Genomic DNA, 46445 nt, shown 5'->3' with positions numbered 1-46445 from the left:
ACAGGGCCGGACGCGCACCGTCGGGCCGGGGCCGTCGCGGGGTCACCGGCGTCGCGGCGGAGGGCAGCCCGCCGGTGACCTGTCCGTGCTGCTCGTGCACGCGGGCGTGATGACGGGAGGTGGTCTCACGAGCCCTCAGCGCCGGCGGGACCGCCCCCCACGCCCTCGCCAGCCGCCGTTCACCGGCGATGAGCCGCCGACGCCTCCGAGGTGCAGCGCGAGGGCGAACAGACCGGCGAACATCAGCGTCTGCGGGGTCAGGGCGTCCCCGACGTTCGCCTCGACGAGGTCGAGGAGCAGGGCGAGGGCGAAGATCGCGGCAGCGACGAGCGCAAGCATGAGCACTCCAGGGGGAGGGGGTCCGGCGAGCCGGCCGGAGGGTCTGACGCCTCCGGTGATCCGGAAGCACCCGGATCATGGCGCACGGTCACGACGCTCGCGAGTGGAGAATGCCCCGATCGTCCGGCTCCACCGCTCGTCCCGCTCCTGGCCCGCCGCCGACGGCTCGTCGGTGGCGGTCACGCTGCTCAGCAGTCGCAGGCAGGGCTGCTCACGGGTCCGGTCAGCGGGTCGGTGGCGCGCGCGCTGGTGCCGGTGGCCGTGCGGACGGGCAGGCCCTCGCGCGCCCAGTACTCGAACCCGCCGATCATCTCCCGCACGCGGTAGCCCAGCTGCGACAACGCCAGCGCGGCGCGCGTCGCCCCGTCGCACCCCGGGCCCCAGCAGTAGGTGACCACCGGCACGGCGGGGTCGAGGAGCTCCGCGGCTCGGGTCGCGATCTCGCGGGTGGGCAGGTGGACCGCACCGGGGATGTGGCCCTGCGCCCAGGCGACGTCCCCGCGGCTGTCGACCACGACGAAGTCGGCCGTGCCGCTCTCCTGGGCGGCGTGGACGTCCGTGGGGTCCGTGGCGTAGCGGAGCTTGGCGGCGAAGTGGGCGATCGCGTCGCGGGTGTCGGCAGAGGTCAGGTCGGGGCTGGCCGTCGTCATGCTGGTCGTCGTCATGCCGTCGAGCGTCGCCGACCCGGGCACCGCCAGCCAGTGGCAGGAATGCCGACCGTCCGGAAATCTCTGCCACGATGCTCCGGTGCTCAGGAACGTCGTCGCCCTGGTCGGGCAGGAGGTGGCTGCCTTCGAGCTGGGCGTGCTCGCGGAGGTCTTCGGGCTCGACCGGACCTCCCAGGGGCTGCCCGGCTACGAGTTCGCGGTCGCCGCGGCGACGCCGGGTCTGGTCCCGACGTCGTCGGGCTTCGCGGTCCACGTGGAGCACGGGCTGAGCCGGCTCGAGGAGGCGGACCTGATCGCGGTCCCGGCGTGGACCGCCGCCCCGGTCGAGGCGCCCCGCGAGGTCGTCGAGGCTCTGCATCGCGCGGTCGAGCGCGGCGCCCGCGTGCTCTCGATCTGCTCGGGCGCCTTCCTGCTCGCGGCGGCCGGGCTGCTGGACGGACGACGCGCGGCGACGCACTGGCGCTACGCCCCGGTGCTCGCAGCGCGGCACCCCGCCGTCCAGGTGGACCCGGACGTGCTGTACGTCGACGACGGGTGCGTGGTGACCAGCGCCGGCACCGCCGCCGCGATCGACGTGTGCCTCCACCTCGTCCGGCAGGAGCACGGCGCCGCGGTGGCGAACGCGATCGCCCGGCGGATGGTCGTTCCCGCTCACCGTCACGGAGGGCAGGCCCAGTTCATCGAGCCACCGTCCGCGGCCGTCGTCGACGACGCCGACAGCGCCATGGGTGACCTCCTGGAGTGGGCGCGCCGGCACCTGCACGAGCCGCTCCCGGTCCGGAGGCTGGCCGGACGTGCGCTCATGTCCGAGCGCACGTTCGTCCGCCGCTTCCACGAGTGCACCGGCGCGACGCCGCACCGCTGGTTGCTGGAGCAGCGGCTCCTCCTGGCCGAGCAGCTGCTCGAGTCGTCGGACCTGCCCGTCGACCAGGTGGCGGCGCGCGTCGGGATGGGCAGCGCCGACACCTTGCGCCACCACTTCGCACGGCGACGTCGCACGAGCCCGCAGGCCTACCGGCACTCCTTCCGCGCCCGTGCGGACGCGTCCGGGCGGGTGCGCACCGGCTGACATCGGGCCGAGCACGACAGGCGGACCGCGGAGCAGCCGTGCGGACCCGCGGCCGGCTCGTGCGCGCCGTGTTCTCTGGGGCGGTTCTCTGGGGCGGCTGCGCACCGCCCGTGCCTACGCCGACCCGTCGGAGGTGACGGCGGCCCGACCGCGCGGTCGTCCCGCCAGCCTGACGTACACGCCGGCCACGACCAGCACGCCGGTGACGTGCAGCGCCCACCAGGGGAAGGTCGGGATCTCCGGGCTCTGACCGGCGCTGTCGAGGTCGGCCTGCGGCGTGGGGATGACGCGCTCGCCCGTGACCAGGATGCGGTGGCTGTTCACGCCGAGCGGCGTGCAGGTCACGAGGGTGAGCAGGTCCCGCCCCTCGACCGGGAAGAGGCTCTCGCCGTCCGTGGGCTCGACGACGCGGGTGTCGATGACGCGGTACACCAGGACCTCCCCGAAGACCTCGACGGTGAAGGTGTCCTCCACCTCCACCCGGTCGAGGTGCGTGAACAGCTCCGCGGTCGCGAGGCCGCGGTGCGCCGTCAGGACGGAGCGGGTGGACTCCCCGCCCACCGGGAGCGCGGTGCCCTCGAGGTGCCCGACGCCGTGCTCCAGCACGGGCCCGCTCGTGCCGTGGGAGACGGGCAGGTCCACGTCGATCGCCGGGATCTTGAGGCGGGCCATCAGGCCCGTCCTGTCGGCGCGCAGGAGGGTGTCGTACTCCGCGGCCTGGTCGGGTTCCTCCGCCACCGGCAGGCGCCCGTTCGCGACGAGGTTCGCTCCTCCGCCGACGAGGTCCTCGTTGTACGCACGGGCGCGGTCGAGCTCCTCCTGCAGCTGGGCGGAGCCGAGGTCAGCGACGTCCGCGGTGAGGTCGTCGATGCGCTGCGACTGCTCGTACTGGCTGAACCACGACACGACGGTGGGGAAGAGCAGGAGGCCGGCGCCCAGCACCGCGATGAGGGCGATGAGGAGCGGGGTCCACGGCATCCGCCATCCCCCTGCTCGGTGGCTCGCCCGCTGCGTGGGCGTCGTCCCAGAGCCCTCCGGGGACGACGAAGGCGGGGGTCCCGAAGGACGCCCCGCCTCCGTCGTCATCACGTCAGGCTACGCGGCCGCGGGTGCGGAGACCGCACGCCGCCGGCGCGCCTGGACGAACGCGGCACCGAGGGCGATCGCCAGCAGCGCAGCGCCGCCGGTCGCGAACCACACACCGCCGTCGCCACCCGTGTACGGCAGCAGGAAGTTGGCCACGGAGACCTGGGTGTGGTTGAACTCGACGTAGTTCTGGACGGGCGCGACGGTCGACGTCGGACCAGCGACGACCACGGCCTGGACCGGGTTGCTCTGCGGCAGGTTGAAGCCGGAGGGCGGGGTGATCTCACGCACGTAGTAGTTGCCGGGCGTGATGATCGGGATCGCGACGAACCCGTCGGCACCGGTCGTCCAGTCGGTGACGCCGTTGATCGAGATCGGGTTCTGCCGGTTGTTCGCGTCGTTCTGGTTCAGGTACACCTGGTAGACCGCGCCGGCCAGCGGCGTCCGCGGGCCACCGTTGTTGCTCTCGAACGCGAACACCGTCAGCTGGCCGATCGGCGTGGAGCCCGTCACCGTCTCCGTGGCGCCGTTGATGTTGGCCGTCGCCGTGTTGGTGATGATGCCGTTCGACGGGATCGACACGGCACGGGTCAGCACGTTGAACGACACCAGACCACCCTGCAGACCGGTGAGCCGGCTCAGGCCCGCCGGGGTGAACGTGAGCGTGGACGTCGCGTCCGCCGTCGCCGTCGCGTCCGTGGTGGTGATCGTGTAGTCGACGCCCGAGACGAAGTTCTGCGCCACGCCTCCGGCGTTCGTCACCGTCACGGTCGACGGCGAGACACCCACGGGCGGGGCGGCGGGGAACACCAGCGCGCTCGGCACCGTGTCGGTGAGGGTGAACGTGGTGATCGAGTCACCGGCGGCGAGCGTCGGGATGCTCGACGCGATCGACCAGCGGACGAGGTCCGGGTTGCGCGCCTCCGCCGAGCCCGCGGGGGCCGGGATGCGCGTCTTCGTCGTCTCGGTGACGGCGTTCTTCGGGTACACGTGCACGTCGTAGACCCACTGGTTCGCCGGGGCGCCCGAGGGTCCCGTCGGCAGCGGCAGGGAGACGAGGAACGGCGCCGTCGGGTTGGTCGCGTCGGCCGGCAGGACCGTCTCCTGCACGTAGAACAGGCCGAGCGGCATGCCGGTCGGGAACGTCGCCGTGCCGTCGGCCGCCGAGGGTGTCGACGTGAACGGCGTGCCGGTCAGGCGCGTCGACGCCGCCTGCGGGCTCAGGCTGTTGGCGGTGGCCCAGCCCTCAGGGGTCGTGAGGTCCACACCGGCGACCTGCGTCGCGGTGAAGACCGCCCCGGCCAGCGGCGTGCCGAGGCCGGCGGTGGAGGGCAGCTCCTGCCCGGTGCCGGCGACCTGGCCGTTGCCCGGGCCGAGCGCGAACTTGTGCACCGTGAGGCTGCGGGGCTGGGCGGGGTCGATGTTGCCGGGCAGGGTGACGGCCTGCGCCGGCGCGACGGTGACCATCGCCGCGCCGGCGGCCAGGACGAAGGCGCCGATCGCGGCGGTGAACCGCCGGGTGAGGGACCTGGACATCGTTGCTCCTGTCATGGATGAGAGGTGAGGCTCGTGGTGGTGGTGGAAGGTCGGGAAGGGCGGGGCGGGGCTGGGGTGCTCAACGGTTCACGTCACGCCCCCTCGCTGAGGGCGACGCCGGTGCCACGCCGCGATGGCGAGCGCCAGCACCAGCGCCGCGCTCCCGCCGAGGAGGAAGGCGTCCGTGCTCGTCCCGCCGGTGAGCGGGAGCACGGGAGGCTGAACCGGAGCGTTGACGAAGCGGTAGACCGCGTTCTGCCCGGGCGCCGGGGCCGTGATGGTGGGCGACGTCACCGGGGTCCAGCCGCCGCCCGGCTGACGCACCTCGAGGCGCAGCTGCTGGTACGCGAGGCGCGTCCCGCTCTGCGCGAGCGCCTCGCTCAGCACGTAGGTGTGCCCGGGCCGGACGTCGAAGGTGCTGGCCGGGTTGCCGAGGGTCGCGAGGTCCGCACCGGGCACGGTCGTCGCGCTCAGCCCGGGCAGCGCGGCCGGCGTCGCGGTCAGGTTCCAGGTGGACGGCTGGAAGCCCGTCGAGGGGCTGAGCACGTTCTTCAGCAGGGTCAGCGTGGCCGTCGCGTTCGTGACCGTGCACGTCACGTCGGACCCGCGCGTCAGGGTCACGTCCCCCGCCGCGGTGACGGGCACGCCGGTCCCGGACGCGGTGACGCACGACCAGCCGCCCACCTGCACGTAGGTGGCGGGGCCGCCCGTCTCCGACAGCCGGTAGGGCGTCTCCGCCGACACGGTCACCGCGCTGACGGTCGCGCTGCCGCCGGCGCCGCCGGGCCCCGGGAGCGCCGTCGGCACGCTGCGCGTGGCGGCGAGCTGCCACGACGACGGCGCCGCGCCACCGAAGGAGACGTCCTTGACGAGCGTGAGGGTGGCGACCGGCCGGTTGGTGTAGACGCAGTCCACGACGCCGCCCGGCGCGACGTCGACGTTGACGACGCCCCGCACCTGGTTGCCGGCGGTCGTGACCGTGGTGGCGGCGGCCGCGCCGTTCACCGTGCACGCGAGGCTCTGGTAGCGGAAGCCCGTCTGCGCCGTCTCGGCCACGGTCACGCGTCCGCGGTGCGACGCGGCACCGAAGAGCACCTGCCACGTCGCGGACCCGTCCGCCCCGGTCTGCTGCGAGGGGTTCCGCGCCGGGAGGGTGCTGACGGTGCTGCCGGCGTTCGCGGTGGCCGTGGTCGTCATCGTCCAGCCGGCGGCGGGGGTGCGGTTGCCGCCGCTCCAGTCCTCCACCACCTTCGTCACCCGCACCGTCGCGAAGGGTGCCGGTGAGTTGGTGAAGGTGCACGCGACACCGACGCTCAGGCGGTTCGGGATCGTGACCGCGGCGGACTTGGTCGTCCCCGTGGCGATGCGCACCCCGTCCGCCCAGCACTCGTAGACGGAGGTGTAGGCGGTCAGCGGCGACACCGAGCCGGCGGCCATCGTCTCGGAGATGGTCACGGACGTGCTGATCTGCACGGGCGTGGGTCCGACGCGTGCGCTCTGCACGCCCGTGGTCGAGCCGCTCGTGGTCGCGGCGGACGACTCGACGAGCGGGGACCCGCCCGACAGGGCGAGGCGGAACTGGTCGGCGGCGTTCACCCTGCCGACGACGTTCTTCTCGACGGAGATCGTCGACGGCGTGGAGCACCCCGCGAGGTCGGTGGCGGTGCTCGGTGCCGTCGTGCCGAGGGTGGCGCGCGGGCTGCCCGGGACGCGCACCCAGGTCGTCGGGTCGAACTGGTAGCCCGTCGTCGCGTTGCCGAGGAACACGGTGCCGGTCGGGGAGAAGGCCATGCCGTTCACCGACGTCAGGGCGGCCCCGGTGTCCGTGCCGCTCAGCGCGCGGCGGACGGTGGCGCTGGCCGCGATCGTGCCGCCCGACGCGGCGAGGAGCGACTCCCGGGTGACGCTGAACATGCCGACGTTGCTGGAGTCGGCCGCGGTCTGGACGATGTGCAGGTTGCCCTGCGCGTCGAACGAGATGTCGCCGTTCTCGCCGGCCGTGGTCCCCGTCGCCACCTGCCCGAGGTAGAGGAACCGGCTGCCGTTGGTGAGGGAGGTCGGCGTGTACTCCCACAGCCGCACCGAGCCGGCGGCCGACTTGCCCACCACGAAGCGCCCGTTCAGGGGGTCGACCGCACCGGCGATGATCGTGCCGTCGAGCGCCGCACCGGTGCGGTCGAGGAACGCGCCCTGGGCCGCGGTGAGGGCCGTGCGGGTGCCCTGGAGCGAGCCACCGGCGACGGTGTACGTGACGACGCCCCCGGCGTTGGCGGCGGTCGTCCCCGTGCGGTCGACGGCGACGGCGCTCGTGCCGCCGGCGCTCACGCCGAGCGCGTTGACGTCCGTCGCACCGGTCACGGCGCCAACGAGCTGCGTCGGCGCCACGGAGCTGGTGGCGTTCACCTGGACGACCGACCCGTCCGTCCGGACGGCGTAGTAGTACGTGCCGTCGCAGTACAGCGTCGCCGCCTGCGGCGTGTTGGTGAAGGTGCAGACGATCTCGGCGCCCGCCTCGTCCGGGATGGTGATGGGACCCGAGACGGAGGTGCCGGTGGCGATCGTCGTGGTGCCGCGGAGGCACTGGTAGCTCGTCGTGTAGGTGCTCAGCGTCGCCGTGGAGACCACGGACTCGGAGATCGTGTAGACGCTCCCGCGCGTGACGTTGACCGGCCCCACCTGCGCGGTCTGGAGCCCGGTGGTGGCGCCCGTGGTGGTCGCGGACGCGACCTCGGTCGCACCGAGGCTCAGGGCGAGGCGGAACTGGTCGCCGGCCACGGCGCGCCCGGTCACGTTCTTCCGGATCGTGAGGCGGGCCGGCGCCTCGGCGACGAAGGTCGCGCTCTCGGGGGCGTCGAGCACGGTCGTGACGTTGGCCGGACCGTTGACGTACGTGCCGGGGGTGGTCGCCACCACGTTGACGGTGATCGTGCAGCTCACCGCGCCGGCCGCCAGGTCACCGCCGGTGACGACGATCGAGGTGGCGCCGGCGCCGGCCTGCACCGCGAACGCCGTGCCGGTGACGTTGGCACACGTGCCGCCGACCCCCGGGGTCGGGGCGACGACGAGGCCCTGCGGCAGGGCGTCGGTGAAGTTCCAGTCGCTCTTGGCCGCCAGCTCCGCCGTGTTCGTGACGGTGAACGTCAGCGTGGTGGCCGTGCCCGCCGTGCCGACGTCGGTCGCGAACGCCTTGTCCAGGCTCGGGGTCGCGTCGACGATCCGCAGGTTGTCGATCGCGAGGTCGTTGCCGTCGGAGGCGGAGATCTGGTTGCTGACGCGGATCCGCGCCTGCGCGGCCTGCGCCGCGGTGAGACGGACGGCCCTGTCCGTGAAGAACCGCCCCGCGCGCACCGACGTCTCGGTGCCGAACCCGCCCGTCAGCGCGGGCGAGGTGTAGCGACCGCCGGTGACGTTGCAGGCGATGATCGGCGCCGCGGTGAGGGGCGACACCGTCCCGCCGCTGACCAGCGCGACGTCCAGGCGCGAGTTGTTGTTGAGCCCGCCCGGGCGGGCGGAGCACGAGTCCTCGGCGACGTCGACGGACGCCGCGTAGTAGCGGTCGGCGGTGGCGGTCAGGCCGACCGGGGCCACGGACTCGACGAGCGTCTGGTTCGCCGTCGTCGTGCCACCGGTCATCGTCAGCGCGGCGACGGCGCGGTTCGCCTGGGACCCGGCGGCACCCGTCGTCGAGCCGTTGGCCGGTGCGGTGTTGCTCGTGCCGCCGACGACGCCGAGGCGCTGCTGGCCGAGGACGTCGGCCATGCGACGCACCTGGTTGCGGGACACGACGTCGGTCGCGGTGCCGCAGAACCCGGTCGCCGGGAACGTCGTCGCGTAGTTCAGGATCACGCCGTTGCAGTTCGCGTAGTTCAGCCAGAAGGCCGCCGCGGTGTACCGGTTCGACGCGTAGGTGCCGAGCTGCGCGGGCGTGGCGCTCGCCTCGAAGTCCTCGAGCCAGAGCTGCACGGGGGCCTCCGGGACACCCGCCGCGAGGACGGAGACGTCGGCGGCCGCCGCGAGGGCGGACGTCGCCCGCCGCGAGCTCGCCCCTGCTGCCGGCGCCTCGGGCTCGGTCGACTCGGGCTCGCCGGCCTCGGGACCGTTCGGCCCGGGGGACGTCGCCTCGGGACCGCTCGGCCCGGGGGACGTCGGCTCCGGTGACGTCGGCTCCGGTGGCGTCGGCCCCGTCGTCGGTGCCGTGGCGGTCGGCGCCGCGTGCTCGGCGTCCTCGGGAGCCGGCTCGGCGGCGGGGGGCGGCGTCGGGGCGGACGGTTCCGGTGACGACGACGCGGAGGGCTCGGGCGCGTCCGTGGGCGGGACGGTCGCGGACGCCGCTCCGGGTGCAGCGCCGCTCAGCGCCAGGACGACGGCAGTCGCAGTGGCGGCCGCGGACATCCCGACCCGCCGGAACGCATCGCGACGAGCGCCGCTGGTCGAGCGGAAAAGCACCCTTGCGGCCCCCCGGAACGCGTGGTCAACACGACCGTGCGCCCGTTTCGTGGGAGAGCGCGTGATCGACGACATGGAGATTCGGATGCCGGATCTGCACCATTGTCTGAACGATCGTCGTCCATGCCGGCGAGCCATATCACCACACGATCGGCGCCGCGTCACCCCGGGATGGAGCCTCCATCGGGTGAACTAAAGCGCGGCGAATCGCTCTGTCCCGGCTTCGGCACACATGTCCGATTAATACCGAAGAATGCCGACCGCCCACATTGGTCGGGCGGCGAGGACGCCTACGTGCATCCGCCCCGGCGACGGGCCACGTCGACCGCCCGCAGGTGACGCGGGCTCGGCCGCTCATGCCGGCGCGGACTCCCGGACCACGAGGCGCGTCGGCAGCAGCACCGAGCTGGGGCTCTCGCCGTCGACGACGGCCAGGAGGATCCGGGCCATCTCGTGGCCGAGCGACCGGATGGGCTGCTGGACGGTCGTGAGCGTGGGTCGGGCGAGCTGGGCGATCGGCAGGTCGTCGAACCCGACGACGGCGACGTCCCGGGGGACCCGGCGGCCGTGCGCGTGCAGGGCCTGCAGCGCGCCGGCGGCCATGTTGTCGGACGCGGCGGCGACCGCGTCGATCGTCGGGTCGCGGCGCAGCAGGCGCTCCATCGCGCGGGCCCCGCCGTCCCGGGTGAAGTCGTCGTGCTCGACGAGCGTCGTGTCGAGCCCCGCGACGGACAGCGCGTCGGTGACGCCCTCGAGGCGGGCGACGGCCGCGTGGGAGTCGACGGGCCCGGCGATCGTCGCGATGCGGCGGCGACCCAGGCCGACGAGGTGCTCCGCCGCGGTCCGGCCGCCGCCGCGGTTGTCGACGTCGACGAACCAGTCGGGCCGACCGTGCAGCGGCAGCCCGCCGTACACCGCGGGCAGGCCGGACTCCTCGACCATGCGCTGCAGCGGGTCGTCGCCGCGCAGCGCCATGACCATGACGCCGTCGGCACGGGGCCGCCGCAGCATGCGCCGCACCCGGTCGTGGCCGTGCTCGGTGTTGCACAGCAAGAGCTTGAGGTCGAGCTCGGTGTCCTCCAGCGCCGTCGCGATCCCGACGATCACCTGCCCGATGAACGGGTCGCCGAGCAGCTCGGCGTTGTCGTGCGAGGCGGCGAGGACCACCGCACCGCCCTTCTGCCGGGCGAGCGCCTGCGCGGTCACGTTCGGCACGTAGCCGAGCTCGCGCACGGCCCGCTCGACGGCGCGTCGCGTCGCCGGGCTCACGTGGATCGTGTTGTTGATGGCGCGCGAGGCCGCGGACCGCGAGACGCCCGCGCGCTCCGCCACCTGGTCGAGGGTCGGAGGTCGCCCGGTCCGCCCTGTCATGGTTGCCCCCTGCCGGCCTGCTGATCGGCGCGAGGCTACACCGACGGCGCCGGCGCGTGCAGCGCTTCCGGTGCCCCCGGGCCACCCGTCGGTGCGACGAGCAGGCCCGACGTCTTGACACCGGGCCGGGCGCACCGGACCATCGACGCCACGACTGGAAGCGCGTCCAGTCGGCCGCACCGGCCCGCGACGACGCGGGCGTGGGGCCGACGACCACGCGGCGCAGCGGCCGACGGCGACGGAGCCCTCGACGCGCGTCGCGCCGCGTGGAAGCGCTACCAGTGCACCTCCCGGAACCGACACGACCCGCTCACCGCGCCCGGAGCGCCCTCACCCCTCGGAGACACAGTGGTCCCCTCACCCCACCCGCGCCCACGGCGTCGCAGCCGGTGGCTGGCCGGAGCGACGTCGGTCGCCCTGCTCGCCCTCCCGGTCGTCGCCTCGACGGCCCTCGGCGCACCGCTGACGAGCACGCACGACTTCGCCGACGGTGACGCGCAGGGGTGGTTCTCCTACGCGAACAGCGGCTCCGTGTCCTCGTCCGCCGCGACGGGAGAGCTCTGCGCCGTCGTCGACGGCGGCGAGAACCCCTGGGACGTCGCGCTCCAGCACGACGACGTGACCTTCGACCGCGACGCGACGTACACGGTCGCGTTCGACGCGCACGCGACCGCACCGGTGACCGTCCCGCTGCAGGGCGGTCTGGGCTACCCCGCGGTGTTCGGCCACCAGGTCGTGCTCGACGGCACGGCCACGCCCCAGCACGTCGAGCTCACCTTCACTCCGGCGGACTGGCCGACGCGCCCCACGACGCCGGACTCCCCGGCCGCGGAGGACTGGACCACCGGGACTGGGCCGGTCTCGTTCCAGCTGGGCGCGCAGGCGGCGCCGTACACGTTCTGCGTCGACAACCTGTCGATCACCTCGGGCACGAGCATCGACCACTCCTTCGCGGGCGGCGACCTCGGCGAGTTCGAGCTCTACGACGCCCCCGGTGGTGGCACGGCGCGCGCCGGCGAGGACGGGCTCAGCGCCTGCATCGACCTGCGCGGCGGGTACGCCAACCCGTACGAGGCCGGCCTCGAGCGCAAGTACGTCGACGTCGTCGCGGGACGCAGCTACGTGCTGGAGATGACGGCCTGGGCGAGCGCCCCCGCGGCCGTCAACGTGCTCGTCGGGCAGTACGGCGAGCCCTGGCAGCGCGTGCTCGACGCCGACGCCGCGCTGACGACCGAGCCGCAGACGTTCACGTACCCGTTCACCGCCGGTGCGTCGTTCAGCTCGGACCCCGCGACCGCCTACGGCCGCATCCACCTCGAGCTCGGCCGCCGCACGACGCCGTACACGTTCTGCATCACCGAGCTCTCCTTCGTCGAGACGACCGAGGCGCCGCCGGCGTACGAGCCGGAGACGGGACCGCGCGTCCGCGTCAACCAGGTCGGCTACCTGCCGCAGGGACCCAAGCGGGCCACCGTCGTCACGGAGGCCACCGAGCCCGTCGCCTGGGAGCTCGTGTCGGGCACGACCGTGGTGGCGTCCGGCAGCACGACGCCGCGCGGCGTCGACCCGACGGCCGGCCTGAACGTGCACGAGGTCGACTTCGACGACGTGACCGCACCGGGGACCTACACACTGCGTGCGGACGGCGAGACGAGCCACCCGTTCGTCGTCGGCGACGACCTCTACCAGCAGCTGCGGTACGACGCGCTCGACTACTTCTACCCGGCCCGCAGCGGCATCGCGATCGACGGGTCGATCATGGGCGACGACGCGTACAGCCGTCCGGCGGGCCACGTCGGCCGGCCGGGCGACGCAACCCCCAACCAGGGCGACCACGGCGTCCCGTGCATCACCCCGACCGAGGCGCAGGGCCTCTACGGCGACTGGACGTGCGACTACACGCTCGACGTCGTCGGCGGCTGGTACGACGCGGGCGACCACGGCAAGTACGTCGTCAACGGCGGCATCGCCGTCGCGCAGGTGCTCAGCACCTACGAGCGCGCGCTGCACGCCCCCACCGGTGACGCCGCCGCGCTCGGCGACGGCAGCCTCGACATCCCGCTCGACGAGCAGACCAACGGCGTCCCGGACCCGCTGGACGAGGCGCGCTGGGAGCTCGAGTGGATGCTGCGCATGCAGGTCCCGGCCGGTGAGCCGCTCGCCGGGATGGTCCACCACAAGGTCCACGACGTCGACTGGACGGGCCTGCCCCTCCTGCCGTCGGACGACCCCCAGCCGCGGCGCCTGCACCGCCCGTCGACGGCCGCGACGCTGAACCTCGCCGCGGTCGCCGCGCAGGGCGCCCGCCTGTGGGAGCCGTACGACGCCGAGTTCGCCGCCGAGCTGCTCGCAGCCGGCCGGGTGGCCTACGCCGCCGCGGTCGCGACGCCGGACCTCCTGCAGCCCGCGCCCAACGCCGACCCGAGCCCGGGCGGCGGACCGTACGACGACCGGGACGTGACCGACGAGTTCTACTGGGCCGCCGCCGAGCTCTTCCTCACGACCGGTGAGCAGGAGTTCGAGGACGCGGTGCTCGCGAGCGAGCACCACACCGCCGACATCTTCTCGGCCGGCGGCATGTACTGGGGCGAGACCGCGGCCCTCGGCCGGCTGGACCTCGCCGTGGTCGAGTCCGACATCCCGGGTCGCAGCGCGATCCGGCAGTCGGTGGTGGACGGTGCGGAGGTCTACCTCGCGCGCCAGGCGGCGCAGCCGTTCGGCACCGCGTACGCGGGCAACGCCGCGGGTGTCTACGAGTGGGGCTCGAACTCGTCGGTGCTCAACAACCAGGTCGTGCTCGGCACGGCGTTCGACCTCACGAGCGACCAGCGGTTCGCCGACGCCGTCGTCGAGTCGATGGACTACCTCCTGGGTCGCAACGCCCTGAACAACTCGTACATCACGGGCTACGGCGACGTGTTCTCGGAGAACCAGCACAGCCGGTGGTTCGCGCACTCGCTCACCGAGTCGCTCCCGAACCCGCCGGCGGGGTCGGTGTCCGGCGGGCCGAACTCCGACGTGGGCACGTGGGACCCGGTCATCAGCGGCCTGTACGGCCCGGACCACATGTGCGCGCCGCAGCTCTGCTACGTCGACGACATCCAGTCGTGGTCGACGAACGAGATCACGGTGAACTGGAACTCGGCGCTGTCGTGGGTCGCCTCGTTCGTCGCGGACCAGGGGGACGGTGACGCGTCGGACGCGGGCACGGTCGCCTGGGTCGTCACGGAGCCGGCCGACGTCACCGTCGTCGAGGGTGCCACGGCCCGGTTCACGGTCGAGGCGACGGGCTCGCCCGCGCCGTCCGTGCAGTGGCAGCGCCTCGTGGACGGGACGTGGACCGACGTCGCCGGGGCGACGGCGACGACGCTCGAGCTCACCGCCCGCCTGGCCGACTTCGGCGCGCAGTTCCGGGCCTACGTCGCGAACGAGCTCGGCGGCGCCTGGTCGGACCCGGCGACGCTCACGGTGACGGCGGCCGTCGGCGCCCCCGGCTCCGGCGGTGCTCCGGCCCCGGCGGCGGGTGGCACGGCGGGTGAGGGCGGCGCGGCCGGCGCGGCGACGACGGCCCGCACGGGCCCGCTCGCCGCGACGGGCGCGACCGTCGGCGTCCTCCTCGGGATCGGTCTCCTGCTCCTCGTCGGGGGCGCGGGAGCCGTGGCACTGACCCGCCGGGCGCGGACGGCGGGCTGACCGACCGCGCTCCCGCGCGGCCCGTGCCGCACCACGTCGCTCCGGTGACCCACCCCCCGGGTCATCGGAGCGACGTCGGTGCCCTGTCGCGCGGCGTCAGGACGTCGGGCGGTACGACCGGACACGCTCCGCCCGGCTCAGGGGGTCGTCAGGTCGAAGCTGCGGACCGTCACCGCCCCGCCGAGCGCCCGGGTCGCGTGGTTGAAGATCCCGAACCGGTAGCCCATGAAGAACTCCCACTGGTTGTTCAGGGTGAACGCGGGCCCGAGCGGGCGGAAGGTCGTCCCGTCGGTGCTGTAGGAGAAGGTGGCGGTGCGGCCGGCGCCGGGGCGGATGTCCGCCGTCGCGCGCAGCCAGATGCGGCTCCCGGTCACGGCGACCGACGCGCGCTCGACCCCGGTGCCCGTCGTCGCCCACGAGCTGTTCATCGTGAGCCCGTCGGTCATGACGACGCGGGTCGTGCCGTTGGTCCGCACGACCCCGACCCACGCCGACGACTGCCGCAGCAGCGCGAGCCCGGACCGGTCGCCCTCGGCCATCGCGGAGTGGTCGAGCTCGACGGTCGCGGTGGAGGACGGCCCCTGGATGCGGTGCGTCAGGGTGTTGCGGGCGGCGTACAGGTCGTCCGTCACCGTGGCGGTCTGCAGGCGCAGGCCGTTGCCGACGCTGAACCGGCTGGTGTCGGGGTTGTGGTTCCACTCCCACCGGTGGCCAAGCGTCGAGCCGGTGAAGGTGTCGCGTCCGGTCATCGGGGCGACGGTCCTCGTGGTCGTGATGTTCGGGCGCGGGTACGTGGTGCCCCAGCGGCCGTCGACGGTCCGCACCGAGGGCCACCCGTCGCTGCTCCAGCTGATCGGCGCGAGCGTCGGCATCCGACCGCCCGGGTAGGCGTCGGTGAAGGCCATGTACCACCAGTCGCCGGCCTGCGTCTGGACGAGGCCGCCCTGGTGCGGGACGCCTCCGCCGGGGATCGGGCCGGGCATGTCCAGCAGCACCTGCCGCATCTCGTACGGGCCGAACGGCGAGCTCGACCGCAGCACGTACTGGCCGTTCGCGGGCCGCGTGAGCCAGATGTAGTAGTAGCCGCCCCGCTTGTAGAACCGGGCGCCCTCGAGCGTGCCGACGCTCGACGGCGTCTGGAACACCTGCTGCGCGCGCACCTGGGCGGTGCCGTCGGCGTTGAGCTGGGCGACGCTGATCGTGCCGTTGCCGTACGCGACGTACAGGGTGTCGTCGTCGTCGACGAGCAGCCCGGCGTCGTAGTAGCAGCTGTTGATCCGGGCCTTCTTCGACCAGGTGCCGTCGACCGACGTCGCGGTGTAGACGTACGTGCGGTTGAACTCGGTGCACCCGAGCCAGTAGTACGTGCTGTTGCTCCGCCGGTAGCCCGCGTCGACGCCCAGATGCCCCGGACGTACTTGCGCCCGCCTGAGCCCGACGGAGAACCGCGCCCACATGAGCATGTGGGCGATGCTGAGCGCGCCGCTGATCGCCGGCAACGACATCCGCAGCATGAGCGCCGACGTGCGCGCGGTCCTCACCAACCGGGACGTCCTCGCGATCGACCAGGACCCGCTCGTGCGCCAGGCCGACCGCGTGCGGGACGACGGCGATGCCGAGGTGTGGGCGAAGCCGCTCGCCGACGGCTCGGTGGCCGTCGCGCTGCTCAACCGCGGTGGCGGCGCGCGGCAGATCGCGACCACGCTCGCCCAGGTCGGCCTCGGCTCGGGCTCGCACACCTACCGCGAGCTGTGGACCGGCACGACGGGGACGACCGCCGGGGCGCTGACGGCGCAGGTCCCCGCGCACGGGGTCGCGCTGTACCGGGTCACCCCGGGCGGGGGGACGACACCGCCGCCGACCGGGAACCGGCTCGTCAGTGCCGCGTCCGGCCGGTGCCTCGACGTCCCGGCGAGCGCCACGACCAACGGCACCGGCCTCGTCGTCTGGGACTGCGGCACGCAGGCGAACGAGACCTGGACGGCGACCGACGGCACCCTGCGCTCGCTGGGCACGTGCCTCGACGCCCCGCCGGACGCCGCCGCGGGGACGCGCGTGCAGCTGTGGGACTGCAACGGCGGCACGAACCAGCAGTGGGTGCTGCGGGCGGACGGGACCCTGCGCGGCACGCGGTCCGGGCTGTGCCTCGACGTGGACCGCAACCTCACCGCGAACGTTACCGCCGTGCTCCTGTGGCACTGCACGGGAGCGGGCAACCAGGTCTGGTCCTGGCGGTAGCGCGCGACCGTCGATGTCGTCGACGTGGAGGTCGATGACCGCGGTCCGGTCGTCCGCGGCGCGGGCCGAGCCCGGACGCGGCCGCAGCCGGTGGTCCCGGTGGGCACCGAGACCTCTCGTGGTCGTCGGGCGGGGCCCGGGTCCGCCGCGACTCAGTCGTCGGTCGACCGCCCTGCTCCGGTCGCGGCGTACCGGGCGACGGTGGTGCGGACGGCCTCGTCGACCACCTGGGCGACGCGTTCGGCGCTCACCTCCCAGCCGGGCACCAGGAGGGTCGGCCAGAAGACGTAGTTGGAGATCATGCCGAGGAACTGGGTGGCGGCGAGGTCGACGTCGTCGACCCGCACCGTCCCCGCCGCGTGCTCGGCGAGCAGGTAGTCGCGCACGGACGCGAAGTAGGGCATCTTCCCGTGCGCGAACTGCGCCTCGGCGAGCTCCGGGAACCGCGGCAGCTCGGCGATGACGATGCGGAAGAGGTCGGTCATCTGGGGGCGGCTCAGCAGCGCGGCGTAGCGGTGGCCGATGGTGCCGAGCCCGTCGACGACGTCGCCTGCCGGCGGAGGACCCTCCTCGTCCGCGGTGGACCACGACGAGGTGACCATGGCGTCGAACAGGGTGGCCTTGGTCGGGAACTGCTTGAACAGGGTCGCCCGCGAGACGCCCGAGCGCTCCGCGACCCGCGCCAGCGACGTCCGGTCGTAGCCCTGCTCGAGGAACAGCGCGGTCGCGGCCGTCAGGATCAGCGCGCGCTTCTCCTGGGCGATGCGCTGGTGGTACGCCGACACGACCTTGCTCACGGGTGCCAGCATACGAGGTGAGTGGCTTGACTCACCATCGTCGCCGACCTAGTGTCGACGATGGTGAGTCGCTCGGCTCACCACCGCCGCGCATCCGTCACGCACGAGCGCGGTCGGTCACGCCCGCACCCGAGGAGCACCAGATGCCCCGCTTCGACGACCGGACCGTCCTCGTGACCGGTGGGACCGGTGGCCAGGGATCCAGCCACGTCCGCGCCTTCCACGCGGAGGGGGCGAACGTGGTGATCGGCGGCGTCGACGCCGCGCGCGGCGCCGCCCTCGCCGACGAGCTCGGGCCCCGCGCTCTCTTCACCCACCTCGACGTCACGGACGAGAGCTCGTGGTCCGCCGCCGTGCCGGCCGCCGAGCGCGCCTTCGGCGCCCTGCACGTGCTCGTCAACAACGCAGGGGTCCAGAACCCGCCGGCGACGATCGAGACGACGGACCGGGACACGTGGTCGCGCATCCTCGACGTCAACCTCACCGGGACCTTCCTCGGCCTCAGGGCCGCGGCTCCCGCCCTGCGCCGCGCGGGCGGGGGAGTCGTCGTCAACATCGCCTCGACGATGGCCCTGGGCGGCACGGCGCACTACGCGCCGTACGTCGCCAGCAAGTGGGCCGTGCGTGGTCTCACCCGGACGGCGGCGCTCGAGCTGGGCCGGGACGGCATCCGCGTGAACGCCATCCACCCCGGCGTGATCGCGACCCCGTTCATCCACGAGCCCGCAGCCGGCGCGACCGTGGCGATCGCCGACCGCTACTCACCGGAGCCGTTCGCCATCCCCCGGCTGGGGGAGCCGACCGACGTCACCCGGCTGCTCCTGTTCCTCGCGTCCTCCGACGCGTCGTTCGTCACGGGCTCGGAGTACGTCGTCGACGGCGGCCTCCTCCTCGGGCCCGCCCTCCGGGCCGACGCCGCGTGAGCGGCACGAGCGGCGGGGGCGGCCCCGTGCGCGACACGTCCTCGTCCCACCTGCCCGACGCCGTCCGTCGCGCCATCGAGATCACCCCCGCGGCCGGCACCCGCGAGCGGACCGTCGACATCACGACGCGGGGCCGCCGCACCGGCCGGCCACGCCGCATCGAGATCTTCTTCTACCGGGCTGCGGGCGGCACCTACCTGTGCAGCGGCGCCGGCGGCGGTGCCACCGACTGGCACGCGAACCTCCTCGCCGACCCCGACTTCACGTTCCACCTCAAGAACGGCATCCGTGCCGACCTGCCGGCACGGGCCACACCCGTCACCGACCCGGCCGAACGTCGCGTCGTGCTGGCGGAGATCGTCGCCGACCTCAACCAGCCCCATGACCCGGGCACGATCCGGCCGACGCGGCTCGAGGACTGGGCCGACAGCCGGCTGATGCGGATCACCTTCGACCGTCGGCCGTGATCGCGGGGCCCGGGGCGACCCGGTGTGCGGCCCCGCGAGCGTGCGAGGCATGGTCGCGGCGGAACCGGACTTCCGGCACCTGACCGGCCTCGGGTGGGCCTCGCTCGGCGTCCTCGAGCTCACGGCGCTGCCGACCATCGGCGCCGGGCGCTGGGTGCCGTGGGTGCGGGAGGCCGACGTCCTGCTCGTCGACGGCGGCGACGCGACCTACCTCGCCCACTGGGTGCGCGAGTCCGGTCTGGCCGACCTGCTGCCCTCGTTGCCCGACACGGTGTGGGTCGGTGTCAGCGCGGGCAGCATGGTGATGACGCCGCGGATCGGGTCGTCGTTCGTCGAGTGGCCGTCGGCTCCGGACGACCGCACGCTCGGGGTCGTCGACTTCGCGGTCTTCCCGCACCTCGACGCCTTCCCGTCGAACACCCTGGCCCACGCCGAGCGGTGGGCCGCCGAGATCGGCGGACCGGCCTACGCCATCGACGAGCAGACGGCGATCGCCGTGGTCGACGGCGCCGTCGAGGTCGTCTCCGAGGGGTGGTGGGTGCGGTTCGGGCAGTGACGCCGTCCGGGCGGGCGCGCGAGCCGACCGGTCACCGCCAGCGGCCGAGGCTGTCGACGACGGTCGCGACGACGTCGTCGTCGGTGGTGCCGCGCTCGATCGTCGCCCGGTAGTGGAGCGGGCCGATCGCCAGGGCCGCCGCGTCCCGGGGAGCGGTGCGCAGGTCGACCTCGCCGCGGTCGCGGGCCGCCTCGAGGGCGTCGGCGAGCCTGCGGGCGAGCAGGTCGGCGAAGCCGGCGCGACGGACGTCCATGCCGTCCTCCCAGAGGGCCGTGCTCGCCAGCGTGGTGGCGACGACGCGGACGTCGTGGTGGTCCAGCTGCCGCGCGAGGGCGGTCAGCTCGCGGACGAGCCAGTCGCGCGTGGGGAGGTCGGGTGCCGCGAAGAACGGCAGCGGCACGGTCGCCATGGCCTCGGCCAGCAGCTGGTCGGTGCGCGGCCAGTGGCGGTAGACGGTGGCCCGCGCGATGCCCGCCTGCTGGGCCACCCGTGCGTGGGAGACGGCACCGGGTCCGCCCGCGACCAGCAGCTCACGGGCGGCGGCGACGATCGCCTCCCGGCTGCGCAGGAACCGGGGGTCGTCGTGGGAGGGCGTCATCCGACGAGTCTATGAGACATCTTGACTCAGAGTTCTCCGGGTGCGAGGCTCTCGGTCTTATGAGACAGACTGTCGCACAGCAGCAGATCGTGGTCCTGGGCGCGTCCGGCGCCACGGGCCGCCTGGCGGTGTCGGCGGCCCTGCGCCGCGGCCACCACGTCACCGCCCTGGTGCGTCGGCCCCGCACCCTTCCGCCCGACGCCCGCCTGCGGGAGGTGGAGTGGCGCGACGTGCGCGACGCGGCGCCCCTGCCGGCGGCACTGACCGGCGCCGACGCGGTGATCAGCGCGCTGGGCGGTGCGGCGAGGGGCCCGACCTCCGTCTGCACCGACGCCATGGCGACCGCCGTACCCGCGATGCGGCGCGCGGAGGTCACCCGCCTCGTCGTCGTCAGCGCCCACGGCGTCGCCGAGAGCCGCGACCGGTCGCTCTACGCACGCGCGGTGTGGGCCGGCGTCGAGGAGAGGATGCGCGACAAGGAGGCGATGGAGCGCCTGGTCACGGCGTCAGACCTGCGCTGGACGGTGGTGCGTCCGCCGCGGCTCACGGACGCCCGCCCGACCGGGCGGTACCGGGTCGCCGCGGACCTGCCGGTGCACCTGTGGACGTCCGTCGGGCGCGCCGACCTCGCGGACCTCCTCGTCCGCGAGGTCGAGGACCCGCGCCACGTGCACGCCTTCCCCCGGGTCGCCCGGTGAGCGCCCGGTCGACCCGCCCGGCCGACCCGCTCGTGGACGCGGACCTCGCGGGGCAGGTGGCGGTCGTCACCGGGGCCAGCGGCGGGATGGGGCGGGTGATCGTCGCCGAGCTCGCCCGCGCGGGTGCCCACGTGGTCGCGGTCGCCCGTGACGGTGCGCGCACGGAGCGCACGCTGCGGGAGACCGTCGACGGCCACGGCACCTTCGACGTCGTCATGGCCGACCTGTCCCTGCGTCGCGGTGTGGTGGACGCCGCCGCAGCGGTCGGCCGGCAGTACGCGCAGGTGCACGTGCTGGTCAACAACGCCGGCGCGCACTTCCCCGACCGGGGTCTGACCGCCGACGGGGTCGAGCGGCACGTCGCGGTGGACCACCTGGCCGCCTTCGGGCTCACGCACCTGCTGCGGGCGAACCTCGTCGCCGGCAGGGGGCGAGTCGTCCACGTGGTGTCCGACACCGTCAACGACACCCGCAAAGTCACGCTCGCCGGACGTCCCCGCCCGGCCACCCTGGACCCCGCACAGCTCACCGACCTGGCCCTCCTCAACCCGGCCGACGGCTTCGTCGCCTTCGAGGCCTACGCGCGGGCGAAGCTCCTCACCGTCACGAGCGGCTACCACGTCGCGCGCCTCCTGCGGCCCCACGGCGTCACCGTGAGCTCCGTGCACCCGGGCATCGTGGCCACCGGCCTCGTCGACGGGCTCGTGCCCGCGGTCCTGCGTCCTGTCGGCGGTCTCCTCCGCAGGACCATGCTGACGCCTCGCGAGGGGGCCGCCGCGGCGCTGCGGCTCGCCACGGACCCCGCGCTCGCGGGTGTCACCGGGGGCTACCACCGCCGGGGGAGCGTGGCGACGACCCCCGCCGTCTCGTACGACACGGCGGTGCAGCGCCAGGTGTACGACGTGAGCCGCCGGTGGTTCGACCGCTGACCCCGCCGGTGCCGCCCCGGTGACGCCCGTCCGGTAGCAGGGTGCGCGTCGCGCCGCTCCTCCTGTCACGAGTCGCCCGGGGCCTCGGCCCGGCGCCACGAGGGCCGCACGCCCCTGCGGGGACGTGCGGCCCTCGTCGGCGCTCGGCCGTCAGGACGCCGTGCAGCTCGCGGTCAGGTCGGCCGGGCTGCCGCTGCCGAGGAACCCGGCGGTGGTGGACGCCCCGGCGGCGAGCTTCCCGTTCCACGCCGAGGCGGTGATGGTGCTGCCGGAGGCCGTGCCGTTCCACGCCTGCGTGATCGTCGCGCCGCCGATCGTCGCCCGCCAGCCGTTGATCGCGCTGGAGCCCGCCTTCACCGTCACGGTGGCCTGGTAGCCGCCCTGCCACGAGCTCGCCACGGACACGGTCGCCGTGCAGGCGCCGGCCGGCGTGGTCGGACCCGGGTCGGGTGCGGGCGTCGTCGGGTTCGGCACCGGCGTCGTGGGGTTCGGCACCGGCGTGGTCGGGTTCGGGGCCGGGGTGGTCGGGTTCGGCGCGGGCGTCGTCGGGTCCGGCGCCGGGGTGGTGCCGCCGAACGTCACGTCGCTGCACTGGTAGTACGGCTGGTCGAGGTGGCTCGCCTGCCAGATCGTGAAGACGACGTGGTGGCCGCGGCGGTCGCTCGGCACGGTGACGTCGGTGACGTACGGGCTGGAGCTCGGGTAGCTGCCTGTCGTCTTGAGGAGCTCGAGGTCGGACCACGCGAGCGCCTTCGTCCGGGCGTCGTAGCCCTGCTTGGTGACGTAGATGCGCAGGTAGTCGGCGCCGTGGTTGGACGGGTCGTGCACGGTGAGGCGGAAGTTGTGCGACCGGGCGCTCGTCCGCCAGGCGCCGGGGGTGTCCGCGGCCGCGTAGGTCGGGTTGTTGGCGGAGCAGAGCTTCCCGTTCGGGATCACCTGCTCGTGCCGCCCGCCGACGTTCTCCTGGAACATGCCGTTCCAGTTCCACATCGCGTTCGGGTTGCTCTGCCAGGCGTTCGCGCACATGGGGTCCTGCGTCTGCATGGCCGGGTCGGTCCAGGCGGCGCTCCAGCGGTCGTAGCACCCGTAGATGCGCGACGGCGGGTCGGAGACGGCGCCGTGCGCGGCGGCCGGCGCGGCGAGGGCGACCGAGCCGGCCACCGCCGCGGCGCCGAGCGCGAGGGTGGCGACCGCCGCGGAGAGGCGGCGGCGAGCTGCTGAGAACCGTGACATGGGTGCCCCTCCGGGGACGAGTTCGGTGGCGGACGTACGAGGAGCACCCTCCGCGGCGGCCGCACGCGTGGCAACGTCTGAAACGCTTGGGACCCCCTTGACAGTGCGTCCGGCCCCGGAGAGCCTGGCAATGCCGCTGCGCAACAGTGGCAAATTTGCCACCGCATCCCCGCGCAACGGTGCGTCGGGGCACCCCTGGAGGTCCCATGTCGGATCGGCGACGCGCACTCGGAGCGAGCGGACGGGGGCGCGGCGTGCGCCGTCCGCGGCGGGGGAGGCCGGGCGCCCGGCCCGTCCTCGCCGGCCTGGTCGCGGGGCTCATGACGCTGGCCGCGCTGGCTCCCGCCCACGGGGCCGCCGCGCCCCCGGAGCCGGAGCTGCCGCCGGCCGGCCAGACGTTCGAGCACTACCCGCCGATGAAGGACGTCTACGCGGACCACTTCTCGTTCGGCATCTTCGGCGCCGGCGAGATCGAGGGCCTGACCTACAACTACGCGTCCTACACGCCGGGCAACGAGATGAAGCCCGAGAGCACGCAGCGGGAGAAGGGCGTGTTCACCTTCGACGCGGCGGAGGCCGCCTTCGCCCGCTACACGGCCCGCAACCCCGACCTGGAGCTCTACGGCCACACCCTGGCGTGGCACTCGCAGACCCCGACCTGGATGTGGGACGCGCCGCCGGCCCGCTTCGACCAGCCCGGCACGTTCGACCGCGCCGTCGCGCTCGAGAACCTGCACACGCACGTCGAGACCGTGCTCGGCCACTTCGGGGACCGCCTCGTCGCGGTCGACGTGGTGAACGAGGCGGTCGGCACGGCCGACCCGGCGGACTGGCGCGCGTCGCTGGCCAAGGGCGAGGGCTGGTACCAGGCGCTGGGCGCGGACTGGGTCGAGCTCGCCTTCCTCAAGGCGGCCGAGGTGGTCGACGCGAACGGCTGGGACGTGAAGCTCACGTACAACGACTTCGGCCTGGACTCCCCGGCGAAGGCGCGGGTCGTCTACGAGATGGTCAAGGACATCAACGCCCGGCACGCCGGCACGCGCCCGGACGGCCGGCCGCTCATCGAGGTCATCGGCATGCAGGGCCACTACAACCTGGCCACCGACGTCGAGGCCGTCGAGCAGAACATCGAGCTCTTCGCGACGCTGGACGACGTCGAGGTCCACGTGACCGAGATGGACATCGCCCTGCCGCCCGGCGAGCTGACGCCGGAGAACGAGAACAACCAGGGCATGAAGTACGCCGAGCTGTTCCGGGTCTACCGCGACCACGCCGCCGGCCCGGGCAACACGACGGACAACCCGAAGGTCGTCGCCGCCGTGAAGCTCGCGGGTGTCCGCGACGTGGCCACCGGCTGGAAGGGCGGGGAGTTCGCCATGCCGTACGACTACGACGGCAACGCGAAGCTCGCGCTCCTCGGCATCCTCTACCCGGACCAGTTCCTCGCCACGCACGACTACATCGACACCTCCGGCGGCGAGGAGCCCGCACCCGTCCCCGGCGTGCACGTCTTCGACACGTCCGCCGGCGACCCGTGGAGCGGCGCGAACATCGTCCTCGGCGACGACGCGTCGGTGTGGCCGTGGTCGACCACGGACGACGGCGAGGTGGCGTTCCGGCCGGAGCCGGGCGCGACGTACCGCGTGACGGTCAATTACACGGCCAAGGGGACGACGGCGATCCGGGTCCGGTGGGTGAAGGACACCACCAACGGCGGCTACACGACCGCCGACGGCGCGCTCGTCAACGCCCACCCGTACGCGGCGAACCAGGTCGCCACGCAGCTGCCCGCGTACTTCAACAGCGGCATGGTCAACATGGGCAGCTACGACCTGGTCAGCGAGATCACGATGGACGGGTCGCAGCCGGCCGACGGGCTGATCGGCAACATCGGGATCCGCGGCGGTGGGGGCGGCAACGCCTTCTCGGTCAACCGGATCACGGTGGAGAAGGTCTCGGCGGCCGGTGACGAGGTCCTCGTGACGTGGCCGGGCGCCGTCGCGCCGCCGGCCGCCGCCCCGGCGGCGCCGACCGACGTGGTCGCCACCGCCGGCGACGGGTCCGCGACGGTCTCGTGGAGCGCGCCGGCGGAGGACGGCGGCAGCCCGGTCACCGGGTCGACCGTCACCGCCTCGCCGGGCGGCGCGACGTGCACGACCGACGGGACGTCGTGCGTCGTCACGGGCCTTGCGAACGGCCGGGCCCACACGTTCACGGTCGTCGCGACCAACGCCGCGGGCGACTCGGCGGCGTCGGCACCCTCGGCCCCGGTGACGCCGGCCGCACCGGCGGGCACGCCGCACGCGGTGGCGCTCGCGGTCTCCGGGCAGGCGCAGTGCGTCGACGGGCGGCCGCGTGTCACCGTGCACGTGCGCAACGTCGAGCGGGTGCCCGTCGTCGTCGCCGCGACGACCCCGTGGCGGACCGGTGCCGTGGCCGTCCTGCTGCCGGGCGCGTCGTTCCAGCGCACCTGGACGGCACCGGGCACCGCGGTCGAGGCCGGGGACGTGGACGTCACCGGCGTGAAGATCGCCGGCTGGCAGGCCGCGTGGACGGCGTACGAGGCCGGGCACGCGGGCGTCGCCTGCGGGTGAGGGAGGCCCGTACGGCGGGCGGCGCCGGGGTGCGCCGCCCGCCGTCGGTGCGCCCCTCGAGCGCCTTGACGGCCCCGGGAGGCGTACCTACGGTGTCACCCGTACGGCCTACAGGTGCCCGTCGAGGGTGACGGTTACACCGGTGTAGGAGCGGAGCACGTCGTGCCCGGACGGCTGTCGGTCAGTGTCGGCGACAGCGACGGATCGCGGGCGTCGTGCGCGGGGACGAGCCACAGGTCGGGCGACGGGGGGAACGCCGCCGCATCGCCGACGCCGAGCGTGACAGCGAGAGGGACGTCAGATGACGGGGCTTGCGGGACCAGGACGTGAGGGCGCACCGGGGACGGTCGCGGGGGAGGGCCGCCGCCGGGTGGCGCGGTGGACGGGAGCGGCGACGGCGGTCGTGCTGGCGACGGTCGGCCTCGCGGCGCCGGCGCAGGCGGCCGTCGAGGAGACGTACGAGGTCGACGTCCGGGTGTCCGGGCGCGGCACGGTCACCGGCGAGGGCAGCTACGAGGCGGGCGACACGGTCGTGCTGACCGCGACGCCGGCCGCGCAGCAGGTGTGGGGCGGGTGGACGTCGGAGGAGCTCGGCTGGATCGGGGCGCGGGTCGACTCGTTCACCATGCCCGAGGGCGACGTGGTCCTCGACACCACGTTCCGCCGGCAGATGGCGCCGCTCAAGGACGTCTACCGCGACTACTTCGACGTGGGGAACATCCACTCCGACCCCGCGACGTACGCGCCCGGGTCGGCCAGCTCGGCGAACATCGAGCGGCACTACACGGTCATGACGGCCGAGAACAGCATGAAGCCGGACCAGCTGCTGCCGAACGACAACATCGACCCCGTGACGGGCGAGTTCACGTTCCGCTTCGGCCCCGCCGACGCGTTCGTCGACGAGACGCTGGCGCGCGGCATGGACGTCCACGGGCACGTGCTCGTGTGGCACGGGCAGTCGCCGCCCCGCATCAACAGCGGTCCCACCGGCGGCACGCGCGCGCAGGCCCGGGCCAACATGGAGCGCTACATCCAGGAGGTGCTCACGCACTTCCAGGGGCGCGTGGTCTCGTGGGACGTCGTCAACGAGGCCTTCGTCGACGGCCTCGACGAGTTCGACCCGGCCACGCAGGACTGGCGCGACTTCCTGCGCGGCGGGCCCAACGGCGGCGCGTCGAACTGGTACTCGGCCTACGCGAACGGCGCCGACACGGCGGCCGGCGAGCACCCGGCGGACTTCCTCTACGACGCCTTCGTCCTCGCCCGCACGTACGGGCCCGAGGCACGCCTGGTCTACAACGACTTCAACGTCTTCCAGTCGGAGGGCAAGGGCGAGGCGATCGTCGCGATGGCCACGGACCTGAACGCCCGGTACGCCGCGGAGCACCCGGAGGACCCGCGCCTGCTCGTGGAGACGATCGGGCTGCAGTCGCACAACTACATCAACCAGACGCCGGCGTTCGCCTGCACGGACCGCACGCGGCTGCCCGGGCTCGTCGACGAGGCGGCCGCGGAGTGGCAGCCGGGCACGTGCTCGGACCACGCGTCGGTCGAGCGCTCGCTCCAGCTCATCATCGACGCCGGCATGACGGCCGACGTGAGCGAGCTGGACCTGCAGGTGTGGGAGGCGTGGAACGGCCAGCCCGAGGGCGACGACCGCGCGCAGTACCGCGACCTGACGGACCCGTCCGTCAAGGACCGCATCTCCCGCGAGGGGTTCACGTACTGGGTCGGCAACATCACCAACCGCGCCGAGCTGGAGCGCATCCAGGCGCAGCGGTTCGCCGAGTACTTCGCCGTCTACAAGAAGTACTCGACGGACATCGACCGCGTGACGTTCTGGGGCCTGACCGACCAGCGCAGCTGGCGGTCCACGCACAACCCGCTGCTGTTCAACAGCGACTTCTCGGAGAAGCTCGGCGCGGCGGCCAGCGCCGACCCGGAGGCCTGGCTCGGTCTGGACCGCCCGGTGACGGACACCTCGAAGCTGGCGGCGACCGTCGCCGCGGCCGAGGCGCTCGACCTGCGCGACCCCGCGTGGTCGCGCGAGGGCGTCGCGGCGGTGCGCCGGGCCCTGGCCCTCGCGCGGCTGGTCCTCACGCACGGCGGTCACCAGGGCCGGGTGCTGGCGGCGACGACCGCGCTCGCCGACGCGATCGCGGCGCTCGAGCGGGAGAAGGAGACGCCGCCGCGGTCGTGACGACCGCCTCGACGGGGTCACCTCGGAGACGTCGGTGCGGCCGACACCCCTTGTCATTCTGTAGTGAGCGCTACAGAATGGCGCCATGGCCCGGCCACGGACGTTCGACGAGCAGCAGGTGCTCACCGCCGCCATGCACGCGTTCCGCCGGCAGGGCTTCGCGCGCACCTCGGTGGTCGACCTCGAGCAGGCGACCGGCCTGCGCACCAGCAGCCTCTACCAGGCGTTCGGCGACAAGACCGGCCTGTTCCGCCGGGCGCTCGAGCACTACGTCGAGCAGGTCGTCGGCACCCGCCTCGCCGCGCACGCCGGGCCGGACGCCGGCCTCGACGACCTCGAGCAGCTGTTCCTCACCCTGTTCCTGCCGCCGCTGGACGACGGTCACGGGTGCCTGCTCGTGAACTCCGCCGCCGAGTTCGGCGGCGACGGCACCGTCCCGGGGCACCGCGTCGCCGACGGGCTCGCGCTCGTGCGGCACGCCGTCGCGGAGGTCGTCCGGCGCGAGCTCGGCGACGACCGGGCAGGTCCGGCCGCCGCGCGGCTGGATCTGCTCTACCACGGCCTGCTCGTGCTGAGCCGGGCCGGTCAGCTCACCGGCGGCCACGAGGCCGCCGTCCGCCGCGAGTTCGACGCCCTGCGCGCCGCGACCCGCCGCCCGGAGGAGGACGCATGATAGCCACACCGCTCAACCCCGCCGCCGTCCCCGCGTCGCCGTTCTACAGCCAGGGCATCGAGGTCCGCGACGCGGGCCGGCTCGTCCTCGTCTCCGGGCAGGTCGGGGTCGGCGCCGACGGCGTGCCCGCGGAGGGCGTCGCCGCGCAGGCGACGCAGGCCGTCGCCAACCTGCACGCCGTGCTCGCCGAGGCCGGGCTCACCCCGGCCCACCTGGTCAAGCTGACGATCTACCTGACCGACCCGGGCGACGTCGGCCCGTTCATGGCCGCCGCCGGCGCGAGCCTGCCGCAGCCGCCGCCCGCGACGACCCTGCTGCTCGTCGCGGGCCTCGCCGACCCCTCGCTGCGCGTCGAGATCGAGGCCGTCGCCGCCGCCTGAGCACGGCCGGGCGCCCCCTGGGGACGCGCCGGTGGGGACGAGTTCACCCCGCCCGGCGCGTCCCGCGCGGTATCCGGCCGCCGTCGCCCGCCTCCTCCCCGTGTCCGAGGACGTGCGAGGAGGCAGCGATGGACGCGAGCGTCGTCGAGCTGGAGCGGCTCGACCTGAGGGACGACCGGGAGCTGCTGTCGCCCCCGTGGCTCGCCGGACCGCTGTACCGGTGCGCGACGGCGGTGACCGTGTGGGGCTTCCTGCCGCACGCGGTGCTCGACGTCGAGGTCGACGGCGCGGTGGTCGTCGCCGGGCACGCCGCCGGCTTCCCGGAGCCGCAGGGCGAGCGCGTGCCGGTGCCGGCGCTGGAGGACGGCCAGGAGGTGCGCGTGCGCCAGCACGCGGACGGCCGCACCAGCGACTGGTCGCCCGCGCTGCGCGTGCGCGACCACACCGTCGACTTCCCGGCGGGCCCGCCCCGGCCGCAGGTCAACCCGGCGCCGGTCTGGCGCTGCGGGTCGCGGACCGGCGTCGGCAACCTGCTGGGCGGCGCGAACGTGTGGATCACCGCGGACGGCACCGAGGTGGGGCGTGTGGACGGCTGCAGCCCGCAGCAGGGGGTCGACGTCAACCCGTTCTACGCGGAGGACCAGAAGGTCCGCGCGCACACCGAGCTCTGCGGCGACCCGGCGTCACCGTCGGTCGAGCTGACGGCCACCGCCCGCCCCGGCCCCCTGCCGGCGCCGGCGTTCGATCCCGTCCACGACGGCGCGGAGCAGATCCGCGTCACGGGCGTCGTCAACGGCGCCCGCGTGACCGTGCTCCGCGGCGCGTCGTCCCTCGGGACGTTCCGCTGCTGGGGCGGCAGCCTGATGATCGGCGTGGCGGCCGTGAGCGAGGGCGAGGGCTTCTCCGCGACGCAGGAGCTCTGCCCCGACCAGCCGGGCAGCCCGCCCGGCACGACGACGGTGCAGCCGTGCTCGGCGCTGGGCGCGCCCGCGGTGGGGCCGGTGCAGGCGGGGGACACGGCCCTGACCATCACGTCGAGCGCCCCCGGCGCCGTCATCCGCGTGTACCGCAACCTGGTCGCGGTGGGCGTGGGGACCGCACCGGTGGTGCCGCTCGGCCAGCCGCTCGTCGCCGGCGACGTCGTGCACGTGACGCAGTCGCTGACGACGTGCCCGGCCCGCGTCGCGCTGCAGCTGACGGTCGCCTGCGTGGACCCGCCGGTGGCCGGCGACCCCGCGGCGCTCGACCTCGTCCCGGTCGGGCGCACCGAGTACGCAGACGGCCCCGTGCGCGGCAGCATCCACTACCCGGCCGAGGACGACGGCGTCGACCAGCCGTTCCACCGGCGGCTCGCGGAGCGGGGCCCGGTCCCGGTCGTCGTCATGGCGCACGGCAACCACTCGGCGGCCGATCCCAGCTACCTCGGCTACGACTACTTCCAGACGAGCCTGGCGAAGGCCGGCATCGTCGCCGTCTCCGTGGACTGCAACGCCCTCAACGGCCCGGGCGGCAGCGTGCGGAACATCGAGGAGCGTGCGGACCTCGTCATCGACACGATCCGCCACCTGCAGACGCTCGACGCGACGCCCGGGAGCACGTTCCACGGGCGCCTGGACTTCTCCCGCGTCGGCCTGATGGGCCACTCCCGCGGCGGGGAGGCGGTGGTGATGGTCCCCGCCGTCATGGGCGCGATCGGCGTCACCGTCCGCGCCGTGCTGGCGCTGGCGCCGACGAACTTCCGGTACTGGGAGCGCATGCCCACCCTCGCACCGGCGGGCTACGCGTTCTCGACGATCCTGCCGGCGTCCGACGGGGACGTCCGCGACAACAACGGCGCCCAGCTCTACGACGTGGCGCGGCCGGAGCCGTTCGCGTCGCAGGTGTACGTGCACAGCACCAACCACAACTTCTTCAACCGGCGGTGGGCGGGCGACGACGGCGTGACGCCGGTGTTCTCCCGTGGCACGCACGAGCGCGTGCTCGACGTGTACGGCAGCGCCCTGTTCCGGGGCGTGCTGCTCGGCGACGGGTCCGAGGCGTACCTGCTCGGCACCGTGCGGCCGGTCGGGGTGCCCGTCGAGGCCGTCGACCTGGCCTACCGCGTCGAGCGGGCGGACACGGTCGACGACCACGACGACGGCAACGGCATCGGGACCAACTCGTTCGGCCTGCCCACGTCCGCCACCGGCGTCGCCGTCGCGGACGAGTTCCGGTTCGAGCAGGTCGCCGCCGCCTTCAACGGCAGCTTCTTCGGCCTGACGACGGGCATGGTGCTGCGCTCACGGGAGCGGGGCGGCGGCGACTTCCGGTCCGAGATCGGCACCGCGGACCTCACGTCGAGCGAGGTGTGGGTGCGCGTCGCGGAGGTCGTCGAGGGCGGCGTCGTGCCGGGCGGCGTGAGCTTCGACCTCGGCCTCGAGGACTGGCGCGGCACGGTCGCGTGGATCGGGTCCGCGTCCGTCGGCGGCGTCCCGCGGCCCTTCGAGCGGCCGGACCGGACCAAGACCATGCTGTCGACCCTGCGGTTCCGGCCGTCCTGCATCGGGCGCCGTACCCGGCTCGACCTCTCCCGCGTCGTCGCCGTGCACCTGCGCACGACGACCGACGACGACCGCCCGGTCGCGTTCGACGACCTGCAGCTCGTGCCCGTCTGACCGTGCTCGTCCCCGGAGGTACGTCATGACCAGCGATCCCGGCACCCCCGAACGGCGCCGTCGTCCCCGCCTCGACCTGCCGCGCGTCGTCGCGGTGACGCCGCGGCTCGCCCGGTTCGACCCGCCGCCGCACCACAACTTCACGTCGTCGCTGCCGCGCCTCGAGCGGACCGTCGAGCTCGTCGTCGAGACCGACGGCCCGATCCCGGTGCGCGCCCTGTCGCCGGTCCTGTGGGTCGGCGACGCCGCCGTCACGGAGGTCGTGGCGGTCGACGACACGCACTACCGGTTCGTGGCCCTGCAGCCCGACGCGCTGCGGGACGGTGCGCCGGTCGCGCTCGGCTGGAGCGGTGCGCCCGCGTCCGAGCGCGTCGACACCGGCACGTCGTACGTCGCACCGGACTGAGCCCGGCGCGCACGCGCCCGGGCCGCGCGGGCACGGCTCGCGGGCACGGCCCGGTGGCACGACGACGGCGCCGCACCCGGGAGTGCGACGCCGTCGTGCTGGCCGGTGCGGAGCCGGTCAGGGTGGTGCTGGTCAGGTGGTGCTGGTCAGCTGCAGCTCAGCGTGCCCGCGGCGGGGGCGCTGCCGTTGCCGATGAACCCGAAGGACGTCGACTGGCCGGCCGCGACCGAGCCGTTGTACGGGGCGTTGCTCACCGTGCCGCCGGAGGCGACGCCGTTCCACACGTTGTTGGTGGAGACGCCGGCGGGCAGCGTGACGCGCCAGCCGTTGAGGGCCGACGACCCGGCGCGGACCGTGACGGTGGCCTGGTAGCCGCCGCCCCAGCTGTTCGCGATCACCAGCGAGGCGGAGCAGGCGCCGGTGCCCGGGTTCTGCGTGGGCTGCTGGGTCGGCTGCTGGGTCGGCTGCTGGGTGGGCTGCTGCGTCGGCTGCTGCGTGGGCTGCTGGGTCGGCGTGACGCCGCCGTTCAGCGTGTTGAGGACCGACGTGTACGCGGCCTTCTTGTTGCCCTGGCCGTCGAACAGCAGCGGCGTGCCCGAGGCGCGCCACGAGTCGGTGTCCCGGACGCCCCACACGGTGATGCCGGTGCAGCGCTCGACCGCGAGGCAGTCGGCGACGACCTTGGCGTACGTGTCGGCCTGCGTCTGGCCGGACCCCTCGATGTCGAGCTCGGTGATCTGGACGTCCACGCCCAGGGCCGCGAAGCTCGACAGCGTGGTCCGGTAGTTGCTCGGGTACGGGCTGCCCGAGTTGAAGTGGGACTGGAGGCCGACGCAGTCGATCGGCACGCCGCGGGCCTTGAAGTCGCGGACCATGTTGTACACGGCCTGCGTCTTGTCCCAGTTCCAGTTGTCCGTGTTGTAGTCGTTGTAGCAGAGCTTCGCGCCCGGGTCGGCGGCGCGGGCGGCGCGGAACGCGGCCTCGATCCAGTCGTTGCCGGTGCGCTGCAGGTTCGAGTCGCGGCGGGCGCCGCCGTTGCCGTCGGCGAACGCCTCGTTCACGACGTCCCACGAGTGGATCTTGCCCTTGTAGTGCGTGGCGACCTGCGTGACGTGGTTGAGCATCGCGTTGCGCAGCTGCGTGCCGGACATGTTCTGCATCCAGCCGGGCTGCTGCGAGTGCCACGCCAGCGCGTGGCCGCGGACCTGCTTGCCGTTCTGCAGCGCCCAGTTGAGGATCCGGTCGCCGTTGGTGAAGTTGAACTGGTTCTGCGACGGCTCGGTCGCGTCCATCTTCATCTCGTTCTCGGCCGTGATCATGTTGAACTCGCGGTTCGCGATGGTCACGTAGGTCGAGTCGCTGAGCTTGTTGGCGGCGATCGCCGTGCCGAAGTACCGGCCGCGGTCGTCGGCCGCGTCCTGGAGCGTCGAGCCGGCGGCCTGGGCGGGCATGGCCGCGGCTGCGGCCGCCACGAGGGTCAGGACGGCGACGGCGGCTGCGCCTCGAGCGCCGTTACCGCGCACGCTCCCTCGTCGGAGCATGGGTCGGGTCATCGTTCCTCCTTGGTCAGCCGATCTCGGCTCGACAGTGAGCCCGGCGGCGATGGACCACCCTTCGGCGCGGGGAGGAGCGCGTCAACGAACCTAATCGATACAGCACCGCGAACTTTCGGACCCGGGCCCGAAACCACCGGCCGGTGCCGGCACGGACGCGTCCACGGCCCGCGTCCGGGCGCGCCGACCGGGACGGTCCGCCGTGCGGTAGACATCCCCGGTGACCCGTGCGACGCCGCCCCCGCCGGCGTCGCTGCGCGCCGTCCGGGGCTTCGCGCGCCTCTGGACGGCGTCGACGGTGTCGGCGTTCGGCAGCTACGTCACGGTGCTGGCCCTGCCGGTGCTCGTCGTCGAGGTGCTCGCGGGCGACGCGGTCGACGTCGGGCTCGTCAACGCCGCCCGCTGGCTGCCCTACCTGCTGGTGGGCCTGCTGGCGGGCGTCCTCGTCGACCGGGTGCGGCGCCGCCCGGTGGTGGTCGCGGCGGACGTCCTGGCCGCGGTGGCGCTCGCCGCCGTCCCCGTGCTCGCCGCGACGGGGAGCCTCACGGTCGGACGGCTCGTCGCGGTCGTCGCCGCCTTCGGCCTGTGCACGCTCGTGGGTGACGCGGCGTGGCAGTCCCTCGTCCCGCGGCTCGTCCCGACGCCCCTGCTGGGCCGCGCGCACGCGCGCCTGGACCAGTCGGACGCCGTCGCGCAGGTCGGCGGTCCCGCGGCGGCGGGCGGGCTGGTGTCGCTGCTCGGCGCGCCGGTCGCCGTGCTCGTCGACGCGGCGAGCCACCTCGCGTCGGCCGTCCTGCTGGCGACCGTGCGCGTCGACGAGCCGACCCCGCCGCGGGGGGCCGCCCGCCGGCTCCGGGGCGTCGGGGCCGAGGTGGCGGAGGGCCTGCGGTGGGTCTACCGGCACCCGACGCTGCGGCCCCTGGCGCTCACGACGCACGCCTGGTTCGTCTGCTCCGCGGTCGCGGGGGCCGTCCTCGCCCCGTTCGCGCTGCGCACGCTGCACCTCACCGCCGCCACGCTCGGCCTCGCGCTCGCGGCCGCGGGCCTCGGTGCGCTCGCCGGCGCGTCGGCCGCGGTGCGGCTCGGCGACCGGTTCGGTGCGGGACGGGTCGTCCTCGCCGCCCGCGTCGCCACCGGCGTCGCGTGGTCCGTGATGGCGTCCGCCGCGCTCGCGGTCGCGCCCGGAGCCGGCGAGCCGTGGGGCGGCGGGCCCGCGTGGGCGCTGTTCACGGCGGGCCAGCTGCTGCTCGGGCTCGGCATGGGCGCCGAGAACACCAACGAGCTCGCGTACCGCCAGACGGCGACGCCGGACGCGCTGCAGGGCCGCATGAACGCCACCATGCGCTCCGTGAACCGCGCCGTGATCGTCGTCGCCGCGCCCCTGGGCGGGCTCCTGGGGGACGCCGCCGGGTACGGCCCGACGCTCCTCGGGGCGGGTGCCGCGGTGCTCGTCACGGTCGCCGTGGCGCGGCGCTCCGGCCTCGCCGGCGCGCGCCTCGGGGACGTCCACACCCGGCACGTCGCCGGTGCCGCCGCCGCGACGGGCACCGGCGCCGCCCCACCCACCGCACCGCAGCCCCCACCGGAAGGACACCCATGAGCTCCGTGCCCACCGACCCGACGTCCGAGGTGCCCTGGGGCCGGCCCCCGGTACCGGGCGTGCCCGTGCCGCCGTTCGCCTCGCGCGACGAGCACATGCTCTTCCTGCGCTGCCTCGGCGTGCACGTCGCGGCCTCGGGCGTCGTCCCGCTGCAGCGCACCGACGTGGTGCTGCTGACGCTGCTGCAGGAGGAGGCGTATGCGCTGCGGTGGCAGCAGGGTGACCACCCGGTGCAGCCGTCGCCGCTCGCGATGCGCATCGCCGTGCGCACGTTCTTCCCCGCGCCGTGGACGCCGCGCGCCCTGGCCGACTCGCTGCGGGCCACGGGTGTGCTCGGCACCGAGTGGGTCGAGGCGGGCGAGGGACGCGTGCACTGGGGCTCCGACCCGACGTTCCGGGCGGAGCGGCGCGCCGACGGCACGTGGCACGTGACACGCTCGGAGCGCGGCTCGACGCGCGTCTACGCCGACCTGCCCGGCGACGACGACCTCGTGCTGATGCTCCAGGCGCACCACGTCGTGTTCGGCTTCCCGCTCGGGCACCGCACCGATGACGTCCCGGTGGACGCCCTGGTCAGGGCCGCGACGCAGGGAGCGGACAGCTGGACGCGGCACAGCGCCCTGCCGTACGTGGCCACCTGGACGGCGACCGTGGCGGAGGCCCGGCGCGCCGCCGACGACCGCCCGGAGGCCCGGGACTGAGAGGTCGCGACCTGCGCCCGGCAGCGCCTCGCCGGGGCGGCCCGGCGGGCGTGCGACCGGCTCCCCGCGTGCGCCGGGCCGATCCGGTGCGACACTGGCGGGCGTTCGTCGTCGTCCACCCCGGGAGTCCACACGTGAGCGAGCTGTCTGCGGCAACGGTGCCGGGCCGGGATGTCTCCTACGACGAGCAGGCGCGCCTGCGCTGCCCGGTGTGCGGGTCGATCGACCTGACCGTCACCGACGTCGACCGCCTCCCCGACGTGGCGTGGGTCAACCACACCGCGCACTGCACGCGCTGCGGCGCGTCGTCGACGCTCGCGCTCGTGTCGGTCTTCGGGCACGTCGTCCTGCGCTGGCTCGACGCCCGCTGACGACGCCGGCCGCGCGCCTGCCGGCCCGCCCGCCCGGGCACCCGTCGGACTGTCGGCCGGGTCGTTGCTGAGCCGTCGACCCGGCTGTCGTGCAGCACGGGGCGGTGCGGGTGCTGCACGAGGGCCGGTTCGCCGGGCGGGATGGTGCGCGGCGGCCGCTTCGCCCGGGGGGATGCTGCGCGGCGGCCGCTTCGCCCGGCGGGTCGGGGGTCGCCGTCTCGGTCGCGGGCCGGCTGGTCTGTCGGCCGGGTCGTGGCTGAATCGGCGACCCGGCTGTTGTGCAGCATCAGGCGGTGCGGGTGCTGCACGACGGCCGGTTCGCCGGGCGGGATGGTGCGCGACGGCCGGTTCGCCTGGTGGGGCGGTCGGGGGTCGCCGTTCCGGGCCGGCCGGGTGGTCCGTCCGGGGTCGTGGCTGCGTCGGCGACCCGGTTGTTGTGCAGCATGCGGCGGCGCGGGTGCTGCGCGACGGCGGGTTCGACGCGCGGGCGGGCGGTGGTGCCGGTCCGGTGGCGTGCGTCGGTCGATCGGGACGGCGCCGCCCGGGACGGACGGGGGCGACGGGGGCGGCGGTGGTGCCGGCGTCGTCCGGCGGGAGACCGGCCCCGACCGCCCGGTCGCTAGGGTGACGGCCGTGACGGTGACGGCGCGGCAGGTGGTGGAGCGTATCGGCGCGCACGTGGGCGTGCCGTGGCGCGAGCGCACGGTCGACGAGTTCCTCGCCGGCGACCCGGACGCCCCGGTGCGGGGCGTGGCCGTGACGATGATGGCGACGCTCGACGTGCTGCGCGCCGCCGCGGACCGCGGCCTCGACCTCGTCGTCACGCACGAGCCGCTGTACTTCGACCACCACGGGGCGTCGGACGCGACGTTCGCCGCCGAGGGCGACCTCGTGTTCGCCGCGAAGTCAGAGTTCGTCGCCGAGCACGGGCTCGTCGTCTTCCACCTGCACGACGCCTGGCACGACCGCCGCCCCGACGGCGTGCTGACCGGCGTCGCGCGGGCGCTCGGCTGGCTCGGCGCGGAGCGGCCCGGCGACGACGACGTCTACGACCTCCCGCCGACCACGCTGGGCGCCCTGGCCGCGCACGTCGCGCGGGCGCTCGGCGCGCGCGCGCTGCGCTACGTCGGCGACCCCGACGCGCCGGTGTCGACGGTCGGCGTGCAGCCGGGCTTCCAGGGCTTCGAGCGCAACCGGCACCTGCTCGCGCGGCCCGACGTCGACGTCGTCGTGATCGGCGAGGGCCACGAGTGGGAGACGGGTGAGTACGCGGCCGACGCGGTCGCCGCGGGGCTCAGCGCGGGGCTGGTCGTCGTCGGGCACGTGCCGTCCGAGCAGGAGGGCATGGCGGAGGCCGCGCGGTGGCTCGCGGGGCTCGTGCCGGAGGTGCCGGTTGAGCTCGTGCCGGCCGCCGACCCGTTCCGGACGGTCGCGGGCGGCTGACCCGGCCGCCGCGAAGGACGACCCGGACGGCGGCGGTGCCGCCCGCACGCGCGTTGTTAGGGTTCCGGGCGTGACCCCGGACGCCCCCCGCACGAGCGTCCTGCGGCAGGCCGCGCTGCGCCTCGCCACCTGGCTCGTGACCGTCGTGTACCGCGTCTACCGCCTGCACCCGGCGCTGTGGCGGTTCACGGCCCGCCACTACCACCCGGCGATGGAGCGGTTCGCGCGGCTCAACGCGTGGATGATCTGCCAGCACGCCTACCTCGACGTCCCGGCGTACCGCCGGCACGTCGACGAGGACGGCTTCCGTTTCCGCTGGTGGGATCTGACGAACTACCGGCCGACGTCCAAGCACGGCTACGTCGACCGGTACCCGGAGGCGGAGCGCTGCTGGGACGGGCTCATCGAGACGGTCGGCACGGTCGTCGACGAGTCCAGCGGCTCGTCCGGCACGCCGTACAACTGGATGCGCTCGCGCCGCGAGCTCGCGACCGTCCACAAGAACGTCGCCGGCTACGTGACACTTTTGTTCGGCACGCGGCGGCTGTTCGCCGTCAACGCGTTCTCGATGGGCGCGTGGGCGACCGGCACGAACACCGGCATCGCGATGTCGCGCATCGCCATGGTGAAGAACACCGGGCCGGACATCGACAAGATCGTCGACACGCTGCGCCACTTCGGGCCCGGGTACACGTACCTGGTGTGCGCGTACCCGCCGTTCCTCAAGCACCTGCGCGACCGGCTCGACGCCGAGCGTTTCGACTGGGACGCGTACGACCTGCACGGGTTCGTCGGCGGCGAGGCGCTCACCGAGGGCCTGCGCGACTACCTCGAGGACCGGTTCGGCCGTGTCTACTCCGGCTACGGCGCGTCCGACCTGACGATCGGCATGGCGGGGGAGTCGGACCTGTCGGTGTGGCTGCGGCGCACGCTCGCCGCCGGCGGCCCGCTGCGCGCGGCGGTGCTCGGCCCCGACGAGGCGCGCACGCCGATGATCTTCCAGTACAACCCGCTCGAGACGTACCTCGAGACGACGGACGACGGGCGGTTGCTCGTCACGCTGAACTCCGCCGACATCATGAGCCCGAAGCTGCGCTACGACATCGGCGACGAGGCCCGCATCGTCACGTTCGACGAGATGACGTCGCTGATCGCGGCCCTGCCCGAGCCGGCGCGCGACCGCCTGACCTTCGGCTTCGAGCGCGCGTACGCGATCCAGCGCATGCGGCTGCCGTTCCTGCTGCTGTACGGCCGCAAGGACTCGACGGTCTCGTACATGGGCGCGAACCTGTACCCGCTCGACGTCGAGAACGGCCTGTACCTCGACAACCCGCACGCGGCGGCGATCGAGTCGTTCAAGCTCGCGCTGGTCGACGTCGGGGACCACGAGCAGCGCCCCGCGATCCACCTGCAGCTGCGCGCCGACGCCGCGCTCGCGGACGACGCGCGGGCCGAGCTCGCCGACCGCGCCGCCGCCGGCGTGCTCCGCCACCTCGCCGCGGTCTCGCGGGACTTCGCGCAGTCGCTCGAGGAGGACCCGACGGCGTCCGAGCTGCGCGTGCACGTGCACGACCACGGCACCGGGCCGTTCACGGGCGGCAGCACGAAGATCAAGAACGTGTACGTCGTGGATGCCGGCGACCGGGATGCGTCGACCGCGCACCCCGCGGCCGCCGGCGCCTGATGCGGACGCGCGACTTCTCGCGCGCGCCCCGGCAGGCGCGCGCGGAGGCGCTGGTCGTCGTCGAGGGGGCCGCCGGGACGTCGGGCCGGTGGCTGCGCCGGCTGGCGCGGCGCGCGGAGGGCCACGTGTGGAGCGCGGGCGTGCGGGCGCGCGACGCGGACGGACGGGCCGTGCGCGGGCGGGTCGTGTGCCTCGCCACGCCGCAGGACGCCGAGGACCTCGCGCATCGTGCCGCCCGGGGCGGCGCGCGCACCCGCCTGTTCCTCGCCGAGCCGGACGGCTACTCCAACGGCGTGTGGCGCGCCGAGGGCGACGTGATGGCGCACGTCGAGCGGTTCACGCCGCTGACCAGCGAGGTCGTGCACGGCCGCACGCCGCCGCTCGTCGCCCCCGCGCCGCCGCGCCGGCGGGGAGCCGACGCGCCGCCCGCCGCGCCGGCCGCCCCCGCACGCGCCGGCGGCCGCCCCGTCGACGCGGGCGCGATGTTCCTCGGCGCCACCCGCTACCGCGGCCCGCACTCCTGGGCGGTGCTGGGGCGCGAGTGGTACCCGATGGTCGCCGCGATGCGCCGCATGAAGGGCTACGTGTGGCACCGCGTGTACTGGGAGCCGCCGTTCACGCTGGGCACGCTCGCGTTCTTCGCCGACCGGGACGCGCTGCTGCTGTTCGCGCGCCTGCCCGCGCACCGGCGGCTGATGGAGTGGATCACGCGGGACCGGCGGCACGGCACGGGCGGGTACATCCGGGTGCACGTCGCCGCGGCGGACGACACCCCGGGGGCGGCGCCGTGACCGGTCTGACCGTCGCGCCCGTGCGCACGCGGGCGGACCTGCGCGACTTCGTCGACCTGCCGCTGCGCCTCCACCCGCGCGCGCTCGCGGTGCCGCTGCTCGCGTCGACGATCACGTCGTGGTGGCGCGGCACGTCGCCGCACCCGGAGCCGGTCGAGCTGCTGCTCGTGCGCGACACCGCCGGGCGCACGGTCGGCCGCACGACCGTGCACACCGACGCCCGCCTCGACGCGCGGCTCGGGGCGTCGTCGCTGCTCTTCGGCGCGACCGAGGTCGCGGACGCCGACGCCTTCGCCGCGCTCGTCGCGGCGCTGGACGAGCGGGCGGCCGGGCGCGCCCAGCTGTTCGGGCCCGTGTCGCTGCTGCCGAACCAGTCGGGCGGCGTCCTCACGTCGGGGTTCGCCGAGCGGGGGTTCGTCGACTCGCCGTGGAACCCCGCGTGGGTGCCGGCGGCCTACGAGGCGCTCGGGTTCGAGCGGTGGGGCGAGGCCGACACGTGGGTCGTCGACGTCGACCCGGCGTCCGCGGCGGGCGCGCCCACCGACGCCGAGTGGCGCGCGGCCGGCCTGCGGCTCGAGCGCGGTCGGCGCTCCCAGGTCGCACGGCTCGTGCCCGAGGTGCTCGCCGTGCTCAACCGGTCGTTCGCGGCGCTGCCGTACTACACGACGATCACGGACGCGGAGATGGCCGCCGCGACCGACGGCCTGTCGTTCCTCGTCGACGAGGACCTGCTCCTGCTCGCCCGCGACGCCGCGACGGGTGCGCTCGTCGCGTTCGTGCTGGTCATCCCCGACATCACGACCTTCGTGCAGCGCGTCGGCGGGCGGCTCGGGCCGCTCCAGCAGCTGCGCCTGCTCGCGACGCGCGGCCGGTACCGGCGCGAGGCGGTGCTCGTCGTCCAGGGCACCGAGCCCGAGCGGCAGGGGCGCGGCGTGCTCACCCTGCTGACCCGCGCGCTGCACGCGCACCTCGCCGCCGGCGGGTACGCGCGGCTGCGCTCGACCTTCGTCGGGCGGGACAACCCCGCGTCGGCGCGTCAGCTCCAGCGCGTCGGCGGGCGTCCGCTGCACGGGGTCACGTTCTACCGCAGGCCGGTCGCGTGACCGGCCCGACCGGTCGCACGACCGGCACGACGGCCGCCCGCCCGGCGGCGGAGGAGGTCGCATGAGCGCGAGGCACGACGTCACCGACGACGACCTGCGCCGGTGGGTGCGCGCCGCCGGACGCGCGCCGTCCGCGCACAACACGCAGCCGTGGGCCGTGCGCGTCGTCGACGGGCGCATCGAGGTCGCCGTCGTGCCCGACCGGGTGCTGTGCGCGGGGGACCCGTCCTTCCGCGACCTGCTGCTCTCGCTCGGCGCGTGGGTGGAGTCGGCCGCGGTCGTCGCGGCCGCGGACGGGCACGGGCTGGCCGTCGAGCCGACCCCGCACCTCGACCGGCTCGAGGACATGCCGGTGCGCGGCGCCGCCGACCCGGCCGCCCCCGTGCTGGTGCTGCGCCCCGCCGGCACGCCCGAGCCGACGGCGCTCACCCCGGCCGACGTCCGCGACCGCCGCGTGCACCGCGGCACGCTGCTGCCCGCCCCGGACCTGCGCGCAAGCCTGCCGCCGCTGCCGGCCGGCCTCCGCCTGCTCCAGGTGGACGACCCCGCGATGACCCGGCTGGTCCGGCTCGGGTCGGCGTGGACCGCCTCGCGCCGCGCGGTCGCCGCGGAGCTCGTCCGCTGGCTGCGGCTGAGCCCCGAGCACCCGCGCTACACCCGCGACGGCATGACCGACCGCATGCTGCTGCTGCCGCCGTGGCTCGCGCGGGTCGCCGCCCCGCTCACGCGCCGGCCCGCGCTGCACGACCGCGCGCTGGCCGTCGCCGGGCTCGTCGGCCGCGCCGTCGAGGCCGTCGACCGCACGCGCCCGCTGCCCCCACCGCCCGCGCCGGGCGCCCCCCTCGCCGGCCCGCAGCACCTCGTCCTCGTCGCCGGGACGCCCGGCGTGCACAGCGCGACGGAGACCATGGACGCGCGCCTTGGCCTGCCGCCCGCCGACGTCGTCGACGCCGGCCGCGTGCTGCAGCGGACGTGGCTGCACGCGCACCGCGCCGGGCTCGCCGTCGCGCCGCACTCGGAGGTCGTCGACTCGCCGCACGCCGTCGCGGGCCTGCGGCGGCGGCTCGGGCTGCGCCGGTCGGCGGTCGCGCTCGCGGTGTTCAGCGTGGGACGGCCCGGTACGCCGGCGCCGCGGTCGCCGCGGCTGACGGACGCGGCGGCGCCGGCGCGCTGACGGCAGGCCCGGCGCCGCCGACGTCAGAGGTAGCCGCCGACCGTCTGCTCGGGCTCCTCGGTGACGCGCGTGAGCGTGCCGCGCAGCAGCAGCGGCTCGCGGTCCGGCAGCCGCACCAGCAGCCACGGCGTGCCCGACAGCCCGCACTGCAGGACCTCCGCGTCGCCCGACGGCAGGGCGGGGACGAGCGCCGCGACGTCGGCGTCGGGTGCGCGCAGGTGGCCGGCCACGTAGGCGTCGGCCTCGATGCTGCGGAGCGCGAGCGTGCGGGTGCACAGGCAGCCGCGCACGCCCTCCACGATGCCGGTGCGCGCGTCGGCCACCCAGCGCTCGGCCGGCTGGCGCAGCGTCCGGTGCAGCAGGTGGGGGCCGGCGACGGCGCCGAGCACGACGAGCAGCAGCACGAACGGCCACGCGACCGCGTCGACCGCCGCGGTGCGCGTCCGGTTCAGCTCCGCGAGCGGCCCCTCCACGAGCAGCCCCGTGACGAGGATCGCGAGCACCAGCCCGGCGGCGCCGCCCGTCACGAAGCCGCCGACGCGGCGCAGTCCCCAGCGGTGCCCGTTCGGGATGTCCGGCGGGAACGCCCGCACCTGGGCCAGCAGGCGCGCGTCGACGCGGGACAGGCGCGTGCCCTGCGGCAGCCGCCACCGCCGCCAGACGACGACCGCGGCGAGCACCGCGAGCGACGGCACCCACGGCGACAGCCCGGCGAGGGCGGCGGCGACGACGACGCCGGTCGCCAGGACGGCCGCGACCAGCCCCGGCAGCCGCTCGTGCCACCACCCGCCGCCGGACGCGCGCTCGTCGCGCATGCGGGCGACGCCCGTCGCGAGCGGCCGCAGCGCGGCCATGCCCTCGAGCAGCAGCCACGCGCCGGCGCGGTCGCCGCGCGCCTCGAGCCGCGTCACGACGTCGCGCGTCGGGTTGAGGCCGTCCTCCGGCAGCGGCAGCGCGTCGACGAGGGTCCGGATCGAGCGCCCGACGACCGTGCCGGCGGCGTCCACGTCCGTGGTGGAGCGCTGCGCCACGTCGGCCACGAGGACGCGCCGCTGCACGACCATCGTCATGGCGTTCGTCGTCGCCGCGACGTGCCGCCACGTGCTGTCCGCGAGCTCGGTCTGCCCCGCCTGCTCGGCGGCCGTCGCGAGCAGGTGCGCGTGCGTCAGCGCGGCGCGGGCGTCCAGGCCCTGCCCCACGCGGATGAGCACGGCCAGGGCCTCGGCGTCGCCCTGCGCGGCCCACGCGGCGATCGCCACGACGTCCCGCCAGGTGTGCTGCGTGGCGGTGAGCACGTCCCGGTCGACGTCGGCGAGGAGGCCGCTCGCCAGGGCGGGCCGGCCGGCGACGACCGCGGCCCGGGCGCGCTCGAGCTCGAGGTCGTCCGCGTGCCCGGCGGACGCGGCCGCCTCGAGGAGGTCGGAGACGAGCGGGAGCTCGTCCATGCGGCTCGCGCTCGCGGACCAGCTCGCGAGCAGCTCCTGCGCGTCGATCGTCGTCGCCATCGTCCCGTCCGTGGTCCGGCGGGTCCGACGCCCGCAGCAGGGGCATCTCACCGGATCGGGGGGGTGGTGCGCAGGGCCGTTCGGGCGACAGGCGGGTGACGTGCGTCACACCGGGCGCCGTCAGCGCGTCGACCCCCGGACGACGAGCCGGACCGGCGTGACGACGTGCTCGCCGGCGGGCGACGCGTCGCCGGCGGTGCGGCGCTCGAGCAGGCGCAGCGCCTCGGCGACGAGCACGTCGTTGCTCGGGTCCACCGTGGTCAGGCCGGGCGGCACGTGCGCCCCGATGGCGAGGTTGTCGAAGCCGACGACCTGCACGTCGGCGGGCACGTGCCGCCCGGCGTCGTGCAGCGCGGCGAGCACGCCGACGGCCACCTGGTCGGTGACCGCGAAGACCGCGTCGGGGTCGAGGCCGCGGGCCAGCGCGTCCCGCACGGCGGCGCGCGCGGCGGCCATGTGCAGCCCGGCGACGGGCAGGACGAGCGCGTTGTCCGCCGGCAGACCCGCGGCGGCGTGCGCGTCGCGCCAGCCCTGCGTGCGCTGGTCCGAGAGGCCGCCGTCCGTGGGGCCGGTCGTCCCGCCCACCACCGCGACCCGGCGGGCGCCGCGGTCCAGCAGGTGCGCCACCGCGAGCCGCCCGCCGGCGACGTTGCCGAGGGCCACGTGGTCGAACGTCGGCGGCATCGGCTTCTCGCCCAGCAGGACGAGCGGCAGGTCCGGGTTCAGCCGGGCGACGTCCGCGGCCTCCAGACCGACCGCGCTGAGCAGCACGCCGTCGTACTGCTGCAGCCGCGCCGGCGACAGCGCACCGAGCTCGCCCTCGCGGCTCGCGCCCGTCTGCTCGAGCACCAGGTGCCGGCCCGTCGGGCGCAGCGCGTCGGTGAACCGGGCGGCGAGCTCGCCGTAGTAGGGGTGGTCGGCGCGCGGCACGACGAGCGCCACGGTGTTGCTGCGCCCCGCGCGCAGGCGGCGCGCCGTGAGGTTGACCTCGTACCCCAGGGCGTCGACCGCCGCGAGGACGCGCCGCCGCGTCGCCTCGCCGACGTGCGGCCGGCCGTTGACGACGTTCGACACGGTCATCACCGAGACGCCCGCGGCGCGCGCCACGTCCTTGAGCGTCGTCATCGCGCCTCCCGGCCCCGCCGGTCCCTGACCCGCCCGAGCCTCGCCCGAGCCCTGCCCGCACCACCCGACGCGTCCGTGCGCCCGGTGCTTGACCGCGCGCGACCGGACCGGCAGAGTCGGGCGCGCACGACGTCGTGTAACGATACAAGGACAACCGGCGGCGCAGCGCTGCGCCCGCCGCGGAGGAGATCCCATGCCCGCCGCGCCCCTGACGGCCGTCATCGACCTGGACCTGCCGGGTCCCACCATCAGCCGCCACGTGTACGGCCACTTCGCCGAGCACCTGGGCCGGTGCGTCTACGGCGGGTTCTGGGTGGGCGAGGACTCCGACGTCCCGAACGTGCGCGGCATCCGCACCGACGTGGTCGAGGCGCTGCGCGCCCTGCACATCCCGAACCTGCGCTGGCCCGGCGGCTGCTTCGCCGACGACTACCACTGGCGCGACGGCATCGGGCCGCGCGGGTCCCGGCCGCGGATGGTCAACTCGCACTGGGGTGACGTCGTCGAGGACAACTCCTTCGGCACGCACGAGTTCATGGACCTGTGCGAGCTGCTCGGCGCCGACGCGTACGTCAGCGGCAACATCGGCTCCGGCACGGTCGCCGAGATGAGCGAGTGGATCGAGTACCTCACGCGCGCCGACGACTCCCCGATGGCCGCGCTGCGCCGCGAGAACGGCCGCGACGAGCCGTGGAAGGTCCCGTTCTGGGGCCTCGGCAACGAGGCCTGGGGGTGCGGCGGCAACCTCCGGGCCGAGCAGTTCGCCTCGCTCGCCCGCCAGTACGCGACGTACGTGCGCGCGCACGCCGGCAACGACGTCTACCGCATCGCCGCCGGCGCGGCCGACCACGACTACCACTGGACCGAGACGCTCATGCGCTCGTTCGACGCGCTCGACGCCGGCGACGGCCGCGCCGCGCCGTTCCAGGCGCTGTCGCTGCACTACTACACGATGACCGGCCCGTGGTCGGACAAGGGCGACGCCACCGAGTTCAGCACCGACGAGTGGTACCTCGCCCTCGCGCGCGCCGCGCACATGGAGGAGCTGCTGGACCGGCACGGCGCCGTCATGGACCGCTACGACCCGAAGAAGCGCGTCGGCCTCGTCGTGGACGAGTGGGGCACGTGGTGGAACGTCGAGAAGGGCACCAACCCCGGGTTCCTGTACCAGCAGAACACCCTGCGGGACGCGCTGGTCGCGAGCCGCCACCTCGACGCCTTCCACCACCACGCCGACCGCGTCGTCATGGCGAACATCGCGCAGACCGTGAACGTGCTCCAGGCGATGCTGCTCACCGACCCCGAGTCCGGCGCGCTCGTGCGCACGCCCAGCTACCACGTGTTCGAGATGAACGTCGGCCACCACGACGCCGCCGCGCTGACCGTGCACCTCAAGGGCGACGTGCCGACCCGCGAGGTCGACGGGACGCCGCTCGCGCTGCTGTCCGCGTCGGCGTCGACCACGGGCGGCACCGCGCTCGTGTCCCTGTCCAACCTCGACGCCGACGAGGCCCGCACGCTCGTCCTCGACCTGCGCGGCCGCGAGGTCACCGGTTACTCCGCGCGCGTGCTCACCGCGCCCGAGCTCGCGGCGCACAACACCCCGGACGCGCCGGACGCCGTCGCGCCCGCCGCGTTCGACGGGGTGCGGCCGCACGCGCTCGGCCTCGAGGTCGACCTGCCGGCGCACTCCTACGTGACGGTGTCGCTGACGCTGGGCTGAGCCGACCCGCCGAGACAGCGCCGGGCCGGGCACCCCGCGGGGTGCCCCGCCCCCGGGCCCGACCCCCGAGGGATCAACCCCCCGCGGCGCGCGCGGCATAACACCGGGGACCTCCCCC

General features: G+C 74.8%; 35 protein-coding genes and 1 pseudogene. 23 read left to right on the top strand and 13 right to left on the bottom strand.

Translation table 11 applies throughout. From position 1 onward, the window contains the following. Nucleotides 1-135: 135 nt before the first annotated feature. Nucleotides 136-339, bottom strand: a complete 204-nt coding sequence (locus ACFUMH_RS06280) for a hypothetical protein (protein WP_378202077.1) — start codon at nucleotides 337-339, stop codon at nucleotides 136-138. Nucleotides 340-527: 188 nt separating this feature from the next. Then, entirely contained in the window at nucleotides 528-1004 is a 477-nt protein-coding gene (locus tag ACFUMH_RS06275) for a rhodanese-like domain-containing protein (RefSeq protein WP_378202074.1), read from the bottom strand. Between the two features lie 82 nt (nucleotides 1005-1086). On the opposite strand from ACFUMH_RS06275, the gene ACFUMH_RS06270 reads away from it, so the two are divergent. After that, nucleotides 1087-2076 carry a helix-turn-helix domain-containing protein gene (locus tag ACFUMH_RS06270; protein ID WP_378202071.1) on the top strand — a complete coding sequence of 330 codons (990 nt, stop codon included), beginning with the start codon at nucleotides 1087-1089 and terminating at the stop codon, nucleotides 2074-2076. A gap of 114 nt (nucleotides 2077-2190) precedes the next feature. Here ACFUMH_RS06270 and ACFUMH_RS06265 read toward each other — a convergent pair whose 3' ends face one another. The 4 genes from ACFUMH_RS06265 to ACFUMH_RS06250 form a co-directional block, all read right to left on the bottom strand. Next, nucleotides 2191-3054, bottom strand: coding sequence for a class C sortase (locus ACFUMH_RS06265; RefSeq protein ID WP_378202068.1), 864 nt, complete (start codon nucleotides 3052-3054; stop codon nucleotides 2191-2193). A 117-nt stretch (nucleotides 3055-3171) separates the two neighbouring features. Further along, nucleotides 3172-4698: a SpaH/EbpB family LPXTG-anchored major pilin gene (locus tag ACFUMH_RS06260; protein WP_378202065.1), complete on the bottom strand. Its 1527-nt coding sequence runs from the start codon at nucleotides 4696-4698 to the stop codon at nucleotides 3172-3174. An 87-nt stretch (nucleotides 4699-4785) separates the two neighbouring features. Further along, nucleotides 4786-8661, bottom strand: coding sequence for a beta strand repeat-containing protein (locus tag ACFUMH_RS06255; RefSeq protein WP_378202062.1), 3876 nt, complete (start codon nucleotides 8659-8661; stop codon nucleotides 4786-4788). A gap of 837 nt (nucleotides 8662-9498) precedes the next feature. After that, nucleotides 9499-10515, bottom strand: a complete 1017-nt coding sequence (locus ACFUMH_RS06250) for a LacI family DNA-binding transcriptional regulator (RefSeq protein WP_378202059.1) — start codon at nucleotides 10513-10515, stop codon at nucleotides 9499-9501. Nucleotides 10516-10863: 348 nt separating this feature from the next. Between ACFUMH_RS06250 and ACFUMH_RS06245 the strand changes: the two genes are divergently transcribed. Then, nucleotides 10864-14208, top strand: a complete 3345-nt coding sequence (locus ACFUMH_RS06245; RefSeq protein ID WP_378202056.1) for a glycoside hydrolase family 9 protein — start codon at nucleotides 10864-10866, stop codon at nucleotides 14206-14208. A gap of 137 nt (nucleotides 14209-14345) precedes the next feature. Here the strand turns inward: ACFUMH_RS06245 and ACFUMH_RS06240 are convergent, their stop codons facing one another. Beyond that, on the bottom strand, nucleotides 14346-15671 hold the full coding sequence (locus ACFUMH_RS06240; RefSeq protein WP_378202053.1) for a family 43 glycosylhydrolase: 1326 nt from the start codon (nucleotides 15669-15671) through the stop codon (nucleotides 14346-14348). Here ACFUMH_RS06240 and ACFUMH_RS06235 point away from each other — a divergent pair. Continuing rightward, entirely contained in the window at nucleotides 15664-16446 is a 783-nt protein-coding gene (locus tag ACFUMH_RS06235) for a ricin-type beta-trefoil lectin domain protein (RefSeq protein WP_378202050.1), read from the top strand. The genes ACFUMH_RS06240 and ACFUMH_RS06235 overlap by 8 nt on opposite strands. Nucleotides 16447-16598: 152 nt before the next feature. On the opposite strand, the gene ACFUMH_RS06230 is transcribed toward ACFUMH_RS06235, so the two are convergent. Further along, nucleotides 16599-17243: a TetR/AcrR family transcriptional regulator gene (locus ACFUMH_RS06230; protein WP_378202047.1), complete on the bottom strand. Its 645-nt coding sequence runs from the start codon at nucleotides 17241-17243 to the stop codon at nucleotides 16599-16601. Nucleotides 17244-17386: 143 nt separating this feature from the next. Here ACFUMH_RS06230 and ACFUMH_RS06225 point away from each other — a divergent pair, with 143 nt between their 5' ends. From ACFUMH_RS06225 to ACFUMH_RS06215, 3 genes and pseudogenes are all read left to right on the top strand, one after another. After that, a complete protein-coding gene (locus ACFUMH_RS06225; protein ID WP_378202044.1) occupies nucleotides 17387-18166 on the top strand; it encodes a glucose 1-dehydrogenase in 780 nt (259 codons plus the stop codon). Further along, nucleotides 18163-18633 (top strand): nitroreductase/quinone reductase family protein, encoded by a 471-nt coding sequence (locus ACFUMH_RS06220; protein ID WP_378202041.1) that lies wholly within the window; start codon nucleotides 18163-18165, stop codon nucleotides 18631-18633. Before ACFUMH_RS06225 ends, ACFUMH_RS06220 begins: the two co-directional genes overlap by 4 nt. Nucleotides 18634-18646: 13 nt before the next feature. Beyond that, nucleotides 18647-19189 (top strand): annotated as a pseudogene (locus ACFUMH_RS06215) (Type 1 glutamine amidotransferase-like domain-containing protein); the annotation flags it as partial. Between the two features lie 31 nt (nucleotides 19190-19220). Here ACFUMH_RS06215 and ACFUMH_RS06210 read toward each other — a convergent pair. Beyond that, the gene (locus ACFUMH_RS06210; protein ID WP_378202038.1) at nucleotides 19221-19787 is read right to left on the bottom strand and encodes a TetR/AcrR family transcriptional regulator; all 567 of its coding nucleotides are present in this window, start codon (nucleotides 19785-19787) and stop codon (nucleotides 19221-19223) included. A 59-nt stretch (nucleotides 19788-19846) separates the two neighbouring features. Between ACFUMH_RS06210 and ACFUMH_RS06205 the strand changes: the two genes are divergently transcribed. Both ACFUMH_RS06205 and ACFUMH_RS06200 read left to right on the top strand, forming a co-directional pair. After that, on the top strand, nucleotides 19847-20485 hold the full coding sequence (locus tag ACFUMH_RS06205; RefSeq protein WP_378202034.1) for an NAD(P)-dependent oxidoreductase: 639 nt from the start codon (nucleotides 19847-19849) through the stop codon (nucleotides 20483-20485). Then, nucleotides 20482-21414 carry an SDR family NAD(P)-dependent oxidoreductase gene (locus ACFUMH_RS06200; protein ID WP_378202031.1) on the top strand — a complete coding sequence of 311 codons (933 nt, stop codon included), beginning with the start codon at nucleotides 20482-20484 and terminating at the stop codon, nucleotides 21412-21414. Before ACFUMH_RS06205 ends, ACFUMH_RS06200 begins: the two co-directional genes overlap by 4 nt. A 150-nt stretch (nucleotides 21415-21564) precedes the next feature. On the opposite strand, the gene ACFUMH_RS06195 is transcribed toward ACFUMH_RS06200, so the two are convergent. Continuing rightward, nucleotides 21565-22647, bottom strand: a complete 1083-nt coding sequence (locus ACFUMH_RS06195; protein WP_378202028.1) for a lytic polysaccharide monooxygenase — start codon at nucleotides 22645-22647, stop codon at nucleotides 21565-21567. Nucleotides 22648-22901: 254 nt separating this feature from the next. Between ACFUMH_RS06195 and ACFUMH_RS06190 the strand changes: the two genes are divergently transcribed. The 6 genes from ACFUMH_RS06190 (at nucleotide 22902) to ACFUMH_RS06165 (ending at nucleotide 31554) form a co-directional block, all read left to right on the top strand. Then, entirely contained in the window at nucleotides 22902-25241 is a 2340-nt protein-coding gene (locus ACFUMH_RS06190; protein WP_378202025.1) for an endo-1,4-beta-xylanase, read from the top strand. A 301-nt stretch (nucleotides 25242-25542) separates the two neighbouring features. After that, nucleotides 25543-27441: an endo-1,4-beta-xylanase gene (locus ACFUMH_RS06185; RefSeq protein WP_378202023.1), complete on the top strand. Its 1899-nt coding sequence runs from the start codon at nucleotides 25543-25545 to the stop codon at nucleotides 27439-27441. Nucleotides 27442-27526: 85 nt separating this feature from the next. Next, a complete protein-coding gene (locus ACFUMH_RS06180; protein ID WP_378202020.1) occupies nucleotides 27527-28114 on the top strand; it encodes a TetR/AcrR family transcriptional regulator in 588 nt (195 codons plus the stop codon). After that, on the top strand, nucleotides 28111-28494 hold the full coding sequence (locus ACFUMH_RS06175; RefSeq protein ID WP_378202018.1) for a RidA family protein: 384 nt from the start codon (nucleotides 28111-28113) through the stop codon (nucleotides 28492-28494). The genes ACFUMH_RS06180 and ACFUMH_RS06175 overlap by 4 nt, the downstream gene beginning before the upstream one ends. A gap of 128 nt (nucleotides 28495-28622) precedes the next feature. Beyond that, on the top strand, nucleotides 28623-31148 hold the full coding sequence (locus ACFUMH_RS06170) for a hypothetical protein (RefSeq protein WP_378202015.1): 2526 nt from the start codon (nucleotides 28623-28625) through the stop codon (nucleotides 31146-31148). A gap of 25 nt (nucleotides 31149-31173) precedes the next feature. After that, entirely contained in the window at nucleotides 31174-31554 is a 381-nt protein-coding gene (locus ACFUMH_RS06165) for a hypothetical protein (protein ID WP_378202012.1), read from the top strand. Between the two features lie 146 nt (nucleotides 31555-31700). On the opposite strand, the gene ACFUMH_RS06160 is transcribed toward ACFUMH_RS06165, so the two are convergent. Continuing rightward, nucleotides 31701-33107 carry an endo-1,4-beta-xylanase gene (locus tag ACFUMH_RS06160; protein ID WP_378202009.1) on the bottom strand — a complete coding sequence of 469 codons (1407 nt, stop codon included), beginning with the start codon at nucleotides 33105-33107 and terminating at the stop codon, nucleotides 31701-31703. A 220-nt stretch (nucleotides 33108-33327) separates the two neighbouring features. Between ACFUMH_RS06160 and ACFUMH_RS06155 the strand changes: the two genes are divergently transcribed. From ACFUMH_RS06155 to ACFUMH_RS06120, 8 genes are all read left to right on the top strand, one after another. Beyond that, complete coding sequence (locus tag ACFUMH_RS06155) at nucleotides 33328-34707, top strand: MFS transporter (RefSeq protein ID WP_378202006.1); 1380 nt, start codon at nucleotides 33328-33330, stop codon at nucleotides 34705-34707. Then, entirely contained in the window at nucleotides 34704-35408 is a 705-nt protein-coding gene (locus tag ACFUMH_RS06150; protein ID WP_378202003.1) for a hypothetical protein, read from the top strand. Before ACFUMH_RS06155 ends, ACFUMH_RS06150 begins: the two co-directional genes overlap by 4 nt. Nucleotides 35409-35542: 134 nt before the next feature. Then, nucleotides 35543-35779 (top strand): hypothetical protein, encoded by a 237-nt coding sequence (locus ACFUMH_RS06145; RefSeq protein WP_378202000.1) that lies wholly within the window; start codon nucleotides 35543-35545, stop codon nucleotides 35777-35779. A 633-nt stretch (nucleotides 35780-36412) separates the two neighbouring features. Further along, nucleotides 36413-37222 carry a Nif3-like dinuclear metal center hexameric protein gene (locus ACFUMH_RS06140; RefSeq protein WP_378201997.1) on the top strand — a complete coding sequence of 270 codons (810 nt, stop codon included), beginning with the start codon at nucleotides 36413-36415 and terminating at the stop codon, nucleotides 37220-37222. A 70-nt stretch (nucleotides 37223-37292) separates the two neighbouring features. Further along, nucleotides 37293-38906 carry a phenylacetate--CoA ligase family protein gene (locus tag ACFUMH_RS06135; RefSeq protein WP_378201994.1) on the top strand — a complete coding sequence of 538 codons (1614 nt, stop codon included), beginning with the start codon at nucleotides 37293-37295 and terminating at the stop codon, nucleotides 38904-38906. Further along, a complete protein-coding gene (locus ACFUMH_RS06130; protein WP_378201991.1) occupies nucleotides 38906-39697 on the top strand; it encodes a hypothetical protein in 792 nt (263 codons plus the stop codon). Before ACFUMH_RS06135 ends, ACFUMH_RS06130 begins: the two co-directional genes overlap by 1 nt. Further along, nucleotides 39694-40800, top strand: coding sequence for a hypothetical protein (locus tag ACFUMH_RS06125; RefSeq protein ID WP_378201988.1), 1107 nt, complete (start codon nucleotides 39694-39696; stop codon nucleotides 40798-40800). Before ACFUMH_RS06130 ends, ACFUMH_RS06125 begins: the two co-directional genes overlap by 4 nt. Before the next feature lie 61 nt (nucleotides 40801-40861). Next, a complete protein-coding gene (locus ACFUMH_RS06120; RefSeq protein WP_378201985.1) occupies nucleotides 40862-41974 on the top strand; it encodes a nitroreductase family protein in 1113 nt (370 codons plus the stop codon). Between the two features lie 23 nt (nucleotides 41975-41997). Here the strand turns inward: ACFUMH_RS06120 and ACFUMH_RS06115 are convergent, their stop codons facing one another. Together ACFUMH_RS06115 and ACFUMH_RS06110 are read right to left on the bottom strand one after the other, a co-directional pair. After that, a complete protein-coding gene (locus ACFUMH_RS06115; RefSeq protein ID WP_378201983.1) occupies nucleotides 41998-43479 on the bottom strand; it encodes a hypothetical protein in 1482 nt (493 codons plus the stop codon). A gap of 120 nt (nucleotides 43480-43599) precedes the next feature. Further along, nucleotides 43600-44604: a LacI family DNA-binding transcriptional regulator gene (locus tag ACFUMH_RS06110; protein ID WP_378201980.1), complete on the bottom strand. Its 1005-nt coding sequence runs from the start codon at nucleotides 44602-44604 to the stop codon at nucleotides 43600-43602. Between the two features lie 193 nt (nucleotides 44605-44797). On the opposite strand from ACFUMH_RS06110, the gene ACFUMH_RS06105 reads away from it, so the two are divergent. Then, nucleotides 44798-46327 carry an alpha-N-arabinofuranosidase gene (locus ACFUMH_RS06105; RefSeq protein WP_378201977.1) on the top strand — a complete coding sequence of 510 codons (1530 nt, stop codon included), beginning with the start codon at nucleotides 44798-44800 and terminating at the stop codon, nucleotides 46325-46327. Nucleotides 46328-46445 lie beyond the last annotated feature (118 nt).

Origin of the sequence: Cellulomonas sp. NPDC057328 (genome assembly GCF_042667215.1) — a bacterium.
GTDB lineage: Bacteria > Actinomycetota > Actinomycetes > Actinomycetales > Cellulomonadaceae > Cellulomonas.
This window is presented reverse-complemented; position numbering and strand designations above follow the sequence as displayed.

Excerpts from the sequence above, each read along its gene's own strand:
- ACFUMH_RS06280 (WP_378202077.1), bottom strand. The coding sequence starts at position 339 with ATGCTTGCGCTCGTCGCTGCCGCGATCTTCGCCCTCGCCCTGCTCCTC.
- ACFUMH_RS06275 (WP_378202074.1), bottom strand. The coding sequence starts at position 1,004 with ATGACGACGACCAGCATGACGACGGCCAGCCCCGACCTGACCTCTGCC.
- ACFUMH_RS06265 (WP_378202068.1), bottom strand. The coding sequence starts at position 3,054 with ATGCCGTGGACCCCGCTCCTCATCGCCCTCATCGCGGTGCTGGGCGCC.
- ACFUMH_RS06260 (WP_378202065.1), bottom strand. The coding sequence starts at position 4,698 with ATGTCCAGGTCCCTCACCCGGCGGTTCACCGCCGCGATCGGCGCCTTC.
- ACFUMH_RS06250 (WP_378202059.1), bottom strand. The coding sequence starts at position 10,515 with ATGACAGGGCGGACCGGGCGACCTCCGACCCTCGACCAGGTGGCGGAG.
- ACFUMH_RS06235 (WP_378202050.1), top strand. The coding sequence starts at position 15,664 with ATGAGCATGTGGGCGATGCTGAGCGCGCCGCTGATCGCCGGCAACGAC.
- ACFUMH_RS06240 (WP_378202053.1), bottom strand. The coding sequence starts at position 15,671 with ATGCTCATGTGGGCGCGGTTCTCCGTCGGGCTCAGGCGGGCGCAAGTA.
- ACFUMH_RS06225 (WP_378202044.1), top strand. The coding sequence starts at position 17,387 with ATGCCCCGCTTCGACGACCGGACCGTCCTCGTGACCGGTGGGACCGGT.
- ACFUMH_RS06210 (WP_378202038.1), bottom strand. The coding sequence starts at position 19,787 with ATGACGCCCTCCCACGACGACCCCCGGTTCCTGCGCAGCCGGGAGGCG.
- ACFUMH_RS06205 (WP_378202034.1), top strand. The coding sequence starts at position 19,847 with ATGAGACAGACTGTCGCACAGCAGCAGATCGTGGTCCTGGGCGCGTCC.
- ACFUMH_RS06195 (WP_378202028.1), bottom strand. The coding sequence starts at position 22,647 with ATGTCACGGTTCTCAGCAGCTCGCCGCCGCCTCTCCGCGGCGGTCGCC.
- ACFUMH_RS06185 (WP_378202023.1), top strand. The coding sequence starts at position 25,543 with ATGACGGGGCTTGCGGGACCAGGACGTGAGGGCGCACCGGGGACGGTC.
- ACFUMH_RS06180 (WP_378202020.1), top strand. The coding sequence starts at position 27,527 with ATGGCCCGGCCACGGACGTTCGACGAGCAGCAGGTGCTCACCGCCGCC.
- ACFUMH_RS06175 (WP_378202018.1), top strand. The coding sequence starts at position 28,111 with ATGATAGCCACACCGCTCAACCCCGCCGCCGTCCCCGCGTCGCCGTTC.
- ACFUMH_RS06170 (WP_378202015.1), top strand. The coding sequence starts at position 28,623 with ATGGACGCGAGCGTCGTCGAGCTGGAGCGGCTCGACCTGAGGGACGAC.
- ACFUMH_RS06165 (WP_378202012.1), top strand. The coding sequence starts at position 31,174 with ATGACCAGCGATCCCGGCACCCCCGAACGGCGCCGTCGTCCCCGCCTC.
- ACFUMH_RS06160 (WP_378202009.1), bottom strand. The coding sequence starts at position 33,107 with ATGACCCGACCCATGCTCCGACGAGGGAGCGTGCGCGGTAACGGCGCT.
- ACFUMH_RS06150 (WP_378202003.1), top strand. The coding sequence starts at position 34,704 with ATGAGCTCCGTGCCCACCGACCCGACGTCCGAGGTGCCCTGGGGCCGG.
- ACFUMH_RS06130 (WP_378201991.1), top strand. The coding sequence starts at position 38,906 with ATGCGGACGCGCGACTTCTCGCGCGCGCCCCGGCAGGCGCGCGCGGAG.
- ACFUMH_RS06120 (WP_378201985.1), top strand. The coding sequence starts at position 40,862 with ATGAGCGCGAGGCACGACGTCACCGACGACGACCTGCGCCGGTGGGTG.
- ACFUMH_RS06115 (WP_378201983.1), bottom strand. The coding sequence starts at position 43,479 with ATGGCGACGACGATCGACGCGCAGGAGCTGCTCGCGAGCTGGTCCGCG.
- ACFUMH_RS06110 (WP_378201980.1), bottom strand. The coding sequence starts at position 44,604 with ATGACGACGCTCAAGGACGTGGCGCGCGCCGCGGGCGTCTCGGTGATG.
- ACFUMH_RS06105 (WP_378201977.1), top strand. The coding sequence starts at position 44,798 with ATGCCCGCCGCGCCCCTGACGGCCGTCATCGACCTGGACCTGCCGGGT.